We start from the raw sequence: 57,671 nt of genomic DNA on the forward strand, positions 1-57,671 counted from the left end.
ACATCGAAGAAGCCGAATTCGGCCACCGAATCCGCTGTACGGAACAAGAGCTTCACAACCCGGTGCGGTGTCTGCAGCGAATCGCGTCAGGACTCGATATCCTGGTTCGCCCGGAGCGCTTAGCCGCGGCCAGCGAGTTTCTTCAGAGGGTGCTTCGAAAGTAAGTGTCGTTGGCAAATTGATGGCTCACCGGCCGGAGTTGTGCCAGTCAGTGAATTGCCTTCGCTCCGTGATTTGGGAACTTCCGTTCTCATACATCGAATCCGCCGGAGTCAGAAAGTCTGCAATTTGCAATCTCTATCCGCCGCGCCGTCTCTCGATCGCCTCAAGGCTCGATTCCCGCGTCCAAACTCTGGCGGGCAGGGCTACTGGGAGTCCAGGAAGCGATCGAGGTTTCGGGCGAAGCGGCCCAGGTCGGCGGCGACGTACTGGCGAAAGTCTGCTAAGCGCTGCGCGGGGGTGTAAACGCGAAACGGAGGTCGGCCCGCGGTGTGCTTCAGCAGTCGCGCAAACGCTTCGGGGCGACGCTCGGCCAAGTAGAACATCATCGCCCAGCTGAGGCAGTAGGCGTCGTCGATGCGCCGAGAATCTTGGAACAGGCTGTCGTCGACGATTAATTGTCGCAAATCTGTCGCCAGCGACTCGCTGTCCCGGTACCGCGCTCGAAAGCGTTCGAGGTGGCTCGCGCTGAGGCGGTTGCGGCCCGCCCGACCCGCCGCCTGTGACTGCATGCCCTCGGGTTCAAACAGCGTGCCGATCCCTTCGACGATCCAGCGCGGCGTTTCGTTCACGCGGCTGTGAATGCCCGTGTTGTAAGCGGTTTGATGCGCCGTTTCGTGACGCACCGTTTCGGCCACGTAATCGGCGTGGCCCTGGTCGTGCAGGATCACCCGGTTCGAGGGCAGGTGGTAGACGCCGGCGACGCGGGAGACTTGAATGCCCAGCCGAGCGAACTCGGCCTGCATCGCCGCTTGATCGGGCAGGACGACGGCGACCAGAGGGAACCGGCCTTGCCGCACGGTCGCGCCCCGGATCTGCATGTAGTGCACGAAATGCCGGTGCAGCGATTCGAACAGGCGAGGCCAGCGATCGCCGCGGCCCCGCGGCTGGACCACCAGGTAATGCGTGGTCGAAACGACTTCGAAGTCGCGCCCGTATTCTTCGCTCAACCGGGAGCGCATCTCCGCCCGCGAGGTCACGCGGAATCGCTCCTCGGTCTCGCCCAGAACCCGTGGCTGGACGCCATCGATCGTGTCGTGCAACCAACCGTCGCGGCCCAGAATCACGGTCCGCTGAGGCACACGGATCAGTTGCAGGCCCCGCTCGGGACGTTCATGTTGCTGGGAAACGGCGAATTCCACGACCGGAGGCGAGGTGGCCGCGGCGCTCGGGGCACACAGCAGGACGGTCAGGACGGTGGGCAAACGCAACATCGAGCAGGCTTTCCGGGAGAGAAGATTCGGTCCGCACTACAAAGATAGGTTAGAATCGATTCCGTCCCCGGCGCCGCGGAGAGGAGTGTCGGGGTGAGCGTCAGAAAAGCGATGGCACCTAGCCTGTTGTGCGGATTTCTCCAGCCGGGAAGTGAGCGAAAATGCGAACCTTTGCCTTGACTTGTTTGCTTTGCTGCAGCGCAGCGCTGGGAAGCTTGTTTGCGCAGCCGATCCAGCCCCCCGCTGCGGATCCTTCCGCTGCCGAAGCGGCTCCCGCGGACGAGTCGGCTCCCGCTGACGAGGCGGCTCCCGCTGACGAGGCGGACTTCGAAGCCGACGTGCGCGACCTTGTCGACCAACTGGACGCCGCTCAGTTGGTCAAGCGACAGGGCGCCGAACGCGAGTTGATCGAAAAGGGTCCTGAGGCTTTGCGGTATCTGCCCACCGAGCGCAGTTCGTTGTCGGCCGAAGCCCGGATGCGGCTCTCGCGCGTGCGACTGGCACTGGAAAAAGAGAAGGCCAGGGTCGCGACCGAAGCCGTCACGGTGCGGTTGGCCGGCGCGTCGACGCTGGGCGAGGCGCTGGAGCGAATCAGTGCGGCCAGCGGTGTGGAATTCGAACACGACGTGGCTGACAGCACGCCGGTGCAGTTGGGCAAGGTCGGCGCGTTGTCGTTTTGGCCAGCGGTGGATACGGTCTTGGACGCCGCGTCGCTGGACATCGATTTCTATGGCGGTGAAGAGGGCGTTTTGGCACTGGTGCCGCGGGCATCGCAGCGGCCGGACCGGATCGATTCAGCAGCCTATGCCGGCGTGTACCGTTTAGAGCCGACCACGGTGGTGGCTCGCCGCGTGCTGAACCGGCCCGCGCAGAGCGGTTTAAATATTGCGGTCGAGATCGCTTGGGAGCCTCGCTTGACGCCGATCGGGCTGACGCTGCCGCTGGATCAATTGCATGCCACCTTGGATAACCAGGTGACGTTGATCCCCGAGTCGGTCGAAGGCGACATCAATGTGACCAGCAACGCCGGCCTGGCTTTCTCAGAAATTCACCTGCCGCTGCAGCTGCCCGAAGGACGTCCTCACAAGATCGAAACGCTGACCGGATTGATCCGTGCGCTGATCCCGGGACCCAGCGCGACGTTCGATTTCCCGCTGGCCAAAGGTGCCGATGAAGCTCGCAACGGCGCGGTCACCGTAAAACTGGAAGCGATCCGGCCGAACGGTCCCTTGCACGAAATCCGCGTGCTGATGGCGATGGAAAACGCCGATCGTTCGCTGGAGAGTCATCGCCAGTGGGTCTTTGAGAATCCGGCTTACGTGACCGCCGCCGATGGCACGCGAAGCGAACACTTGGGGTACCAGGTCTATCGCCAGACCAGCAGCGAAGTCGGCGTGGGCTACCTGTTCGATCTGGGCGGCAAGGTCGAGGATTACTCGTTCCACTACGAAACGCCCACCGGCGTGGTCCCCAGCGAAGTCGAGTTCGTGATCACCGACGTACTGTTGCCCTAACCCTTTTCCCGTAGCTGAACGGGCTGTCGATTTATTGAGCCGTTTAGGCGATAGCCTCGGTTTGGTCACCGCAAAACCGGGGCTAACGCCCAAACGGCTCACATTAGCAATGCGTTTTCGAGTAAATCGACAGCCCGTGAAGTCGCCAGACTTTGGGGGGGCGGCCGCTGAGCGTTCTCAATGCCGTCCAAACTCTGGCGAGTTCAGCTACGCCCAAACTCTGGCGAGGAGTAGCTACGGGAGTGCAGCTACGGCGACTAGTTCAAGTCGGCCGGTCCGCCTTCGTCGCCGCTGAGGTGGCGCTGGAGATAGTTGGCTCGCTGGACGTTGCGGTCGGAGGAGCCCAGCAAGCGGCCGTGCAGTTTTTGAAGATGAGCTGGTTGGGTGTGGATGAACAGCTCGTTGATCTTCTTGACCGCGACGCTTTCGATCAGCCCCAGGTTGACGCCCATGCGAACCTTCGACAGGTAGTGCATGGTTTCTTCGCTGCTGATCTTCTTGGCCGTGCAGAGGATGCCCAGGGCGCGGCTGACGTCGTCGTGAAGGTCCTGTTCGCTCTGGTCGACCAGGAACTGGCGGGCGCGGCGTTCGTAATCGATCAACACCGGCACGACTTCGCCCACCTGTTCGACCAGTTCGGTTTCGCTCTTGCCGAGGGTGATCTGGTTGCTGACCTGATAGAAGTCGCCGGTGAACTGGCTGCCTTCGCCGTACAGGCCGCGAACCGTTACGCTGATCTTCTGCAGGCTGCGGAAGACCTTGTCGATCTGGCGGGTGATGACCAGGGCCGGCAGGTGCATCATCACGCTGACTCGCAGGCCCGTGCCCACGTTGGTCGGACAGGCGGTCAGGTAGCCGTACTTGGGATGGTAGGCGTAGGTGATCGCCCCTTCGATCAAATCATCCAGATGATTGATCTGTTCCCAAGCTTTGGTCAGGTCCAGGCCGCTGTGCATGACCTGCAGCCGCAGATGATCCTCTTCGTTGATCATCACGCTGAACTGTTCGCTGGGATCGATCGCCACGGCTCGAGCCCCTTCGGTCTCGGACAGCTCGCGGCTGATCAATTGCCGTTCGACCAGGAATTGGCGGTCGACCTCGGACAACCCGCCGACGTTGATGTAGCGGACGTCGTTCCATTCCTCCAGCTTGTTCAGCCGTGCGGCCACGGTGCGTTCGATAGCCAGCCGATCCTCTTCGCTGCAGCGGCGGATGAACGGATAATCGCTCAGATTGCGAGCCAAGCGGATGCGGCTGCTGATCACGATGTCCGATTCCGGGCCCGTGCCGCGCAACCATTCGCCACAGCGGCCGGCCAGTTCATCCAGTTTTTCGGTCGGCTGCATGATCAAGCATCCTCCGCTTGCGAAGGAGGCTCCGGCGGGTCAGAGGGTTTGGATGATTTTGGCGGTTTGGGTCGCTTGGAGGGCTTCGACGGCGAGGAAGATTTCGACGCCTTCTTCGACTGTGCCGACGGTTGGTCGGCAGCATCGGAGCCGGCCTCGTCCTTGCTCGCTTCGTCTTTGCCCGCTTCGAGGGCTCGCAGCTGGTCGCGGATCTCCGAGGCTCGCTCGTAATCCTCTCGCTCGACCGCTTCGTCCATTTCCCGTCGCAGCTGGATGGCCTGGGCCTGCAGGTCGGCGGTCGGGGCGCTGCGTTGGGGCCGTTTGCCGTGGTGTTCGAGCGAATCGTGGATATTGCTCAACAGCGGCTCGAGGTCCTTTTGGAAGTGGGTGTAGTCGTAGGGGCACCCCAGGCGGCCGGCATTGCGGAATTCGTAGAACGTGATCCCGCACACCGGGCAGGCCTTGCGATCCAGCTCCGCGAGTTCTTCCTTGGTCTGTCCCAGTTTCAGTTGTTTGGCCAGCGCACTGGCGACCGAGGCCACCGGCGTGGGTGACTCCTGGGAGAGGAACCCGCGAGCGTGCTCTTCGCACAGATGCATCACCTTGGGGCCATCCGGGTCGGTCAGTTCCGTGATATGGAACGTCGCTGGTTTTTCGCAGTGCTGGCACTTCACGGGTTGGTCTCGATAGGGAGTTCAACAAAGCGGGCGAAGCGCGGCGTGGAGGGAACCATCGAGGGCGGTTCCCCGGCGAAACTACTTCGTCGCTTTGGCTTTTTTGATCAGGTGCTGCAGGCGGCTTTTCGTGCGAGCGGCGGCATTGCGGTGAATCACGCCCTTGGCGCCGGCTCGATCGAGGTGCTTGGCAGCCACGCGAGCTTCGGTTTCGGCCGAGTCCAATTCTCCCGATTCGACCGCTTCGCGGACTTTACGGATCTGCGTGCGCATGGCACTCTTGACCGCACGGTTGGCAGCACGACGTTTTTCGTTCTGACGCAGTCGCTTCTTGGCACTAGCTGAGTTAGGCATACTGGTTGTTTAGTAGGGTAAGGCTATCTTGGTCACACTAACGAACCTCAAAGTATGCCGCTGGGCGGCGATTCTGTCCAGAGCTACCTTTTGCCGGCCAGGAAAGCTGGAGCAATTTGCCCAGCGTCCCGCGTTTAACTGTTGTATTTTACCGCCAAGGGCCCCGACAAATTGAATTCAGCTCAGGTTTATCTTATCGGTGCCGGCCCGGGTGACCCGGGACTTCTGACCCTGCGGGGGGCGGCCTGCCTCGAGGCGGCCGATGTCGTGTTGTACGACGGGCTGAGCAATGCGGCGCTGTTGTCGCACGCGCCGGCCGCCGAGCACATCTGTGTGGGCAAGCACGGCCGCAGCCGGATCTGGACGCAGGACGAAATTATCGAGGAGATGCTGCGGCACGTCCGCGCGGGCCGCATCGTCGCGCGGCTGAAAGGCGGCGATCCGGCGGTGTTTGCGCGCACGGCCGAAGAAGCCGAGGCCCTGCGCGATGCGGGAATTCGCTTTGAAATCATCCCCGGCATCACCGCCGCCCTGGCCGCTAGCAGCTACGCCGGGATCCCGGTCACGCACCGCAAACTGGCCTCGGCCGTCGCCCTGGTGACCGGGCACGAGGAACCCGGCAAGCCGAAATCGGCCCTGGACTGGGAGGCGTTGGCACGGTTTCCCGGCACGCTGGTGATCTACATGGGCGTGACCACCGTCAAAACCTGGACCCAGGCGCTGTTGGATGCCGGCAAGCCTGCCGACACGCCGGCCGCCATCCTCCGCCGCTGCAGCCTGCCGGATCAGCAGAGTTTGCACTGCCGGCTGGACGAAGTCGTGGGGCATCTGACGCCGGCCAGCAAGTTTCGGCCGCCGGTGATCGTGATCCTGGGCCCGGTAACCCAGTTGGCCGCGACCTTCGGCTGGTTCGATCTGCGACCTCTGTTTGGCCAGCGCGTGTTGGTCTGTCGACCGCAGCAGCAGGCCGAAGAGCTGGCCGAACCACTACGATCTCGTGGGGCGGAAGTGTTGTTGCAGCCGGCAATCGAAATCGCGCCCCCGGCCGATTGGGCTCCGCTGGACGAAGCGATCGGCCAGCTGACGTCCGGCGAGACGCTGGTCTTCGCCAGCCGTAACGGTGTGGAATATTTCTTCGATCGCTTGACGACACTTGGCAAGGACGCCCGGCGATTGGCGGGGGTGCGAGTTGCCGCGGTGGGGAGCCGAACGGCCGAGGCCCTCGGCCGGCGAGGCGTGCGAGCGGACGTGGTGCCGGAGCGCTTCGATGCCGAAGGCCTGGCCGAAGTGCTGGCCGGCCGCGCGGCCGGTCGGCGGTTCTGGTTGATCCGCGCCAGCCGCGGACGCGATACGCTCGATACCCTGCTGGCCGACGCCGGAGGCGAGGTTCGGCGCGTCGTCGCCTACCAGAACCGAGACGTCGCCGAGGCCGACCCGCAGCTGGCCGCTCGCCTCACAGCCGGCGAGGTGGACTGGATCGCGGTCACCAGCAGCGCGATCGCCGATTCGCTGGTCCGCCTGTTCGGTGATTCCCTGCGCAACGCCAAACTGGCCAGTATCAGTCCGACCACCACGGCCACCCTGGCTCGCCACGGTCTCGAGGCAAGCGTCGAAGCCCAGCCGTACACGATGCAGGCCCTGGTAGACGCCATCACGGAATTCCAGCAAAGCCAAAGTCAGAATTCAGATCCAAGTTAACAACGCTAGAAAAATCAATAACGCTAGAAAACCTGTTATGGATGCTTCGGTTAGCGCTTCGACACGTGTGATTATCGTCGGGGCAGGGCCCATCGGATTGGAATTGGCCGTGGCCCTGCGGCGACGCCGTATCCCGTTCGAGATCGTCGACGCCGGAGCGATCGGGCAGACGATCTCCTGGTGGGCGCCCCAGACTCGTTGGTTCAGCAGCAATGAACGCATCGCCATCGCGGGCGTGCCCTTGGTGACGCCGGATCAGGCCAAAGCCACTCGCGAACAGTACCTGGCGTACCTGCGCGGCGTCGTCGCCCAGTTCGATATCCCGGTGCGTACCTATCAACGCGTGGTCGACATCCAGCGGCGTGAGTCGGACGGGCAGGGTGGCCCGGACGGCGAGACTCGCTTTCGCGTGATCACCGAAGGCCGCGGCACGCGCACCGCGCTGGACTGCCAGAACGTCGTCCTGGCCTGTGGCGGCACGGATCGGCCACGCCGCTTGGGGGTCCCCGGCGAAGACCTGCCGCACGTCGACGGCTACCTGCGCGAGCCGCACCGCTATGTGGGCCGGCGGGTCTTGATCGTGGGCGGGCGAAACAGTGCGGTCGAAGCGGCCCTGCGTCTGCATCACGCCGGGGCCGAGGTCAGCCTCAGCTATCGCGGCGCGACGCTGCCCGAGGACGGGATCAAGTACTGGTTGTTGCCCGAGATCCGGGGCCTGTGCGCGGCCGGCCGAATCCGCGCTTACTTCGGCACCCGGCCCGCCGCCATCCACGGCGACCACGTGGTGTTGGAACCGGTAAAGGGGCACGGATCGGTCGGCGAAAGCGGAGCCGAAGCGGCGACGCAGCGCGTGGCGGTGGACGACGTGCTGAAGTTGATCGGTTACGAGCAGGACAAGCGGCTGTTCGAGATGGCGGGGGTTGAATTGATCGAGGACAGCCTCCGGCCGCAGATCGACGAGCAAACGATGCAGAGCAACGCGGCCGGCATCTACGTCGCCGGCACCGCGGTGGCGGGTTCGCAGAGCAGCCGCTACAAGATTTTTCTGGAGAACTGCCACGAGCACGTGGATCGCATCGTGGCGGATCTAACGGGCCAAACGGTCCGTCATCAGGACGCCCGGTTCGCCGCCGAAATCGCCGCCCAGCCCGAGAGTTGAATCCGTGGCAGAGTAGCTCGGCTGTCCCAGCCGAGAGGGAGTTTTTCACGGCTGAAACAGCCGTGCTACTTTCACAGGCTGGAAGCCTATGCCACTGGTTAGGCTTTGTCCGGTGGCGGGGCGTTGACCGTGTGGCCGATCGCGTAGGCCAGGCGGCCGATCATCGAAAAGTACACGAACAACGCGGCGATCGTGGCAAAGTAGACCATCACCACGGCCATCAGCGGCGGCATCATGAAACACACGATGTAGAAGAAGAACATGCCGAAGAACAGCACGCCCGAGGTCAGGTACAGCACGCCCCACTGGTCCTGACAGCGCGTGATGCTCTTGGTCACGTCGGCCGAGAACGGCGTGAACACGCTGTCCGAATCCAAGATCGAAATCAACACATAGGGAAACATCAGGAACAGCGAGAACATCGTGATCATCACCGTGATCGGATGCAGGCCGAATACCAAGCCGCCCACGATCGCGGGCGGGCCGATGCAGATCGCCGCGGCGGTCCCCACCACGGCCAGTTCGTTGAACCATTCGGTCGGATCCATGTAGGGCCAGCTCTTCACGCTGCGGGCATTGTTCGAAACCGACTCCATGATCGAAAACCCGCAGGAGAACACGAACGACCAGAAGAGCAAGTTCAGCAGGGCGGTCGGAATGACACCGACGAAGGCCAGGATCACCGAAGCGGCACCCACGGCCGTGCCCAGGATCGACAGCAACAACCAGTGTATGGGGACCTGGGGGTCCAAGAAGATTTTGAAAACGCCGATCGCCCAGTTGCGAACGTCCGGGTTCTCGTAATCGTCCTCTTCTTCGCTGTCCGCCTCCTCGGCTTCTCGCAAGTATTCCTCGGCGCGCTTGCGATAGGGCAGCTCGTACTGCGGCGCCTCTTCGCCGGCGTCGCTGAAGTCGAAGACTTCGGCCTTCTCCAGATCCGGGCGATACACCGATTTGGGTTTCGGCGGGGCCGGGACCGTGATCTTGGTAAAGCAATCGTGGCACTTGACCTGTTTGCCAACCTGGTCGCGGCGGGCGTAGGTGATCGAGCCGCAGATCGGACAATTCACGCGGAACTCGTCGGGGCCTTCCTCGGCGGTCGCGGCCAAGGGAGCGGCCGGCGGCGGGGTCGCGTCGGCGGCCGGCAGATCGGGCAGGGTAGGGAAGTCACCGCCGAACAGATCGAAGTCGCCGCCGCCGGATTCGCCGCTGGGAAAGTCGCCGCTGGGAAAGTCGCCATCGGGAAAGTCAGCAGCCGGAAAATCGCCATCGGGAAAGTCGCTGCTGGGACCTGGGCCCATCGGTGCGGCGGCCGAGGGGCCTCGAGGCGGAGCACTGGCGGCCGAACCGGTCGATGCCGGCTTGCTCGCAGCTGATGCCGGTTTGCTCGCAGCTGGTGCCCGTTTGTTCGCACCTGGTGACGGTTTTCGCGCAGGTGGTGACGGTTTTCTTGCAGACGGGGACGGGGCCGCGGATTTGCCTGCCCCGGGCGGCTTTGCTGCAGCGGCGTCCTGCTTGTCCTGTGGGCCAGCCGCCGGCGGCAGGGGCTGGTCGAGGTTCAGCCAGTCGTCGTCATCGTTGCGGGCGGCGGCCACGCCGGGGACTTTGAAGTCCGCCGAACAGCGAGGGCAGCGCACCCGTTGGCCGACCGCAGAGGTCCGCACGCGCACGCTGCCCTGACACTTGGGGCAATTCAGCCGTAACGTTTCAGTCTCGCTCAATGCCTGGCTCGCCAACGGTTAGGCGGCCACCGAACTCGCCCTACTGTTCAAGAACTTCGGCTTCCCTCGCCTTGGCTGCTTCGGTGACCTGGGCTTCGTATTTCTTGGTCAGCTCTTGAACGTCTTCTTTCAGTTTATCTCGATCGTCTTCGGAGAGGGTTTTTTCTTTTTCCGCCGCATCGGCGGCTTTGTTGGCATCGCGGCGGATGTTACGGATCGAGATCTTGGCGTCTTCGGCCAGTTCCTTGATTCGGGCGACCATTTTTTTGCGAACTTCGGTCGACAGCGGGGGGACGTTCAGGCGGATCAGCCGCCCATCGCTTTGCGGGTTCAGGCCCAGGTCGCCGGCGACGATCGCTTTCTCGATCTCTTTGATCGTGCCGGTATCGTAGGGCCGGATCACGATCTGCTGGGGTTCGGGCGTGCCGATCGAGGCCAATTGTTTCAGCGGGGTCTGCGACCCATAGACTTCGACGCGCAGCGAATCGACCAGTCCCGCGTTGGCTCGGCCCGTGCGGATTCCGGCCAGGTTCTGCGTCAGAACGTTGACGGCTTTCTCCATCCGTTCTTCGGAATCCATCAGGATTTCATCGGTGGACATCGACATAGGTGTCTTCCTTCTATTGACCAGAGGGTGGTGAATTACTGAGCGGGTTTGGGGCCGATCCAGGTACCGACGCTCTCGCCGGCAACCGCTTTGACGATATTGCCGGTTTTGTTGAAATTGAATACCAGGATCGGCGTGCCGTGTTCGCGGCACAGGGCGATCGCGGTCGCATCCATGACGCGGAGATTCTTCTCGATGACTTCCGCATAGTCCAGCGTTTCGTACATCACCGCGTGCGGGTTTTTCTCGGGGTCTTCGCTGTACACGCCATCGACCCGGGTGGCTTTGAGGACGACATCGGCGTTCAATTCTAACGCACGCTGGGCCGCTGCGGTGTCGGTCGTGACGAAGGGGCTGCCGATGCCGGCGGCCAGGATCACCACCCGCCCCTTGCTCAGATGCCGATCGGCGCGGCGGCGGATGAACCGTTCGCAGATCGTGTCCATGCTGAGCGCCGACATCACCCGCGTCTGGCAACCGGCCGCTTCCAGGGCGTCCTGCAGGGCCAGGGCGTTGATCGTCGTGGCCAGCATGCCCATGTAGTGTGCGGTGGCTTCCTGGACGCTGTTGGTGCGTCCCGAGAACTGGGCGCCGCGAAGGATATTGCCGCCGCCGATCACCACGGCGATCTCGCAGCCGCTGTCCATCGCGGCGCGGATCTGAGAAGCGATCTGCGCGACCTCGTCGCCGCTGATCCCGCGGTCGCCCGCCGCCGAAAGGGTCTCGCCGCTGAGCTTCAGGACGACGCGGCGGTATCGCAGTGGAAGCGGGCTCGAAGGATCCGAATCAGCCGACTGGGACATGTGGGGCTCGGGCAGCAGGGGAGAACTGGCAAGGAACGAAGGGTCGGCCGGTATGTTAAGCCAAACGCCCAGCCGCTCCCAGGTCCCACCCCCGATCGTACCAGCCGCCGGGACGCGAGGGTACGGTTCCTGCAGGCCCGCCAGGAAGAACCGTGGGCTAGTGCCCAATGCCACTTCCTTTGTAGCGGAACGGCGCGAGCCGTCCGGTTTTGCGGTGCGAACCTTCACACACCGGGCGGCTTGCGCCGCTCCGCTAACGCTTCAATCGCAAGCGATGGTGAAAGTAGATGGCATTGGGCTTGCGCCCTGCGGCTGATGTGTCTATTAGCCGCTGGCGCGCTAGCGTCCGGTTCTGTGCTCTGGCGCCTGCCGCAACGCGCTGAATCGCGAAGCGATGGCAGTTGATAGCCTCGGATGCCAATCCGAGGTAGGAGCCCCCCAAGATACGTCGGGAGTCGCGGAGCGACGGCAGTCGTTTGTGCTCGTGCCTTACAGCGTCCATCGAAGAATTGCGTCGCGCAAGCCAAAGGTCGTCGCTTCGCGACTATCCATGGGGTGGGGTGTGGCCGACCTGGGATTAGCATCCCAGGCTATCGACGGTCGTTGCTTCGCAACTGGCGATTCTCTTGCGATCCCCCAATAGTAGCTCGGCTGTCCTCAGCCGAGTCACGATCGAACCGTGGGCTAGCGTCCGGTTCTGTGGTCTGTCGCCTGCCGCAACGCGCTGAATCGCGAAGCGATGGCGGTTGATAGCCTCGGATGCCAATCCGAGGTAGGAGCCCCCCAAGATACGTCGGGAGTCGCGGAGCGACGGCAGTCGTTTGTGCCCGTGCCTTACAGCGTCCATCGAAGAATTGCGTCGCGCAAGCCAAAGGTCGTCGCTTCGCGACTATCCATGGGGTGGGGTGTGGCCGACCTGGGATTAGCATCCCAGGCTATCGACGGTCGTTGCTTCGCAACTGGCGATCCTCTTGCGAGCCCCCAATAGTAGCTCGGCTGTCCTCAGCCGAGTCACGATCGAACCGTGGGCTAGCGTCCAATGCCACTTCCTTTGTAGCGGAACGGCGCGAGCCGTCCGGTTTTGCGGTGCGAACCTTCACACACCGGGCGGCTTGCGCCGCTCCGCTAACGCTTCAATCGCAAGCGATGGTGAAAGTAGATGGCATTGGGCTCGCGCCCTGCGGCTGATCGAACCGAGGGCTTGCGCCCTGCGGCTAATAACCGGGGGCTACTCCATCGGGCGCAGGCAATACCGATTGGCCATGCTGATTCCGGAAACGATCGCGCCGACGATGCCCACGAAACCCTGGTCGGTGCCGCATAGGTACAGGTTGTCGACGTGGGTGGTGCCGTCGAGTTGCTTCTCCGGTGCTCCGTAGACGGCGCCGTTGTCGTGCCAGGTGAAGCGGCGGATGGTTTTGGGCGTGAACACGTCGGCATCGATTACGTGCCGCCGGAAGTCCGGCATGAAGCGAATCGCCGACTCGATCGCCGCGTCCTGCTGGACCACCTTTTCGGCCCGGTACGCTTTGTCCGACAGCGCGCACCAACGGTCGTGGTCGGCCAGGGTGGTGATGCGAATGATGCCGTCGGGCAGGCTGCCTTCGTCCGGCGCGTAGGCATAGTTGTTGGGCGAGCAGACGACGCCGGTGCGGACATCGCACAGCCCGGTTTCGGGCCGCTGCCAGTGAAACCGCTCGCTGTCGTTGTAGAACAGGATCGTGCGATCGAAGCCCAGTTGCTGGGGTTGTTTGTCGAGGATCGAAATCGATTCGATAAAGGACAGCTGCCCCGCTTTGGCGACTTCCGCCTCGGTGATGTCGTCGCACAGCCGCAAGGTTTCGATCGCGCCGGCCGAAGACAGGATTCGGCGGCCCTCCAGTTCGGTGCCATCGTCCAGGACGACGCCGGTGGCGTGGCCATCTTCGACGTGGATCCGCGAGACACCGCTGCGGAGTTTCAGTTCGCCGCCCAGGCCGCGGAACTTGCGAACCAGGTTTTTCAAGATCAGCCGCACGCCCTTGAACGGCCGGGCGAACCCTTCCAGGTAGCAGGCGCGGAACATGATGCAGAACTGGCCAAAGTCCATGTCGTTCTGCCGCGCATTGCCGTACCACATCAGCGGGCACAGCAGCATTTCCACCAGCAACGGTTCGCTGATGCATTCGGCCAAGACCTCCCGCGAGGAACGCAGAAAGTCCGGGTTGTCGCCGTCGAGGTCGTCGTAATCCAGCAGGCGGCCGACCACGCGGTCGTAACCGTCGACCTGATCCGGGAAGTGTTCGGCGATCTCGCTGCGGAGCAGTTCGGCGTCGTTGCCGAACTGCAGCGAGACGCCGGGGAAGCGGATCTCCGAACCGAGCTGTTCGGCCAGTTGAAAATCGTCCCACCGCAGCCGCAGTTGACGCAGCAGTTTCGGCAGCGGGCCGGTCTTGGTGCCTTTGCGCGAAAAGTTCGTCATCGCATGCAAGCCGACGTCGTAGTCGCGGCCGTTCATGCGATAGAACGAGTTGAGGCCTCCGATCGTGTAGTGGCGCTCGAGGATGCAGACGCGTTGGTCGAAGTGAGCCAGCCGGATTCCGGCCGCCAACCCGCTCATCCCCGCGCCGATGATGATCGTGTCGTACATCGTCAGTTCTTGACGATGTCACGCATCTTGGGTTCCAGGTAGGCAACCGTGCTGGCCATGCTGGCCAGTTGCGGATAATCCTCCTCGGGGACCTGGACGCGGTGCCGCTTGCGCAGTTCCATCACGATGTCCAGGAAGTCCATGCTGTCCAGTTCCAGCTGGTCGCGGAACGATTTCTCGTCGTCCAGGTCGCCCAGGTCTTCATCGGGAGCGATGTCTTCGAGAATGTCGATGATCTCTTCGCGAATTTCGTCGTTGGTCATTGTGTTTGTGCCGCGTCTCAGAAAACGCGTTACTGGTTCAAGGGGAAAGGGAAACGGGTGTTGAACATTAATAACGGCGGATGATGACGACCGAATTGATCCCCAGCATGCCGAACGAATTGTTCAGGATGTATTCGACCCCGCCAAGCTCCTGCGGCTCGTTCAGGACCAGTCCGTCGAGGGCGCAGTCGGGATCCAGATTGTCGACGTTGATCGTCGGATGGCAAACCCCATCCTTGAAGGCGGGCAGGTTGCCGGCCAATTCCAGAGCTCCGGCCGCGCCCATCGCGTGCCCGATGTAGCTCTTGGTGTTGTTGAAGTGGACACGTTTGCAGCCGGCAAACACTTCCCGCAGGGCCTGGCATTCCTGGGCGTCGCCGCTGGTGGTGCCCGTGGCATGGGTGCTGACGATGTCCATCTGGCCGGCCTCGAGCCCGGCTCGCCGCAGGGCCAAGCGCACGCACTGGGCTTGCCGCTCGGGGTTGGGCAGCACGAAGTCGGTGGCGTCGGTGTTGATCGCGTATCCGACCAGTTCGCCGTAGATCTCCGCGCCGCGCGCCTTGGCATCGCTCAGCCGTTCCAGGACGTACACACAGCCGCCTTCGGCCACGACGATCCCGTTGCGCTCCGTGTCGAACGGCCGCGACGCCTCGGCCGGGTTGTCGTGCACGGCCAACGCACCCTGGCTGTTGAAGCTGGCGAAGATGCCAAAGGTGTGGATCGATTCGCTGGTTCCCCCGGCCAGGGCCACGTCGCATTCGTCCAGCCGCAGCATCTGGGCGCCCTGGATCAAGCCCGCGTTGCCGGCGGCACAGGCGGCCCCGATCGTGTAGTGCGGCCCGGTGATGCCCATGTTCAGAGCGATCTCGCCGGCGGGGTTGTTGGCCACGGTGCGGGGGTTGTGGTGGTGCGACCAGTAGTCCGTGTTGTAGTCGTAACCCTTGATCTCGTGGATCTCGTTTTCGGTTTCGACGTTGCCGTGTTCGGTGACGCCGATATAGATCCCGACCCGCGAGCGATCGACGTTGTCCCAGTCCAGGCCGCTGTGCCCGACCGCTTCGCCGGCGGCGTAAACCCCGACGCTGCCGGCTCGAGTCCCGCGGCGGATCTCTTTGCGAGTCTGGTACTTGCGCGTGTCGTAGTCGCAGATTCCGGCCAGGGTCTTGCCGAAATAACGGATCTCATACGGCTGCACGCCACTGCGGCCTTCCAGCAGCGCAGCGCGATACGACGCCCAGTCGTTGCCGTTGGGGGCCGTCAATCCGACGCCCGTAATCACGACTCGTTGTTGGTCCGGCAATTGGTGCGACGAGGGCAGGGACGAAGGATCCGGTGCGATCACAGGGACCTTTGGAGGGGAAAGAAAGGAAAGCTGCGAGCCAAAAAAACCAAAAACAATCAGCCGCAAAGCTACAAGGTTTATACCGAATTGACAACCAGCAGGCGCGCAGCCGCAGTCGGGCCGCCGGAGACACGCCCGTAAGGCGATAGAGAGCGGAGCGGGAGAGGGAACGGAGCGGGAGATTGCAAATTGCACACTGCAAATTTCAAATTTCAAATTTGCAGTGTTCAATTTGCAATTTGCAATCCCCGCCCTCGCCAGGAGGTTGGATCTGAAATCTGCCGGCTCTAACGGATTCTATGGTTGGGAACGAATGTTCCCAAATCGCGGAGCGATTGATTGTGGTAGCCCCAAAGCGCGAGCCCGGGGAAACCGGAATGAACGTAAGCGAAAGCCCTGGAAGGGCGACATGAAGGATCGCATCAGATTTCATGCCGTCCCTCTGGGACTGGCGCGCGGTTGTGGGGGCGGCACCCCAGGCTCGCGCCTGGGGCTACCACATGTCGCCACTGCCGTGGCTGCTGCGCCCCGAGCTTCGCACGCCATGCATAGATTCCGCCGGAGTCAGCAAATCTCAAATCTAGCACCGTCCGAACTCGCCACTCGCCACTAACAACCATCAACCATCAACCATCAACCAACCCCCCCCTCCCACGCTTTCCGCAGCCGCTCGAGGCCTTCGGCGTTGCTGACCGCCGGCTGGTACCCCAGCCTTTGGCGGGCGGCGGAGATGTCGAAGTAGTGGTCCTTGGCCAGCTGGGCTGCTAGGAAACGCGTCATCGGCGGCTCGCTCTTGCGCCCCGTGGCCCGGTACAGGCCTTCTAGGACCGCGCCCGCTCGCCACGCCGCGGCGAAACCGATCCGCCGGCGCGGTGGTTCGACGCCGGCCGCTTGCAGCACGTCGGCGATCCATTTCCAGCAGGGCACCGGTTCGTCCTGGGTAATGAAATAGGCGCGTCCGCCCGCCGGGCTGTTCGCATCTTCGTCCAACCGGTCCAGGGCGCAGAGGTGAGCGGCTGCGGCGTTTTCCACGTGCACCGTGTCGATCCGGTTTTGCCCATCGCCGACGATGCGCAGCCGCCCCGAACGAGCGCGGGCGATCAGCCGTGGGAAGAGATGCGGGTCCTGTTCGCCCCAAATCAAATGCGGACGCAGCGAAGCGGTTTGCAGCGAGCCCGGCCGATGAGCCGCCAGGACCGCTTGTTCGCCCAGCGCTTTGGTGTGCGGGTAATGGCACAGCCACCGAGTCGGGTAGGGGGCCGATTCATCGATGCCCGATTGATCCTGGCCATCGAACGTCACGCTGGGGCTGCTCGTATAGACCAACGCCTTAACGCCCTCGGCCTCGCAGCCGCGGAGCACGTTCTCGGTGCCCAGCGTGTTGATCTCGTAGTACGACTTCCAGCTGCCCCACACCCCGGCCTTGGCGGCCGTGTGCACGACGGCGTCGACGCCGCGGCAAGCCTCCCGCACGGTGGTCGCATCGCGAACGTCACCCTGGTGCAGCTGCATCCCGGCGTCGGTCAGCTGTGGGTACTCGCGGCGGCCCAGCCCACGAACGCTGTCGCCGCGGCGGAGCAGTTGACGGACGATTTCCGAGCCGAGGAAGCCACCGCATCCGGTTACCAATACATGCATTGTAGGATTGTCTCGTCGCTAGTTTTTAGGCAGATCGATCACGCCGTCCCAGCCCGGCGGAGCGACGCGGCCGTGACGAGCGATCGTGGCGGTTAGGAAATCCTTGGCACGATCGGCCGTGGGCACTTCGTGCAGGGCGGCGAACGCTTCGTCCCAGCGGCCCAGGATCAGGGCATCCAGCGCGGCTTCGTACTGCCCCAGATCCTCGTCGCTCAGCGGCGACTGAGGCCCGGCCGGCGGCAGCAATTGGCAGACGTCGATGGCCGACTGGAAGCCTGCCGGGCGCACGCGCAGCAAGCGGCGGACGCGAGCGACCGTGGGCGGGACGCTGTGGCGGACAAACGTGGCGGTCGGTTCGTCGATCAGGATCTCGGCGGCCAGGGGACGCGTCATGCCTTCCAGCCGGCTGGCCAGGTTCACCACCGGTCCGAACGCCGTCACCTTGACCTGGTCGATCGTGCCGATGCGGCCGGCTACGGCGCGGCCCGTGGCGATGCCGATCCCGCAGCGAAACCCGCTCATCGGGCGATTGGCCCCGGTCGCCGCGGTGAGGAATTCATCGTTGATCGCCAGCGCCGCCCGGCAAGCTCGTCCCGGGGCGTCGGCCTGGTCCAGCGGCCAACCCCAAAAGCCCATCGCCGCGTCGCCGTGGAAGTCGCCGACCACGCCGTCGCGGTCCAGGATGTGCCGCGTCATCACGCCCAGAGCTTCGCTGACGCGCGTCAGCAGGTCCAGCAGCTGGTCCGACGCCTGTTCGCTGCGGCGCGAGAAACCGCGGAGGTCGCAGAACAGCACCGACACGTCGGCCTCACGCGGCTCGAGCACTTCGTCGGCGTCGCGGGTCGCCAGGGCGTCCATCACGACCGGAGCGAAGAACCGCCGCAGCCCGGCTTGCCGCCGCTGCAGCGAACGGACTTGGCGCAAGTTGCCCAGCGTCGTGGCGACCAGTTCGGTGAATTTGACGTCGTCCTGCAGATCGGTCGGGGCGGCTTGCAGCGATTGTTCCAGCCGCACCCCACCGTGCACGCCCAGCTGTCCCGTCACGTACAGGGCCCAGCCGCGACAGGCGTCCGAGGGGATCGGCACACAGAACGCCCAGTCGACATCTTCGCTGGCCGTGTAAGCGGTCCCGGCCGGGGCGTCGTCCTTTCGCGAGCGGCCGCTCCACAGGTGCAGCACGCTCTCGCCCGCACGCACCGCTCGGCGAGCCAACCGCGCACTGGGGCTCGGGCCCGGCCGGTCGGCCAGTCGCGTGTCGTAGTGCAGCACCCGCACCTCGTCTCCGGCGGTCGAAGACACATCGTCTTGGTCGCTCTTTGATTCGTCCCCGTCATCCGGGGCGTTTGGGGGTGTCGTCGGCGGGGCCGTCTTATTCTGGACGACCTGCAGAATGGCCACGGCCGAGGCATCCGGCGTGGCCTGCAGCAGCACGCCGGCGACCCGCACCAACAATTCGTTGTCGTTGCTGCTGCCGGCGATCAAGTCGGGAAGCCGGCCCAGCACATCGATTCGGCGGGGCGCATCGCGGAAGCCTTGTCGCCGCAGCATCGCGCGGTCGTACGCGTGTTCGGTGACGCCCACGGCATCGTCGGAATCGGAGCTGACGGCCGGCCGGTTGGCCAGGGTGAACGTGGTGCGTCCGATGACAAAATGTTCGCCGGCAGCCAGCACAAAACGGTCGCTGCGTTGGCCGAAGTGAAAGATCGGATTGCGGCCCGAAGGCAGCCGCTGGACCAGCACGCGGCCATCGCTTTGCAGCGTCACTCGCGCGTGCTCGCGCGAGATCCGGTCATCCCATTCGACCTGCCAGGTACCTTCGACGCGGCCGATGCAAACGCTGGGCGCAGGCCCATCGCCATCGCCACCAGCGGGCAGCGTCCGCCGCCACCGGTCGCTCATCCGAGGCCCCTGGGCGATCAAGTCAGGCATCGAGTCAGCCGGCAAAGAAGAGAAGAATGACGAGACAGCCGCGGTATTGTAACGGCAGACGGCCAAGGGCAAACGGAGGGAGAGGGAAGCGTGGGTTGGTTGTTGGTTGTTGGTTGTTGGTTGTTGGTTGTTGGTTGTTGGTTGTTGGTTGTTGGTTGTTGGTTGTTGGTTGATGGTTGATGGTTGATGGTTGATGGTTGATGAGCCCCGTAGCTGAACTCGCCAGAGTTTGGTTGTTCGTGGCGAGTGGCGAGTGGCGAGTGGCGAGTGGCGAGTGGCGAGTGGCGAGTTGCGAGTTGCGAGTTGCGAGTTGCGAGTTGCGAGTTGCGAGTTCGGATGGTGCTCGATTTGAGATTTTCAGATTTCCTAACTCTACCGGATTCTATGTACGCGAATTTTCATTCGTAACTCGTGTTTTAGTCCCGCAGGGACGGCAGGATGTAGCCACGGGCGCGAGGTGCGTGGTACGAGAACGACACGATTACGCTAGTCCCGAAGGGACGACAGGAGATGCATTCCTGTCGTCCCTTCGGGACTAAATGCCGTTGGGGGCACCCATACCATGGGCTGACGCCCATGGCTACATTCTGTCGCCACTGGCGTGGCTGCTGCGACCGAGCTTCGCACGCCATACATAGATTCCGTTAGAATCAGCAGATTTCAGATTTCCATCTCCCCCGCGGCGCTGCCGGCGACGTGGCCGGTGCTGAAGGCGCTTTGGAAGTTGTAGCCGCCGATCCAGCCGTCCAGGTCCAGGATCTCGCCGGCGATGTATAAACCCGGCACCAGGCGGCTCTGCATCGTCCGCGGATCCACCTCGCTCAGCCGCACGCCGCCGGCGGTGACTTCGGCTTTCTCAAATCCGCGCGAACCGTGCACGTGCAGCTCGCAGCGCTTGACGCTCTCGACCAATCGCCGCAGCGCCGCGTCGCTGTGGCCGGCCAGCGGCTGAGCGGCCGCGTCGCCAGCGGCTTGCTGGACCAGCTCGGCGGCCAGTCGCCGCGGCAGCCGCTGGGCGAGCAGTCCGGCGACGTTCTGCCCGCCGGCTCGCTGCCGCTGGGCGGTGAGCCAGTCGAGCAACTGTCCGTCGCTGGTGTCCGGCAAGAAGTCGGCACGCAGCCGCCGCTGCTCGGGACCTTTCGGGATGGTCAGTTCGCGGCTGACGTCCATCACGGCCGGGCCGGAGAAGCCTTGGTGGGTGAACAGGAATCCGCCCCGGCGCAGGCACTCGGGTTTGGCTTTGCGGCGAGCTTTCTTGGCCGTCGCTCCGGCCGCTTCCGGCCGCTGCCAGACGCCCAGCTGGACGTCGTCCAGGGTGACGCCGCTGAGCTGCCGGGACCAGGCCGCGCCGCCGGTCAGCGGTACCAGGGCCGGGCGCGTCGGTTCGATCGTGTGTCCGAGCCGCTCCAGCCAGCCGTAGCCGTCGCCGGTGGTGCCGCAGCCGGGCCAGCTGCGGCCGCCGGAGGTGACGATCACGCGGCGGGCCGACAGCGGTCCGGCGGCCGTATCGAGCCGGAAGCCGTCCGCGCACCGATGCAGCTCGCGCACGCCGGCTTCGGTTCGCAGGCGAACGCCGCGGCGCAGCACGTCGGCGAGCAGGGCATCGCGAACCTCGACCGCGCGGTCATTCTGCGGAAACACCTTGCCGGTCGCTTCGACTTTCGTTGCCACGCCCAGCCGGTTGAACATCGCCACGGTGTCGCGAGGCGTTAACTCCTGGAGGGCCTGACGCAGGAATCGCCCGGGGCGTCCGAAGGCTGCGAGGATGCCTTCGGCGTCGCAGTCGTGGGTCAGATTGCAGCGCGTGCCGCCGCTCATCAGGATTTTGGCACCCGTTTTGCGGTTCTTCTCCAGCAGCACGATTCGCCGGCCGTCGGCTCGCTCGGCGGCTCGGGCTGCCGCCACCAAACCGGCCGCTCCGGCCCCCACGATCGCGATGTCGAAATCCGGCAAAAAAGTGTCCCGTTAACAAGGGGAATGCGATGATCTTACTGATGGCGAAACACCGGCCAACACGTAACATTTTTCTCGCCGGTCCGCTTAGGAGGATAGCCCACCACACAGGAGAAAAATTATGCCTGACGGACAACGCAAACGCCGACACAGTGACAACCTAGCCAAACGCCGCTGGTACGCCCACTACCGTTCGCTGCGGTTTACCCGCCGGTTTGGTTTGGCCGGTTAGTGGTGTATCAGCATTTGATTCTAGAATCTGGCCGTAGCTGAAGTCGCCAGACTTTGGACCGCCTCGCCGCTTCCTAGCCGAAGCTTGAACATTAGTCCTGCCGCCTCAGATCCACGCACACGCAGGCTTCGTCATTGCGGACGAAGACGCACCCACCCGCCCAAGCCGGAGCCGACCAGACGACTCGCCGCCCATACGCCGTCGCCGTGGGAGCGATGATTTTTGTCCGGTCGATTTCTTGATAACCCTCCGGCGATAGTCGCGTGATCACCAGCTCGCCGCCTTCGGTGAACATCCACACGTGGTCCTTGTGCCGGACCATAAACGCGGTCCCGACTTTCTGTGGTCGCTCGCTCTGGAGCGGAGCGGTCGATTCCCACAGCCGCTGGCCGCTGGCGAAATCCACCGCGTACAGCACCCCGTCCTGGCTCATGCCGTACATCGTGCCGGCCTCGACAAACGGTTGGACGTTCACCGGCGAGAGAGCCGCCCGGCGCACATCCCGCCACAGCACGGTGGCCGCCGGCCGGTCTTGATCCAGTTCCACCAACAGGTTGCGGCGGCTGAATCCGCCGGCGAACAGCAGTCCCTCGTGGTAAACGGGCGTCATGATCACCGAGCCGTTGTCCGCCTCGTAGGGCACCGACCAGTAGGCTTGGCCCGTTTCCGGATCGACCGATTCCAAGGCTCCGGCGTGCAGCAGAATTAATTGCCGGACGCCCGCCGCCCGAATGATCGTCGGCGGGCAGTATCCCTGTTCGGGACTGGTGCCCTGCCGCCAGATCTCTTCGCCGCTGTGTTTGTCGAGCGCCACGGCATGGCTGCCCGGCCCGCCGGCGACCACGATCAAGCGAGGTCCGTCGACCAGCGGATGCCCGGCGTATCCCCACAGCGGCGTTTTCGCACCGTAGGCCTTCGGCAGATTCTTCGACCAGAGGACTCGCCCGTCGGCGGTGGCCAAGCAGTGCAGGTGGCCCTCGGCGCCCAGCGTGTACACGCGGTCTTCGTCGACCGTGGGCGTGCAGCGAGGGCCGTTGGGGTAGGAGATGTCGTAGTGCACCGGGTAGGCGTGCTGCCACAGCACGCGGCCATCGTTCTGATCCAGGCACAGCACGCGTTCCAGGCCCGTCGCGTTCTCCGGCAGCGACTCGTCCAATTTGTCGGCGGTCCGGTAATCGGTCAGGAAGACGCGGCCATCGGCCACGGCCGGACCGCTGTAGCCGTTGGCGACCGGCGTTTTCCAGCGGACCGGCGGACCGGCCTCGGGAAAGGTGTCGACGATTCCCTGCTCGCGCCACACGTTGTCACGCTCCGGGCCCATCCACTGGGGCCAGTCGTCACCGCGAACCGAAGTCGCCGCGAGGCAGGAAAGAGACAGAGCAAGCCAGGCGGCACAGACGCCGCGTTGAAGGGTGCGTCGCATGATGATGGGAAGCAAAGGAGGGAAGGGGGCAGGGGCCACAGAGTAGCTCGGCTGTCCCAGCCGAGACCAGGCAGGTTCACAGGCTGGAAGCCTATGCCACTGCTTTCACAGGCTGGAAGCCTATGCCACTGTTCACAGGCTGGAAGCCTATGCCACTGTTCACAGGCTGGAAGCCTATGCCACTGTTCACAGGCTGGAAGCCTATGCCACTATTGATCGCCCAGGCCTACCATTTCCAGCAGGCGCAGGGCGTTGGTCGTGGGCGTCACGCCTTGTCGCATCACGTAGTCGAAAGTCATCGTGTCGCGACCCTCGGCGTCTTGTTCGATCGTTTCGCGGAAGTGTACCGGATGGGCGACGCTTTTCAGCAGCGGATCGTCGGCCAGGTCCAGGTCGTGGGTGCTGATCGCGCCGATCGCTCCGGAGTCGATCAGATGTCCCAGCACGCGAGCGACCGCGATCTGGCGTTCGCGGTTATTGGTGCCCTGCAGGATTTCGTCCAGCAGGTACAGCACGCGGCGGTCCTGGCTCGCGCGACGTTGGCGAGCGTGCTGGACGACGGCGCGGAGCCGTTTCAGTTCGGCCATGTAAAACGAGACGCCTTCGCGAACACTGTCGCGAACGCGAATGCTGGTCGAAAGCTCCAGCGACGGCAGCGCCAGTTCGGCCGCGCACACCGGACCGCCGGCCGCGGCCAGCATGGCGTTCAGGCCCACCGAGCGGAGCATGGTGCTTTTGCCCGACATGTTCGACCCGGTCACCAACAGCACGCTCCCCGGCGGACCGATCACCACGTCGTTGGACACGCGCTCGGAATCGGCAAGCAGCGGATGGCCCAGCTGTTTGGCCGCCAGCGTGCAGTCGTCGGCGGGCGTCGTCCAAGTGGCTTCGGCCCAGGCCGGGTATTCATCGCGCAGGGCGGCCAGCGACATAAAGGCTTCGAGCGAACCGAGGGCGTCGAACCAGTCGGCGACGTTGCCGCCGTGTTTACGCTGCCACTTCTCCAGCGCCACCAACACATGCACGTCCCACAACGCGACCGCCTGCAGGACCACGTACACCAGAAACAACAGTCCCGAATGACGCAGCGACGCCATCGCGGCGGCCGTCTGCAACTGGGAAAGCGCCGCGACGGCGGACCCGTCGGGATCGTCGACCAACCGGCGCTTGATGTCGGCCAGCGTATCGGGTTGGTCGGGCAGGTGTTCGGCGGTGGCAAACAGGCGAGTGTAACCGTCGACGTCGCCGCGGCCGCTGAGCGCGACCGAAAAGATGTCGTGGATCGGTCCCAGGTGCAGCACGGTCAGCAGGACGTTGAAGGTCACCACGCCGCCGACAGCGGCCAGCAGGATCGGGACGCTGGTCATGACGATCCCGAGGATCACGCCCAGGACCAGCACGATGGGCGAGAGCCGCGCCCAGATGCGCAGCCAGTCGCGACCGTCCAGGTAGGTTTTGCTGCCGGCCCACTCGACAAAGCGGTCCGGTTCGGCGGTCCCATCGGCGACGCGTTTGGCCAGCAGGTAGAACGCTTCGCGGCTATCGCGATGCGGGGCCAACGCGGCGACGGCGGCCGCGCGGGCGGCCGCCGGTTCGGCCAGCGCCGGCCCGCCCAGCCAACGGGCCAGGGTTCTCAGTCCCGGGCCGGTCGAAGCCATCGACGCCAATTGAAACAGCGATCCGCGGCCGAACAGATCCAGGTCGTCGGCGACGTCGGCCGAGACTTCGTTCTCGTCCATCCAGGCCTCGGTGGGGTGCCACAGCGGCAAGCGATCCCAGCGGCGTTCGAGCCGTGCCACCAGCCGCCGCTGCACCGCGCGGGCGCGGCGAATCTCTTCCAGTTGATCGCGGACGCGTTGGTGCAGCGTGATGGCGACCAGGAAGGCCACCGCGGCGATCCAGCCCAGGTAAACCAATCCGCCCAGGCCCGGGCTGAGGTAGCCGAACAGCAGGCTGGCCCCGCCCACCAGAAAGGCTGTCATGCGGAGGACGTGCCAGCGGCGATCGACCTGCTTGAGCTGTTCACGCTGCTCGGCCAGTGCCGTGAGGTTCCTCCTGTATCGATGCAGGGCCGTCTGGCAGCCGTCGGCTGCGGCCGGAACCGCCGGTCCGGCGTCCGCGCCGGCAGAGGTTGTCGGATCGCCGTCTGTCGCGGTCGAATCCGGTTGCGCAGGGGAGGGAGCGTTTTCGGGGAGCCGCATCTAGGCCGCCTCGGTCTGGGAGTTGGAGGCCCGGCGCGAGCTGGGCAGCGAGCCGCCGCCGATGACTTTCAGGGCCACGCGGTCCTCGAGGTTGGGCCGAAAGATGGTCAATAACAACAGGGGCAGGAACCAGGCAATGTACAGGCCGCCGCCGTAGCCGTGCCAGAACTGGGCCGCCACCATCAAGGACGCCGAACAACTGATCAACGTCCCCAGGTTCTTCTGAGCGGGCCAGATCGAATAGAAACCGGCCAACAGCAGAAAGGCGACCAGCACCGGAAGCCGCCAAATGGCGAACCAGCCCAGGCCCCAGACGCCTTCCAAATTCTGGCTCCGCGGCAACCACAGGCCGAACATCTGCCGCAGCCGGTCGCCGAATTCCTCCCAACCGCCCAGCGTCAGCAGCAGCATCAACGTGCCGATCGTGATCAGGACACCAAAATTAAATCGCTTCAAACCACGCTGCCAGTAGAAACTGATCCACAGCGGCAGCAGGAACAGCGGGTAATAGACCAAGCCAGCGGCCAGCCCCAAAAAGATGCCGGCGACCAGCGGCCGGCGATACATCAGGACGGCCCAGACCAGCATCGCCGCAGGCAGCACATGGTCGACCCGGCCTGTCATCTGAGCCGTGTAGGGCAGCAGCAGGTACAGCAGCGCACAACCCGCTCCGGCTCGCAGATTGCCGAAGTGGCGGTAGCCAATCAAGACGATCCCCACCAACACCGACACGTGTGCGGCGATGACCAGGATCCTCGCGATCACCGCCCCGGCGCGTCCCGGAGCGGCCTCGGCGGGAAGGGTGTCGGCGGGAAGGGTGTCGGCGGGAAGAGCGCGAACCGTCGTCGGGCGGAGGCTCTCGTAGGATTCGGTTCGCGTGGGCAGGGTGGGCAGAGCTTGCATCAGCGGATAGCCCGCTCGGCTCAGTTCCGGACCCTGTTCCAGTTGTTGGCGAGCGGTGCTGCCGATGACGTTGGCCATCAGAAAGATGGCCAGCGAGGCACCGATGAAAAACAGCCCGCCGGTGGTCAGGTTGGGAGCCAGCAGCGGACGGCGAACCATGGCGGCGTCGAGCAACAATCGCAGGAGGATCAGGATCTGGATCGCCAGCAACCAGACAAACCCGCGCAGCTGCAGGCGGCGAGCGCCCTCGATGGCGCCGATCGCTTCGAGCCGCTGGCTGAGCGCGCCGGTCAGCTCGGGGCCGATCGCGGTGAGTCCTTCGGAGCGAGCGTCATCGGAACCGGTCGAGTCCGCTTCGGCCGCTTGCAGGGCGGTCAAGACGGCGGCTTCGGCCTCCGCGGCGGCGCTGTTCGGGGTCGCGCTGTTCGGGGTCGAGCTGTTCGGGGTCGCGCTGTTCGGGGGCGAGTTGTCCGCGGCAGCGAGCAGGGCGGCGGTCTGTTCGGACAAGCGGGACAGGTCCAGGTCCGACGGCAATTCCGCTTCGGCGACCGCTTTCCGTTCGCGAGCCTGGAATTCGTCGCGACGGCCGTTGTGGACCATCAACAGGCCCGGCGCCAGCAGCAGCAGCAGCACGATGTCCAGGTTCCGGATGCTCCAAAAGCGATGGAACACGAAGAACAGCCCGATCGTCAGGAACGACGACAGGTAGACCCAGGTCGCCGGGTCGGGCCGCTTGTAGTGAAACAGGATTTCGCTCATCGCACCGCTGTTGGACCGAGAGACGCCCACCTGGCGAAGGACGTCAACCCCATGCCGGCATCCCAATTCGCGCAAAAAACTTGACAGGCCCATAACTTGACAGGCCCAGGACCTGGCAAACCCGCTCGCTAAGATAAACCGCGGCGGCTCGCAGGGGAAGCGAGCGGCTCGCCGGGGGGCGAGCAGGTCGCAGGGGAGGCAATCAGGCGGTTTCGGCCATGTCGCGAGCGTGGTAGCTGCTGCGGACGAACGGCCCGCTGGCCACTTTCTTGAAACCCATCTGCCGTGCGATCTCGCCCAGCTCGTCAAATTCTTCGGGGGGAACATAGCGTACCACGGGCAGGTACTTCTCGCCCGGCTGCAGGTACTGGCCCAGGGTCAAGAAGTCCACATTGTGGCTGCGAAGATCGGCCAGGGCCTCGAGCAATTCGTCGCGGGTCTCGCCCAGGCCCAGCATCAGGCCGCTTTTGGTCTTCACCTTGGGGTTCATCTCCTGGACGCGGCGAAGCATTTCCAGGGTCCAGCTGTAATCGCTCTTGGGACCCCGCACGCGGCGATACAGGCGGCCGACCGTTTCCATGTTGTGGTTGAAAACTTCGGGTTCCGCTTCGATCACTCGCGCAAGCGCGTCTTTGCACTGCACAAAGTCGGGGGTCAGCACTTCCACGCTGGCCCCGGTCCGCTCGCGAACGGCCAGGATGCACCGGTAGAAATGGTCGGCGCCTCCGTCGGGCAGGTCGTCCCGCGTGACGCTGGTGATGACCACGTGTTTCAGCCCCAGTCGGGCGGCCGCTTCGGCCACCCGCTGCGGTTCGTCGGCTGCGGGCAACTCGGGCGGCCGGCCACGATGCACCGCGCAAAAGCCACAGGGCCGTGTGCAGACGGCGCCCAAAATCATAAAGGTGGCCGTTTGTTGGCTGTAGCACTCCATGCGGTTGGGGCATTTGGCGTTGTCACACACCGTCTCCAAGCCCAGTTCTTCCAGCAGACCGGCCGTCTTGTGGTTGACATTGCCCTTGGGAACCGGGCGTTTGAGCCAGCGCGGCAAGCGACCACTGGCCGTCGTGGCGGTTCCGGTGGGCATTTCGGGTTCGGCAACGACGGGCAAACGAAAAGCCATTGCGGTCTCGACAAACAGGGGGGAGAAACAGGAATCGAGCCGTGAAACTCGATCCTACGCATTGTAGTAAACAAAGCCGTTTTACGTTAGGACGTCCGCCGGGCGGCGAAAGAAAACGAACCAAAGCCGAAGCGGACACGAAGAACGGGTTCGGCGTCGGGGCGACGGGGGCTACAATCGCCAAACCAAGTAAGTCACAAGGTCAAGCACCTCGCGCCTTTGCCACCGTTCGCCTTTCCGCTCGCCGATGCCCAAGAAAAACAAAAAATCCAGCAAGTCCGACAAAGGCAAAAAGGGCAAGAAGGGCGGCAAAGCCCAACCGCCCGTCATGACCATGGTGTCGGAGAACCGCAAGGCCCGGCACCGGTACGAAGTCCTGGACACGCTCGAATGCGGCATGATGCTGATGGGCAGCGAGGTCAAGGCGATGCGCGAGGGCAAACTGTCTCTGGACGAAGCCTATATCCGCTTTCAGAACAACGAACTGTGGTTGATCGGAGCCGACATCAGTCACTACGCCAACGCCGGGATGTGGAACCACGACCCGCGGCGACCGCGGAAACTGTTGGTCCATCAACGGGAACTGGACGCCTTTGGGATGAAAGCCAAACAGCGTGGACTGACCCTCATTCCTTTGCGGGTGTATTTCAACAACCGCGGCATTGCGAAATGCGTGATGGGATTGGTGAAAGGAAAACAATTGCACGATAAACGCCAAACACTGAAAGATCGCGACACCCAACGCGGTCTGCAGCGAGCGATGAGAGGCCGACGATGAATTCTGGAGCTTTGTTACGCATCCGCGATCTGAAAAAGACGTTCGCCCAGCCCGGCGGCGGACGGCTGACCGTCCTGGAGGTGCCGCAGTTCGAACTGGCGGCCGGCGAACAAGCCGTGCTGATCGGACGCAGCGGCGGCGGCAAGACGACGCTGCTGCATTTGATCGCCGGACTGACTAGCCCCGACGAGGGGTCGATCCGCGTCGGCGACATCGAACTGACCGGCCTGAGCGAATCGGGGCGGGATCGCTACCGCGCGGCCACGCTCGGGTACGTGTTTCAGACGTTTAATCTTCTGCCGGGTTTTTCGGCCCTGGAAAACGTGCGGCTGGGGATGAGCTTTGCCAGCGGACGACACGACATCCAGCGAGCTCGCGAATTGCTCGACCGCGTGGGCTTGGCCGAACGCGCCGATTACCGCCCCTCACAGCTCTCGGTCGGACAGCAGCAGCGGGTGGCGATCGCCCGCGCCCTGGCTTCGCGGCCGCGGTTGTTGTTGGCCGACGAACCGACGGCCAATGTCGACCCGGCCAGCCAACAGCAAGTGATCGACTTGATCCGTGAAACCTGCCGCGACGAACAGGTCGCGCTGCTGTTGGTGACCCACACGATGGACGTGGCCGACCAGTTCGACCGCGTGGAAAACCTAGCTGATATCAATCTGGCGTTCAAAGCCGCCGCGGGAATGACGCACTGATGAATACCCTTCAAATCGCTTGGCGCAACTTCCAACAACGGTCGCTCGCCAGCATCCTGACCACCCTGTCCCTGGCCCTGGGTGTGGCCCTGACCGTGGCCGTGCTGTCGGTCTACGGGATCGTCAAAGACGCTTTCGAACGCAATGCCTCGGTCGGCTACAACCTGGTCGTCGGGCCCAAGGGCAGCCCCCTGCAGCTGACCCTTAACAGCGTCTACTACCTCAGCCAACCGATCGAGAACCTGCCCTACACGCAGTACATGGAGTTCATGACCAAGGAGCAGCGGGCCGAGCAGGTGCGTCGCTTTGGCGGTCCGGCGGAACTGGCCGAGCGGGAGGGTGCCTACAGCGCTTACATCCGCGGCGGCTTTGCGATCCCCTTGGCGCTGGGCGATTTCTTCGGTCCCTTTCGCGTCGTCGGCACCACGCCCGACTTCTTCGAACTGCTCCGCTACGGCCCCGATGTCGACCAGCCCTTCGAAATCGCCGAGGGCCGTTTCTTTGAAGAACATTCCGACCAGTACGGTTACTTCGAAGCCGTCGTGGGATCACGCGTGGCCCAGGAAATGAACGTCGGCGTGGGCGACGAATTCTTCCCCACCCACGGCGACCCCACCGGCCACGGCCACGATCTGGGCTTTACGATCGTCGGCGTGATGAAGCCCACCGGAACGCCCAACGACCGCGTGGCAATCGTCAACCTGGAAGGGTTTTATTTGATGGGCGGCCACGCCAAACCCATCGATGAAGAAGACCTCAGCGAAGAAGAAAAGGCGGCCTTGGCCGAAGCCGAAACGGCCGAAGCCGAGGACGGTGAAGCCGGTGGGGCGGCGAAGTTCAAACCGCTGATGATCCGGCAACGCGAAGTCACCAGCATCCTGGTCCGCACCGGCAATCCCTTGTTCGGCCCGCAGATTCAGAACGTCGTCAACGAAGACATCTACGCACAGGCCGCCGCGCCGGTGCTGGAGATCAACAAACTGATGAACCTGATCGTCGTGCCGCTGTTGACCGCCTTGATGGTCATCACGGTCATCACCTGTGTGGTCGCCGCCGTGGGGATCCTGGTCAGCATCTACAACTCGATGAGCGACCGCCGGCGCGACATCGCCGTGATGCGCGCCCTGGGGGCCCGCCGCGATACCGTGACCACCGTGATCCTGCTGGAGAGCCTATTGATCGCGGTGATCGGCGGTGTGAGCGGGTGGTTACTGGCTCACGGAGCGATCTGGTTGGCCGGCGGGTACATCGAAGCGCAGACCGGGATTCGGCCGGGATTGTTTTCCACCTCGCAGTACGAACTGGTCATCCTGCCCCTGGTGTTGGCCCTGGCCGCCCTGGCTGGACTGCTGCCGGCCATGGTGGCCTACCGGACCGACGTGACCAAGAATCTCAGCGCGTAGACTCGTGCTGCGTCATCGCGTTGCCTTGGGATAGGACCGTAGCTGAAGTCGCCAGACTTTGGGCGCTTGACACCGCCACGGTCCAATCGGAGGGGGGAGTAAACGCTCGCCGGAATAGATTCCGTTAGCGTCGGAAAATCCTAAAAAGACTTTGCCGGAGCTGCTGGCGAACCGGCTTTTGGAAGAGTCTCCTCTGGGAGCGTCGGGCTCTCAGGCCTAATCGTTTTAATAGTTTCCGTTCTGCGGCCACGCCGGGCCGGCTTGCTGCGGCGCCTGGTTGCTGGGCGCCTGGTTGCTGGGTGCGGGCCAGGGGTTTGCCGCCGGCGAATAGGCGGCCGGAGCGTTGTAGCTGCCGCCTTGCGGATACGGGCCTTGAGAATACTGACCCTGCGGGTACTGTGCCGGCGGATAGGGGCCTTGAGCGGGCGGAGCTTGGGACGGAGCGGTGCCGGAGGTCTGAGCCCAGGGCGGGGTGGCTGGGGGAGCCGATGGCGAGTTCCAGGGGCCGGCCGTGGTGTTCCAAGGGTTGTCCGGTTGGCCGCCGTGCTGTTGGCCGAATTGTTGCTGTTGCTGTTGCTGCTGAGCTTGCTGCAGGCGTCGTTGTTCGAGGTATTCCTTGCCGCGATCGACCGCGTTGGCCGCGTCTTTGCGAATTTCGTCGCGGTTGATCTCCAGGGTCGTGCGGCCTTCTTCGCGGTTGATCGTGAACCAACCGGCCATGAAGGCGACCGCCCCGAACATTGCAAAGATCATCAAACTACGCACCATGACACCCACCGTCCTCTTGAGTTGAATCCAGGTTCCTGAAGCCAGGGAGTTTTTCAGAAAAGGGGGCGCGGGGGGAAGAGCGATCTGCCGTTTTTGCGATTGTGAGCCGTTTGGGCGATAGCCCCGATTCCTGCACGCGGCCACTATCAATACCGGAGCTATCGCTCAAACGGCTCAACGGTCGAAACACGCCTACCCAGCAGCACCGGCAGCAGCGTCAGGTTGGCCAACATCCCCAGGGCCATCGCGGCGGAAAGCAGCCAGCCGAAGGTGGCCGTCGGCACGAACTCGCTGGCCGCCAGCACGCTGAAGCCCGCGACCAACGCCAGCGTGGAGAGCAGGATGGCCAGTCCCACGCGGCCTTGGGCCTTCAGGGCCGCTTGCCGGGCGGTCCGCCCGTAGCGCTTGCGCGAGCGGCGGTAGGAGGCCAGAAAATGAATCGTGCCGTCGATCGTCAGTCCGACGGAAACGGCGGCGATCATCGCTCCGCCCATGTTCATCGGAATGCCCAGCCAGCCCAGCATCGCCAAGGTCACCAGGACGGGCAACAGGTTCGGCACCATCGCCAGGGCCGCCCAGCGAAGGTTCCGAGCGGCTACGGCCAGCACCACAAACACAGCGGTGGCGGCCAGCAGCAGACAGGTCCACTGGTCGGCCAGCAGACGATCGACCAGGCGGGCCAACAGGACGTAGTAGCCGGTGACTCGGGACCGGCTGGCGGCCGCGGCCGGTTCTCCGTCCATCAGCTGCTGCCAGGGGTCGCTCTGCGTGTGCTCGGCGACGACCCGCTCGACCGCAGCAATTAATTCTGTCTTGGCCTCGGTCGACAAGTCTTCGGGACTGCGCAGCATGATCCGCAGGTAACGCTCCTCCCGCGCACTGGGCGGCATCAACAGGGCGCGGGTGAAGTTCGGCAGCACGCCTCGCATGCGGGTGATCCGGATGTCGGGCGTGGCCAACCGAACCAGCGGGTTGGAGGACAGCTGCGCGGCGGCGTCGACCTTGGCGATGCTGAGAGTGTGCAGAACCCGAGCCTCCGGGTGGGCTTCCAGACGGATGTCTCTTAAATGCTGTTCCAGCTGCCGGACGGAGCGCATGTAGGTGCGGTCGATCGAACGGCTCGGCGCCGGCACCAGCACGTCCCATACGCCGGCGCCGCCGAAGCGTTCTTCGACCAACCGGTACGCCGTGGTGATTTCGCTGGTCGAACGAAAGTTGCGCAGGAAGTTGGTTTCCGCCTGCAGACGAACCAGCCCGCCGGCGGTCGCCACCGAGAGCAGCACGACGATGCCGATCACCCAGCGGCGCCGTCGCAGCAGCGCCGCGGTCATCCGTACGATGCCGCGATGCAGCCGGCGTTCGAGCGCGTTGGCGGCGCGGAGCAGTCGCCAGCGGCCGCCGGACCGCTTGTTTGACCCGTTGGGACCTGTTTGCCGGGCAGGTAGGGGGCGTGTGGGCACCGACAAGGGCAACGATAACGCGGCGGGCAGGATCAGGATCAGCGCCAGCAGGACCGCGGCGGCGCCGATGGCCATCAGCAGACCGAAGTCGCGAACCGGGCCCACGTTCGATGCCAGCAGCGCCGCGAACCCGGCCGCGTCGGTGATGACGGCCCACAGGATCGGCGGGGACAGACGCGACAGCGTTCGCACGCTCGCTTCATGCAAGCTGTCCCCGCGGCGGCGTCGTTGTTGCCAGCCAATGGCGACGTGGATGATCGCCGCGACGGCAACCACCGTCAGGATCGCGGCGAGCATCGACGAGACCAGCGACAGTTGCAGCCCAGCGGTGACCGCGGTGGCCCGCGTCACGGTGGTCGACCAGTGGATCACCGCCCAGGCGACCAGCACCCAGCGGACGGTGCGAAACAGGATCAGCAAAACGGCTGACAGCAACCACAGGGTGGTCGTGCCAAGCCGCCGGCCATCGCGGACGATCAACGAGTAGCCTTCGGTGACCAGCACCGGCTGGCCAACCAGGACGGCGTCTTCGAGCGGCTGGGGCAGGTCGGCGGCGATTTCGCGAAGCCGAGCGATCGCTTCGCTGTAGCTTTCGCTGGCATCGGTGGGCTCGAGCATCACGACGACGGCCCCGTAATCGCCGTCGCGGTTGTGCGTGTAGCCGGCGAACAGCTGACGAAAGGCGTGCGTGACGCGGTTCGAATCCAGCACCGCCGGCGGTCGCTCGCCGCCGAACAGACGCAGCGGCCGCAGTTCCTCTAGCGCGGCCGAAACATGCGATACGGTCACGGCCGCTCGCACGCCCGGAACCTCGGCGACGCGGCTGCCCAGCTGTTCCGCGCGTTCGATCCCGGCGGGGGTAAATAAATCGGCGTCCGCGTACACCATCAACACGATGGCATTGCCGCCAAAGTTTTCCCGCAGATAGTGGTAGGCATCGACCGAGGGGTCGGCCGCCGGGAACAGCTGGTCGATGCGGCGGTCGATCTGCATCTCGGCCGCGCGGGGGCGAGCCCACAGCAGCACTCCGGCGGCCACGGCCACCAGGAACCAGCGGCTGACGTACAGCAGACTAGCAACCCGAGAAGGCCGAGGGCCGGGCGAGGACAGGCGATACACCGGCGGCGTCCTTCACAATCGGTTGCTGAAAAAAGCGACTAGCTACCGTCACTTTCGCGCATCCGTAGCCCCTTCGCAAGCCCGCAGGGCGTCCGCGGCGAAACAGGGATAAGATGTGTGGCATAGGCTTCCAGCCTGTGAAGAAAAAGGGATCCACAGGCCGGAAGCCTATGCCGCATTTTCCCCGCAACGATTCTCCCCAAGCCGATATGTCTTCCGCCGCCAATCCGCCCCGATCCTCCTTCACGCTGCCTGCTGGCTTTTGGCGGTACGGGATCCTGCTGTTGTTGATCGCGGCGGTCGTTCGCGGCTTGGTCCTTTGGCAGCTGGCCGACCGCATTGCGATCGACGTGGACGCCTACCGGCGATTGGCAGAAGGGTTTGCGGCCACGGGAGTCTTCGGCGGGCTGGGCGAACAGGGCGATGTGCATCCGACCGCCTTTCGGCCGCCGCTGTACCCAATCCTATTGTCGGCGTTTGTCTCCGAGGGCCGGTGGAACGATTCCGCGGTGTTATGGATGCACCTGGCGTTGGGATTGTTCTCGGTGCTGGGAACGTATCGGCTGGGCGCGAGCTTGTTGCCCTTGCGAGCAGCATGGGCGGCGGGCTTGGTCGTGGCCGTCGACCCGATCCTGTTGGTGCATTCCGCCAGTGTCATGACGGAAACGCTGGCCGTGGCGCTGGTGGTGTTGTCGTGGAACCTCTGGCATCGAGCGGTCTCGGCAGAAGAAGGGCAGGGCGGGGGACCGGTTCGTCGCTGGGCCTGGTCGCTGGCGCTGTCGCTGTCTTTGGTGGCCGCCTTTTTTTGTCGGCCCACTTTCCTGGTCTGGGCCGGATTGTTGGTCGCGTATCTGTTGTGGCGAGCTCGTCGAGCACCCCGCCGTGGCGCTTTGATCACTGCGGGCACTGTTTTCGTGGCCTTGGCCGTGGCGGTCGGTTTTTGGACGCTTCGCAACCAGCGTCACTTCGGGGCACCGATATGGGCAACCTCGCACGGCGGCTACACCTTATTACTAGGCAATAACCCGTTGTTCTATCAGTACCTGCGTGAGGGCCGGTTCGGCACAGCGTGGGACGCCGAGCCGTTTCACCGGGCGTGGACGCAGCGATACGAGGACGACCCGACCGAGCCCGGATTCTGGCAGCGGAACGCGGAGGCGGATTTGACGCCGGTGGGTGTGGTAGATGAAGTGGCCGACGACGCGTTGGCCTATGAAGCGGCCAAAGCCACGATCCGCCGCCAGCCCGCGATGTTCCTGTGGTCCTCGGTGGTGCGCCTGGGCCGGCTCTGGTCTCCGTTACCGCTGGCCACGGCCGAGCGTCAGGGAGCGGCCAGGTGGATCGTCGCGCTCTGGTACATCGCCGTTCTGCTAGCAGCGTTATGGGGTTTATGGAGGTTATGGGGTCGGGGCCGCGGGGTATGGCACCCGACATGGTTGGCCGGCGTATTGTTATGCGTCGCACTCAGCGGCGTGCACGCGGTGTACTGGAGCAATCTAAGGATGCGAGCCCCAGCGATGCCCGTAATTGCGTTGCTAGCAGCCAGCGTTCTTGCTCGCTCCAAAACCCCCTAACCCGCCGCGCCCCGTCACGATTTTCGACCTCACCCACCGCGGCGAATCCATCTTGTGCGGCCCGGGCCCGCGGCTTGCGCCGTCGGCTCAGCGGGAGGATGCCCGCGATTGGGTGCGGTGCCGGCGCCTGGGTTAGGCGGTGCTCGCAGCCAGTACCACACCTGCGCTGTCCCGGTTCGTTCTCTCAACCCCGCGCGGCATCTCAGGTCTTATCTTGGGGTCCGGCTATAATTGTCTTGTGAGCCCTTGGACAGCGTCAACGACTTTGGGTTTACTTCAATGCAACATGGCACATTCCCGAACATAAACGTCGGTGGCGTCGCATGAACATGAATTCTCCGCTCCGAAAGACTTTCGTGCCTGAGACCTTCATCAACCGGTGTGTTGGTTTGCTTGCAATGGCCTTTACGCTGTGCACTCCTAATGCGGCTAGGTGCGAATCCGCAGATGCGATCCGAGATGTCGTTCTGGCGGGATGGCTTCAAAATCGCGACCGATTGGGAAGCGAATTTGCTTGCCGATTTACCGTTGAAACGTTTGACAATACGGACTCAGAGAACCCTCGGTTGCTGTTTGCTAGAGAGGGTGTCTGGGCCGTGTCCGGCACTGATGAGCGTTTCTCCCTTGAGTGTGACGATGAGCAGTTGGTCCAAGTTCCGCAAGGCGAGGTTTCAGGGCGAGGTTTGCTGCCTTGCGCTTCCGAACATGTGCTGCAAACAGAAACGTCGTTATTGCGTTATGCACCCGTGATGAACGTGGTAAATGTTCATTCAGCAAAAAGTGCTGGCTTGGGTATTTCAATAACGCCGCTGTGCTACGGCGTTATGGGGAGAAATGAGTCGCGAAGTCTAGCCAGGATCCTGGAGGACCATCCGTTAGAAACGGATTCTGACTCTGACGTCGAGGTTTTATCCCCGGGGGGTGACGGCAACTTGATTCGGTTGCGGACCATTCGAGATGAGCGGAGCGGGACCGGACAGTGGCGGAACATCATGCAGTGGAGTGTGGATCCGGATGCCGGTTTTTTACCGGTGGAAGTTGTCGTCTTCGACGACCCACAAACATGGTCATCGAAGACCGTCGTTACAGAAACCAAAACCCTTGCTGATGGCGGTACTTGGCCTTGGGTGTCTGAGACCGTTTCTAACCCGGAAACTAGCCCGATGCCACGGCTTTATCGAATTGAGACGCAATCTCTCGAGTTCGATCGGGCGAAGGTTCGAGATGCTCTGAGTTTGCCGATCTCCCACCCTGCCACCATTGTTAACCCTGCGAACATGCGGTCCGTATTTCCTGCGGAACAGAAGAGTATCGCGCCACACGACATTCGAGCGTTGCTCGCAAAAAGCGAAGCAGTCCTTGCCGTACGTGGCCCCGAACCCAGAGAAAGCATTTCGGATCGGCCTTCGGCCAGATTTGCCAAGCCGTTTCTCGTGATCGCGCTCGGTTCCGTGGTGGCTGGCTTACTCTTGTTTATCGCCGATTCAAGGCGGAAACGACGCCGGAAGCCAAGCGGAACGGGGAGCGACCGGGGACAGTGCACGCACAGCCGTGCGGGGAGCGACCGGGGACAGTGCTCGCACGGCCGTGCGGGTGCTAGCAGCTAGCAGGAGGAGCGGGGGACGGCGAGCGGGGGACGGCGAGCGGGGGACAGAGCACGCAGGATTGAGCTGCGATCGCGGAGTGCGCCAGCACATGGGCAAAGCGGTGCTATCAGCTAGCAACTGGATGAGAGGGGATTGGACGGTCCATCAGCTCGGCGCGTCCCGGCCTCTTTTTGTGGCTCAATTTCGATGCGAGCTATTTCGGAGGGAGCCAACCGGGGACAGTGCTTGCATCGCAACATCGACCGGGGACAGTGCAGCCGCGTTGCTAGCAGCTAGCACCGTCCGGGGACAGTGTATGCACGTGCTAGCAGCTAGCACATGACTCGGCCGGGGACAGTGCATGCCCATGGGACTGCCGTCGGGGACAGTGCATGCGCATGGACGTGGCGGTGCTAGCAGCTAGCAACTGGAGGGGAAAAGGTTGGACGGATTCGTCGCCTCGTCCACTGCCCGGATCGAGCGGCGATGGCGGTTCTGATCGGTCAATCGGCTCGGCGCGTTCCGGCTTCTTTTTGCGGCTCAATTTGGTTGCCGCCGATTTCACGCCGATTTTACGCTTGTGGGCAATCTTTCTTGATCCCTATACTCCGCCGCGAATCGATCCCGGCTCGGCTGCGCCTCTGCTTTCTCTCAGTGATCAGACGGCGTGCCGGGCAGCGAAGCAAGGAAGCGCGTAGGGTTGTCGTCCAAACCGGTCTATTGTCTGACTCGTGCGGAGTCCCGCTCGGGCGGAGCTGTGGTGGCTCTGCTCCGAGGTGCTGCGCGCCGGTTCGGTATGGGCGAAGGCCCGCGCGGTGTCGGCGGAGGCTCGTTCGCCGCAGCGGTGTTTGCTGCGGTGGCCGGGGGCCTGTTCTTATGGGTCGCCCTGGTTGTGACCGCGGCCCAGGCCGTTGCTCAAGACAACAGCTCGGAAGCGGCCGAAATGCGGGTGCAGGCCCAGTCGGTGTGGCGCTGGCGCGAGGGTGCCGATGACCTGTATCTGCTGCAAGGCGACTGCCAGAGTCGGTTCAACCAACGAGAAATCTTTTCAAGCCAGTTGCTTTTAAAAGTCCGCCGAGATGGCGATGCGATCCTGGTGGATGTGCTGGCCGACGGCGATGTGCAAGTCGACGGACAGCCTGGGACGCAGTGGAACGAGCGTCTGCGGCTGGATGCTCGTCCGCGAATCGATGCCCGTCGCTATCGCGGCCGACCGCCGCAGCGTCCCGAATTACTGACACAACTGCAGCGGCGCAGCGGCACCGTGGCCACCGTGGCGATGGCTGCGGCCGCCGAGCCAGCAGGCTCCGGCGGTGGTGCCGCAGTCGTGCCCGCTCAGTTCCAGTCGCCGGTCGCCCCCGCCCAGCTGCCGCCGGGAGGCGCCGTCGCTCCACCGCTGGGAGCCCCCGAAGCGTTGCCGCCGGGGGTGCCGCAGCTTGCCCCCGGAACCGTACCGCCGGGGACCGTGGTGCCCGATGGATTGCCGGCCGTACAGCCGGTACCGCCCGAGACGCCCGGGCCCCGCGAGGGTCCGCTGGGCGAGAATAATTTTCGCTTTCTGGTCGGCGGCGGTGCCCAAGCGGTCGAAGTCCTGCCGCGAAACGCGTCGATCCCGCCGCAGATCAGCTTCCGCGAGCACGTCAATCCGAACAATTTGCAGAGCGAGTCGGTCATCGTCGCTCGCGGTGGCGTGACGGTGGTCGTCCGCGATGCGCAGGCCCAGCTGGACGATCAACTGTTCGACGTCGGTGCGGTGGCGTTATCTGCCGATCGCATCGTCGGCTGGATGCCCAGCGTCAGCGGCATGCTGAGCGGTTCGGCGGCGCCGGGCGTCGGAGACGGCGAGCTGTACCTGGAAGGCGACATCGTGTTTCGCCAGGGCGACCGGGTGATTTATGCCGATCGGATGTACTACAACGTGGCCCAGCAGTACGGCATGGTCCTCGAGGCCGAAGTGCTGACGTCGATCCCACAGTATGAAGGCCTGGTGAGGCTGAAGGCCGACGTGTTGCAGCAGGTCGCCGCCGGCCAGTTCGTGGCCTTCGATGCCGCCGTGACGACCAGCCGCATGGGCGTGCCGCGGTACTGGTTGCAGAGCGATCAACTACAGATGACGACGCGCGAAGAAATGGTGGTCGATCCGCACACCGGTTTGGCCACGCCTACCCGCCGCAACCTGCTGAGCAGCACCAGCAACTACGTCTACGTGGCCGGCGTGCCCGTCCTGTATTGGCCCGTATTTACGACCGATCTGAAACATTCGAATTTCTATCTGACCGACATCGACGTGAAGACCGACAGCATCTTCGGCGAACAGTTGTTGTTGGATTTTGATCTGTTCCAGGTGCTGGGAATCGCCGAACCGCCCGACGGCGTCGAATGGACGCTGTCGACGGACTATCTGGGCGACCGCGGTCCGGCCCTGGGCACCCAGCTGGAATACGAGGTCCTGAGCGCGTTCGGCTTGCCCGGCCCGGTCAAAGGTTTCGCCGATGTGTGGGCGATCGACGACGACGGCACGGACTTCCTGGGCGTCGGCCGACGAAACCTTCCACCGGAGGAAGACATTCGCGGACGGGCTCTGCTGCGCCATCGCCACTACCTGCCCAACGATTATGAGTTCATCGCCGAGGTGGGGTTGTTGAGCGACCGCAATTTTCTGGAGCAGTATCTGGAGAACGAGTGGGATCGCGATAAGGATCACGACACCTCGCTGCGGCTGCGAAAATATTATCTGAACAACCTGTTCGACTTGAACGTCGGCGTGCGGCTGAACGAGTTCTACACCGATACGAATCAATTGCCCCGCTTTGATCACTACGGACTGGGCGGGTCGGTGCTGGGCGATCACTTGACGTGGTCGATGCACAACCAGATCGGCTACGCGGACCTGGAAGTCGCCAACGCACCGGTCAATCCGGTCGAAGCCGCCAAGTTCACGACGCTTCCCGGCGAGACGGATGCCGAAGGCGTGATCGCGGCGACGCGACAAGAGCTGGCCGCGCCGATCGACGCGCGGATCATGAAGATCGTGCCCTACGTGTCGGGCGAAGCGGCGTTCTTTGGCGAGGACGCCAGCGGCCAAGAACGCACTCGCCTGCTGGGCCAAGCCGGCGTGCGGTCGACGATTCCGATGTGGAAGCACTACCCGACGGTGCAGAGCAATCTGCTGAATATCCGCTCGCTGGCGCACAAGATGGAATGGCACGGCGACTTCTTCTACGCCGACAGCGACGCCGACCTGGACGACATCCCGCTGTATGATCCGCTGGACGATGACGCTCAGGAACAGTTTCGTCGGCGGTTGATCTTCGACACCTTCGGCGGGCCACCGCTGCCGCCGCAGTACGACCCGCGTGTGTATGCTTTTCGCCAAGGCATGCAGGAGAACGTTACCGCGCCCAGCCTGCCGATCGCCGACGACCTGATGCAGGCCCGCTTGGGATTGAACCAGCGGTGGCAGACCAAACGCGGGCTGGCCGGCGCCGAGCGGATCGTCGATCTGGTGCGGTTGGACATGGACATTCTGTTGTTTCCCAAAGACGAACGCGACAACTTTGGTGAGTACCTCGGACCGGCGCGATACGATTTCCGTTACCACGCCGGCGACCGCGTGACTTTTCTGTCCGATGGCTACTTCGATTTCTTCGACGAAGGTTTGCGAAGTATCAGTGCGGGAGTGATGAGCAGCCGGCCGGGGCTGGGCGATGTGTACCTGGGCGTCCTGTCGCTGGAAGGACCGATCAGTGCGAACGTGTTGCGAGGCGCGATCGATTACCGTTTGAACGAGAAATGGATCGTCGGCGCCGGAGCCACGGTCGACTTGGGGGCGGTGGGCAACGTGGGCCAGAACCTGTCGCTGATTCGGATCGGCGAGTCGGGGCTGTTCCGCATCGGCGTGAACGTCGACTCCGGACGCGACAACGTCGGTTTGGCGTTTTCGTTCGAGCCGCGTTTTTGGCCTAAACGCAAACTCGGCAACTTGGGCGGCCAGCTGATTCCGCCGCCGGGCGTCGAGGGACTGGAGTAGGACGGCTTCTTCCACGGGACCAGTCAATCGGAACCACGTCATGGGCCACTGGATCGCGAAATTTCGCTACGCCGCCGGCGGCCTTCGCCACGGTCTGGCGACGCACAGTAGTTTCGCGGTGCATATTCCCGTCGCGGTCTTGGTGTTGGCCGTGGCCGCTTGGTTGAAGCTGACGTCCTGGCGCTGGGCGGTGCTGGTGTTGTGCATCGCGTTGGTCGTGTGTCTGGAGCTGGTCAATACGGCGATCGAACGGCTGGTGCAGGCAGTGCATCCCGAGCGAGATGAGCGTATCGGTCACGCTCTGGACTTGGCCGCGGCGGCCGTGTTGGTCGCCGCCTTGGCTGCCGTCTTGGTAGGCCTGATCGTACTGCTTCCGCCGTTGTGGGACCGGCTGGCAGACTAAGCCGTAGCTGAAGTCGCCAGGCTTTAGCCGCCCGGAAGCGCAGCCCGGATCGCCTAAAGGCTAGACTCCAGCGGTCCAAACTCTGGCGAGTTCGTCTACGGTGAGTTCGGCGGCGGCCGTGCCCGTATCCGGCAATCCCGGGCTACAATACATCTTTGTGTTTGCTTTTTATCCGGCGCCGACTCTGTTTCTCGACTGCATCTCTTGCCATGGTCACCATCATGTCTACCGTTCGATTGAGCTCCCACTGGATGTTTCTCGCTTGTCTGGTTCTGGCGATCGCCGGCCAGGGTGGGGCAGCCGTGGCGGCGGAGTCGTCGGAGTCCCAGCGGCCGAACATCCTGTTCATCATCGTCGACGACCAGTCACCGTTTGATCTGCCGATCTACAACACCGACTCCAAGCTGGACGTACCCAACATCGAGCGGCTGGCCCGTGAGGGCATGACCATCGACGGCGCCTACCACATGGGCTCGTTTTCCGGGGCCGTCTGCACGCCTTCGCGGCACATGGTGATGACCGGTCGTACGCTGTGGCATCTGCCGATCGGTCCCGGAGACCAACGACATTGTCCGCCGGACGTCGTCGAAAAGACTCTGGCCGCCGTGTTCAATCAGGCGGGTTACGACACGATGCGAACTTGCAAACGCGGCAACAGCTACGAAGGTGCCAACGCCCAGTTCACGGTCCGTCGCGACGCTACCAAACGCGGCGGCACGGCCGAAACCGGCAGCGCCTGGCATGGCGAGCAGGTGCTGGAGTACCTGGACCAGCGGCAAGCCGCCTCGGACCGCGACCCTTTTCTGATCTATTTTGGCTTCTCGCATCCGCACGACACTCGCGACGGCACGCCGGAGTTGCTCGAGAAATACGGCGCGATCAATCACACCGATGCCGCAGAGCCACCGGCGACCGATCCTCGCCAGCCGCAGCTGCCGCCGAACTACCTGCCCGAACATCCGTTCCCCCACGGACACCCGGGACTTCGCGACGAGGTCGCCGTCAGCGGCGTGTGGAAGCGTCGTGATCCCGGCACGATCCGCAACGAACTGGGCCGCGAGTTCGCCTGCAGCGAGAACATCGACATTCAAATCGGCCGCGTGCTGAGTCGGCTCGACGCGATGGGCGAGCTGGACAATACCTACATCGTTTACACCTCCGACCACGGGATGGCGATCGGACGTCACGGTCTACAGGGCAAGCAGAACCTGTACGAGCACACGTGGCGGGTGCCGTTGATCGTCAAAGGGCCGGGCATCGCTGCCGGATCGCGAGCCACCGGCAACACCTACTTGCTGGACATGCTGCCCACGCTGTGCGATCTGGCGGGCATCGATGCGCCCGATTCGGTCGAGGGCAAGAGCCTCAAGCCAGTGCTGGAAGGCCGGCGGGATCAGCTCCGCGAAACCCTGTACGGCGCCTACAGCGGCGGCACCAAGCCCGGCATGCGCTGCGTGCGAAAGGGCGACTGGAAATTGATCAAGTACGACGTGCTGGACGGTCAAGTGCAGCAGACCCAGCTATTTAATCTGGCCGACAATCCCCACGAGTTCCTGCCGCAGCATCACGCCGCCGACGTCATCGCCCTGACCGGTATCGAGCCGCGGCCGCAGCAAACCAATCTGGCTGGCGACCCCCAGTACGCGGAAAAGCTGGCCGAGATGGAACGGTTGCTGCTTGCCGAGATGCGGCGTTTGGACGACCCGTATCGCTTGTGGGACCAGCCCGACGACGGATTGCAGCCTCCGCCAGAGAACAAACGCCGGCGCGGCCGCCGCGCCGGTAACGCGCCGGTAACGCAATGACCGGTCGCGGCAAAGGCCTTGCGATGCTGCTGCTGTGGAGCGCAGCGATCGCCGTGGTGTGGTTGGTCGTGTTGCCCTACCGGGCCCGCCAGCCGGCGATGCGCGAGCACCTGCAGTGGCTGGATGACAAGGGGATCGACCCCAGCGCGATGTACTACACCGAGCTGGAGGTGATGGAAGAAATCCTGCAGCGACAGCGACAAGCTCGCCGAGCCGCCTCAGGGACGCGGACCGCCGAGTAGGCTGGTGCGGTCCGCGGCCTTACCGGCTCGGATTGTCGACCATGCGGTGTCGCCAACGTTCGGGATCCGAAGACGAATGAAAACACCCACCGAAGAAAAGAGTAGAGTCCGTCGCCCGAAACACAATCACATACGGAAACTTAGCTAACATCGCTCCACGCGAAGGTCGGCGGGTATAGCCGAAGGACTCTGGACGCTTTCGTACGGATACTAAAGCTTCTCTAAGCGCTGCACGGAAACGATTGCCAAGGTCGATCGAGATCTTGTCATAGTGGGCAGTTGCCTCGATAACATCGATCGCAAAATCGGGGTCAAAGCGTTCGACGCGCGTCATCGGCCTCTTGCCACATCTGCTCTTCGGTCAGGCCAATACTCGAATTACGTTCTAAACGATCAAAGCGTCGCTCCGCTTCATCATGAACCCATTCCGGAAGCTGCGGAGGTTCAGGCTGTGCCGCAATTTGATCCCAAAGTTCCGTGATAAGTTGAATCTTCAAATCCGTTGGAAGATCGGCGAGTTCAGACGCGTTGATCATTGCTTACCTGTCGGATGAAAGTGGGACCATCTACTGTAGCACACGTAGCAGTTCGGGTCGATTCATAGTTTGGTACGAACCCCTCACTCCACGGTCAACTCCAGACTCTCGGAGTGGCTGTTGAACTCGGGAGCGTACATGCACTGGATGCTGGCGAAGCCGGTTTGGTACTCGCCTCGTAGCTGTACCCGGGTGGAGTACTCGAACACGTACGTACCCTTGGGCAGGTAATCGATGAAGAAGTGGCTGGCCGTATCGCGGGTCGATTCGTAATAAGCCAGGCCATCTTGGTATCGATAACGCGAGAGCACGTTGACCGGTTCGGTCCCGCTGCCGCGATAATCCTTCAAGTGCAGGTACTCCATGTCCCGGTCGCTGCGCAAGACCACACGGACGACCAATTCGTCGCCCACTTCCACCGGTCCGTCGACGGCCGAGAGTGTCGGTCCGTCGGCGGTGTTCCGTTTGACGTACAACCGCTTGGTCAATTGCAGGGGCGTGCCCTCGTAGGCGGTGACCTTGGTCATGTCTTCGAGGTACTGCCAGTGGACGCTGCCCCAGGCCACGCCCTCGTCGACTTTGCGGACCGTGATCTGACCCTGCTCGGGGCGGATCTCGCCACCGTAGAAACGCTCTTGATAGAAACCGGTGCCGGGTTCGACATTGTCGGGCCGCACGACTTCGCCGCCCAGCGAAACTTCGACCAGGGCGTCGGAAGCCAACTGGCTGGTGCCGCGCAGCAGCAGGGCGTAGACCGCATCGGCCGTGGCCTTGGTGGTCTTCCAGTTCTGCGTCTGTTTCTGTTTCAGCAGCCAGACCTTACAGTCCTCGACAGCTTGTTGGTCGTTCATGACTTCGTCAAACGCTTCGATCATCACCGCCTGCGATTCGATCGGAGCGTGGTACCACCACCAGGAGTGTTCTTCATCGCGCCAGAACATGCCCAGTTCTTCGTCGCTGACCGAACGCTCCTTGATCGAAGCCATGATGCTCGCGGCCGTCTGAGAATCCCCCAATCGTTTCAGGGCCAACGCCAGGTGGCCTTGGGATTGACGATTGGCCAGCTTCAACCAGTGGGTGCGAGCCTGCTGTTGCCAGTACTCGAACGCTTGCCGGTGTTCCGGGGCAACCGGAGCGTCGTCCAGGAAGAAGCTGCGGCCGTACAGGTACAGGGCCACGGTCGGCGAGAGATGATTCTCCTCGCGGTTGGTGATCCGCTCGTAACGCTTGGTCATCCAGGCATCGAGGCCTTGCAGCGAGCGGACGGCCGGGGTGACGTCGGTCTCGACCCCCAGGTGCCGCAGGCGGCCGTAACCGGTGGCGATGTACAGTGTGATGTACTCGTTCTGCGGACCACCCGGGAACCAGGGCCACATCCCGTCGTCCCGTTGCATCTGCACCAGTTCCTGTTGGGCTCGGCCCAGTTCGTCGCGCAGACGGTTCTGGTCGAACAGGATGCCGATGTTGCGACGGGCCTGCGATTCGTTGTTGGCGTCGCGCAGCCACGGCGTTTCCTCCAGCAGGACGCTCTTGAGGTCTTCGTTCTGCGCCAGCGGACTGTCCAGTGCCGGCGTGCCACGCCACTGGGCCAGCACACGGTCGATCTTGGGATCCGACGTGGCGATCTTCTGTGCCAGGGCGTTGGCGTACAAGCGGTTGAACACCTGTTCGGCGCACTGGTGCGGGTATTCCATCAGGTAGGGCAGGGCCATCACCGCGTACCAGGACGGGTTCGACGCCATCTGCACGGTCAGCGTTTTGTTTTCCAGCGAGTCGGACTGACCGGCTTGCTGCAAGCGTTCGAACTGGAACTGCTTGGTTTCCGGTCCGCGGATCGGCAGGGTGATCGATTCGGTGACCAGGACTTTGCGCGACAGCACGGGCAGGTAACCCTCTTCGCCATCGGACAAGCGGCCCGTGGAACCGACGGCTTTGTAGATCTGGAAACCTAGGCCATCGGGTACGCGGATCCGCCAGGCCACCGTCTGTGACTGGCCGGCCGGGATGTCGAAGGATTTGTCGCCGTCGGTGTTATCGAGTTTCGCGTCGCTGGATTGACCGCTGGCCGCGTCCTGGAAGGACAGCCGAACGCGACCGGTCTGCCGCGTCGGCGACTGGTTGCTGACCTTCACGGTAAATTCCAGCTCGTCGCCTTCGCGAACGAAGCGTGGCGGGTTGGGCTGGACCATCAGGTCTTTGGCCGTGACGGTGGTGCTGGTCAGCAGGCCGCTGCGCAGTTTTTGATCGTGGGCAAACCCGAAGAACTTCCATTCGGTCAACGCTTCGGGCATGGTGAACTGCAGTTCGACCTTGCCGTCATCGCGGGCGACCAAGTGGGGAAAGAAGAAGGCGGTTTCGTTCAGGTTCTTGCGAGCCGAAACATTGGAAAGATCCACTTCCGGTTCGGTTTGCCCGCCGCCGCCCGCTTTGTCGTCCGACTCCGCCGCATCCGCCAAGCCTCCTCCCATGCCACCCAGTCCGCGGGCTTCGGCTTGGGGTACTGCGGCGGCGAACGAGTCGGCCTGGGCACCGTCCATGGCCATCGCAGCCTCCGGTGCTGGAGCCCCATACGCCATGTTCTTGCTGAGCATGCGTCGTTGGTGGGGGAATCCATAGCCGGTGATCTGGGCCACGATACTGGGCGGTAAATGCCAGTAGGTCAGCGTGGCGTCACGACGGTCTCGCGACCAATTGTGGTAGATGGTCTGGAGGTGTTTGACGTTGTTTTCGAACTGGATGCTCAGGTGCGAATAATCCTGGCGGAAAACGCCAAAGGTGTCGGCCCACTGGTGCGGGTAGTAGGCATCCAGCGAGGCGTCGTACAGCGTCGCGACCATTTCGGCGGCCGTGGGCTCCGCGTCGGGGCCGCTGATAATCGCCGTCCAGCGATCTTCTTGGCCGGGTTTCAGCTTGGAAACGAAGTGTTCCCATTTCACGTCCAGTCGCTTGTTCGACCAGGGCACCGTGATGCGGTGCGTTTCCAGGTAAGCTCGGTTTTCGCGGACCATGGTACTGCGGACCGTGAACCCGCCGCGCATCGATTCGTCGACGCGTTGACGGATGGCGAGCTGGGTTTGGCCGGGTTCGGTCCAGAAGCTTTGCAGCAGCCGGCCGCGGTGTTCGACTTCGATGAACGCTCGAGCCGACTCGTAACCGCTGCCCCAGACGGCCAACAGTTCCTCACCCGGCTCCAGCGTGTCGGCTCGGACCACGAACAGGTTGGGGATGCGAATCGGCAGCTCGCCGGCGTCGGGATCCAGCACGGTGATCTGCAGCATGGCCGTCACGGTTTTTCCGTACGCGTCCTGGACGTTCAGGATCGCGCGGTAGATGCCGGCCGCGAGATCGACTTTGGCGGTGGCGTTGCCGCCGGCGTCGGTTTCGATGTCCTTTTCGGCTACGACTTCGGCCAGTTCCCAGGAGGCGGGATTAGCCGGATCGGGTTCGGCCGGTTCGCCCCCTGCTTGCCCGCCGGTTGATCGGTCGACCGGGCGCGGAAATCGTGGACGACCTTCCAGGTCGCCGCGATGGACTCGGTCGGGCTGCTTGAGCGCGTACACCTTCAACGTACCGGTGGCCGCTTGGCCTTCGCCGTCCAGGGTCGTGGTGCGGACGTTGATCACAACGGGCTCATCAGCGGTCTGCCAGTCATCGGCCGTGATCGCGCTTTTGAGGGCCGCGTAGCCCAGGTTGATAGTCCGCTGGTCGGAGCGTGTTTCGCCGGTCTGATCGGTCACGTCGGCGTAGACGGTGAACTGGAACGTCGGTTCGCTGTCTTTGCTGACCGACTCATCGGGTCGCGCGGTGAAAGCGATTTCAAAGCGGCCATCAGGGCCGGTCGTCGCCTGGCCGTGAGCGATCTCCTGGCTGGTGTCCTGACCCGGCGGCATCCACCAACAGCGCCAGTACCACCACGGCGGAAAGCGGACTTCGCGGACCACGCGGTACTGCACCTGGGCGCCGCCGATGGGCGAACCGGTGTAAGCCTTGGCTTGGCCCTTGACGACGACCTCTTCGCCCAACCTGGCCGGTTCGGCCGGCGGCTCGACTGTCACTTGGAATTTCGGCCGTTTGTATTCTTCGACACGAATCGCGGTCGAACCCTGCGGCGCTCCGTCGACCATCAGGTTCATCATGCCGGTCAAGCGACCGCGCGGGGCGGTGACGCTGCCGTTAAAGCTGCCGTAGTCGTTGGTGCGGTGCTGGACCCGCGAGACCTCTTCGCCGTTGACATCCCGCAGGACGACCGTCAGGGTCCGGCCGGCCAGGGTTTCGTAATCGTCGCGGCTGTGGTCGTAGGCCAGGCAGATGCCTTTGTAGCGGATCGTCTGGCCGGGCCGGTACAGCGCGCGGTCGGTGAAGAACCGCGTCTGTTCCACACGGTGCGGGTCGCGGCGATTGTTGTGTGTGTTGATGAAGGTGCTGGAGGAAAGCTGTTGGCCAGCGTGCGAGGCCAGCAGCAACAGACCCTGGGGCGCGGGGCGGGTGAACCGGAACCGTCCCTGCCGGTCGGTCGTGACCGAGGGAACGGCTTGCAGTCGGTTGCCGCGTCCGCGTCCCTGCCCGCGCTGCCAAGCCTGAACCCGAGCCCCGGCGATCGGTTGGCCGCTGTTGGCCTGCAGAACAAACCCTTCGGTGATACCCTCGCCATGACGATTACGAATCACCAGCGCCAATTCGCTGACCCAGACCTGGGTAATCGAAATCTGGTTGTCGGTGGCGCTAAAGTCGGCGTTGTGGCTGGACAGTAAATAATAAGCGCCAGGGGCGACGTCCAGCGGCGCCGGCACGGCATGTTGCCGCTGGGCGTAATCCGGCGTCGGCGGCAGGCCCGCTGACCAGGCTTTCGTTGCCGAGCGGCGCAGCAGGGATTCACGCTGCTGCCCGTTCAGTTGCTCGGGTTGCCAGCGAATGGGACCGGAAACGAATTCGTCAAAGTCGAATGTGACCAGGCGAAAGTAGACTTTGTCGACATTGCGGTAGGTGACTTCGATATCCGGCGCGGGCTGGTTCCAGACGCGTTCGGTGTTGATCTGAACTTCGCGAGCTTCGATTTCCTGGATCAGGTTGTAACAGCGTCGTCCGCCCACGCTGTCCGGGAAACGTCGGAGGCCCAGCGAGGCTTTGGCGTGGGCATCGACCAGTTCGCCCTGTTGCTGAAGCGTCGTGGCCCACTGGTGCAGGGCACGGGCGGAGATCGGGTGCTGGGTGTGAGCGCCGACAAAGCGTTCCAAGGCCGACAAGTAACGCTGGGTTTTATTTTCGCCAAGCGCTTCGTTGTGTCCGAACCGCAGCCGCGACAGGTTCGCGTCCAGAAAGGCCGCCGGGTCGTCGTCGTCTTGGTGGAAGCGCAGCAGGTCCTGGTAGATCGCGATCGCTTTCAGCAGCCGCGCGTCTTCTTCCGGCGTGTCGGGTTGCCAGGCGAGGAAAGCGGGGACATCGTCAAAGATGGGGCTGTCGGCCTCGATGTCGAAGGAATCCTGACGGCGGGAACCGGCTTGTTCGCCCGCCGTGTAGAACTCCAGGGCGTTGAACGCCAGGACGTCGTACAACGTCGGCCGCAGTGTGTCTCCGGAGTTACCCGCTTCGAGCAGGGCGGAGTACTGCTGGACGGGGATCTGTTGCAGCCGATCGGCGGCGGCCAGCACCTGCTGGAATTGATCGTCGATATGCGCGAGGATGCGGGGCAGGGACCAGGTGGTAAAGTCGTCGCTAGGGGCCGCTTCGGTCTGGGTGCGTTGGAGGAACCGCCAGCGGTTCTGTTGGAAGTAGTGCCAGTACCAGTTGGCCAGAATCGCCCGCAGGACGGGTTTGATCGGTTCCGGAGCCGCCTCGATCTCGGCCTCCATGCGGGTCACTTTCTCGGCTGGCTGGTTGCCTTGGATGGTGCCCTCGAGGGTGACTCGCAGCCCGATCGCTTTGACCGCTTCGGCATAGGCTTCCTCGGCCAGCGACTGCGTGATAATCGGCTCCAGACGCTCGATGGCCGTCTTGGGCAGGCCCTCGGCCATCGCCTGGTCGACTTGTTTCCACATGGCATCCCGACTTTGAGCAAACGCGGCCGCCGGCAACAGGGCCAGGCAGAGAACGAATCCAAAACGCCACAGGTACCACATATCGAGACCATCGGGGAAGCAAAGGGAGAAGATGCAAGGAACGTGTGGGGGTAGACGCAGGGGGAGGGGCCGCGGTTTCCGAAAAAGCAGAAGTTTTGCGGGAAGGGCGGGGGAATGGCAAATGGAACAAGGCAGAGTTGAGATTTGCTGGCTCCGGCGGATTCTATTTATGAGAAGGATCGTTTTCTCCCCTCTCCCCCGCGGCGCCGCGAGCGTCAGCGAGTGAAGCAGTGGTGGGAGAGGGGCCGGGGGTGAGGGGGCTCAGGTGCAACGGAATGACTCATGACGTACGATCCCCAGGGCCGTGCACCGCATCGAGATACGGCCATGGTGCTGCTGCTCTGCATTCCCCCTCACCCCCGACCCCTCTCCCCCGAAGCCTGGCTCGCTTAGGCTCGCCAGGCTTCGGGGGAGAGGGGAGAAATCTTTTCTTATCGTACATAGATTCCGCCGGAGTCAGCAGAGTTGAGATTTCACCCCCCCAACCCCCAACAAAAAAAACGGGTGCGAACCCGGTTGGTTCGCACCCGTCAGTTGTGACGTGGAGTTGTGGCAGTGGGTCGACCGTTAGTAGTCGATCGACACGCCCAGATCGATGCCCTGGACGAAGAAGCCACGATCTTCAAACTTGCGGGCCGGGCTGGCCACGGTGGCCGCATCGGTCAGCAGTCCGGTGGGGTCGACGTTGCGATCGATCTGGTCGCCGGCCAGGGCCACGCGGTTCCAGTAGATGAACGAGTAGCCCAGGCTGAAGGTGACGTAGTTCCGCATCCGGTAGTTCAGCTTGACGTTGGCTTCGGGAGCAAAGGCGAACACGTTGCGACGCTGCACGCCCTGGTTGTCCTGGGCGAAGATGCCGCCGTTGAAGCGTTCGACGTTGGGATTGCCGGCGAAGAACCGTTGGCTGGCTCCGTTGATGGCCACACGCTGACGCATGTTACCGAGGTGGACTTTGGTCAGCGTTCGCATGCTGAAGCGGCCGCGTCGAACCACGTTCTCGAAACCGATCTGGCCACCATGGAAGTTGTTGGTGGTGCTGAAGCGGTCTTGGAAGTTACGCGTCAGGCCGTCGGCGGGATTCGCCACGCGGACGGTCGAAACGTTCAGGGCCAAATCGTCTTCGATGTTGAAGTACGAGTAACCGCCGAGGAAGTCGACGCGGTAGTCCTGGCAGTCCAGGACCGCCAGCCGCCCGTAGAACTCGCTGGCCGCGATGCTCAGTTCGGTGGCGATGTCGAGGGTACCGTTCAGCACGGTGCCGCCGCCGACATTGGGATCGAATCCGACCAACAGGCCGCCTTCGGCACCAAAGGCGGTATCAAAGAACGGCACACCGAGGCTGACCGTGCCGTCGCTCGACGCCGAGTAGCCTTCGGTGGCGTCGCTCAGGAACCACAGTCGAGCGCCCAGGCCCAGTTGGCCGTCGGCGAAGTACTTGCCGACGTCGGCGCGAAAGCCCGTTTCCATTCCCGAGCTCGTGCGGCCGCCAAACTGAGGCGTGAAGCCGGGTTGTCCGACCACCGGCAGGCCGCCCGGTTGGGCGTTGGTGCCGGCCAACAGGGGCGAGGTGCGCGACTGCGGGAACCACAGCAGCAGCTCGGCTCGCAACCAAGTGTCCGGGTCGCAGCTTCCGCCGCTGAGGCCACCGCGCGAGCCGCCGCGCTGGGGGCGGCAACCGCCACCACAGCTGGAGCTGTAGCAGTCGTTGCAGGCGTCGTAGCCGGTTCGCGATCGCAGCCGCTTCAGCGGGCTGCGGTGACCGGCCGGTTGGACCGCCGCGACCGCCGCCTGCGGGGCGTACATCTGATCGCCGATCGACCGGGTCATCGACTCGCCGGGCATGGCGGGGCTGGCCGACTGCGGCAGGTCGCCCACGCGCTTGGTCTGTTGGGCGTCGGCCGCGGTCGTGGTGAAGCCCACGAGGCTCGCCGCCATGGTCAGGACTCGGAATATTCGTTTCATGGTTAGGCTCTAAATCTACAGTCCGGGAACACTGTCACAACTTGTAGATCAGGATCGACGAGTTCGACCAGCAAATTCAGCACAGCCCGAAGCCGGCGTAAACTTGTCGTAGCTTGCCCAGTTTCATGCGGAAAACCGCGTTTTCGCCGTCTCTCTCGGCTGCCGCTCGCGGTAGAATAAGGCCATTGTTCGTAAACGCTGGAAAAATATGTCCGCTAGCAACCCTGCAAATCCTCCAAGCCCTGCAAAGTCGTCGGCCCCCGCAACCGGTCCGGCGGCTGACGATCCCGCGGCCGTGGGCCACCAGCCGCCGACGCCCCGGCAGGACTCCGGTTCGCAACCAGCTGTCCGAGAGACGCCTGCCGAAGAGCCGGCGGAGCCCGCCGCTCCGGCCCTGTCCGATGGTCGCGATGGAGCCTCGCGAGGCGTCGGCTCGTTGTTTGCCACCGGCGCTTCGCCGCGGATGCTGCGTTGGCGGCGACAGCTGCAGCGGATCAACGACCTGGAACCGGAAATCCGCGCCGAGGACGGTCCGGCGCTGCGCAAGCGATCCCTGGCCCTGCGCTACCGGGCCAAGGCCGGCGAACGGCTGGGCAGTTTGTTGCCCGAAGCCTATGCGTTGGTTCGAGAAGCCGGGCGGCGGGCGCTGAACATGCGTCACTACGACGTGCAGATGATCGGCGGTATCTGCCTGTTCGAAGGTTGCATCGCCGAGATGCAAACCGGTGAAGGAAAAACGTTGACCGCGACGCTACCGCTGTACCTGCATTCGTTGGTCGGCAAAGGGGCTCACCTGGCCACCGTCAACGATTACTTGGCCAAACGCGATGCGGAGTGGATGACGCCGCTGTTCAATCTGTTGGGGCTGGGCGTCGGGATCATTCAAACGGCCGACGACCAACCTGCCCGTCGCAAGTCCTACGCCGCTTCGGTGACTTACGGCACGGCCAAGGAATTCGGCTTTGATTTCCTGCGCGATCGTCTGCTGCTGCGCGCTCAGAACCGCTTGCAGACCGAGATGTTGGGCGAGGGCGAGGACGGCTTCAGCGGCAGCGGCGACCAACCGGTGATGCGGGGCATGCATTTCTGTTTGGTCGACGAAGCGGACAGCATCCTGATCGACGAAGCCCGTACGCCACTGATCATCGGCAGCATCGAAGACACGGTCCGCGACCAGATCGTCGAAACCTACCGCTGGGCCGCCGAGCACGCCGCCGCCTACGAACAGGAAGACCACTTCACGATCGACGACGACACCAAGCGATACGAGTTGACCGCGCGGGGCCGTCAGAAAGTCCGCTCGCTGCCCAAGAGCGACCTGGTGCGCACGGTCGGTCTGGTGGACCTGTACGAATTTACCGAGCGGGCGATCAAGGTGCACCGCGAGTTCCTGCTGGACCGGCAATACGTGGTCCGCCCCGGCGACCAGGGCAAAGACGAGATTGTGATCGTCGACGAATTCACCGGTCGCTTGGCCGAGGGCCGCAAATGGCGCGACGGCATCCACCAAGCGATCGAGGCCAAGGAGGATTTGGAGATCAGCGTGCCGACCGGGCAAGCCGCCCGGATCACGATCCAGGACCTGTTCCTTCGCTACCCGCATCTGGCGGGCATGACCGGTACGGCGGCCACCAGCGCGCGGGAGCTGCGCAAGATCTACCGCACGCCCGTGATCCGCGTCCCCACCAACCGGCCGCCCCGACGCGTGCAGTTGCCCGATACGGTGCACGGGACGATGGAGAAAAAATTCGAAGCCATCGTCGAGGAAACCGTGGAAATGAACCGCGTGGGGCGGCCTGTCCTGATCGGTACGCGCTCGATCGATAAATCGGTGATCCTCTCGCAGATGCTGGCCGAGCGAAACATCGAACACCAAGTGCTGAACGCCAACAATGTGGAGGCCGAAGCGGAAATCGTCGAAGGGGCCGGCGGCAGAGGCAAAGTGACCGTGGCAACCAACATGGCGGGCCGCGGAACGGACGTGAAACTGGCTCCCGGCGTCGAAGGCATGGGCGGGATGCACGTGATCTGTACCGAACTGCACGACGCCGCCCGGGTCGACCGCCAATTGATCGGCCGCTGCGGCCGGCAGGGCGACCGCGGTTCCTACCGGCAATACCTGTCCCTCGACGACGACATCCTCAAGGGCGGTTTCGGTCCCGACCGCGCCGAACGGCTGAAGACCATCGGCCAGCGCGCCGAAGGGCCGCTGCCGCGCTACGCCCCGATGTTCCGCAAAGCCCAGCGCAAAGTCGAACGCAAGCATTTTCGCGACCGCATGGTTCTGCTGCATCACGAACGCGAACGAAAAAAAATCCAGCGCGAAATCGGCCAGGATCCCTATCTGGACACTCCCGACTGATCACAAGCCGCTCGGCTGTCCCAGCCGAGACAGGACAAGCAAGCCGCTCGGCGGTCCCGGCCCGAGAGCGCAAAGCGAAGCCGCCCGAGCTACTTTGCCGGCCGCATTGGCCTACAATGAACGCACGCCACCGAGCGGATGGCGTCGCAGTTCTTATTTCGTTTGACGAAGTTGATATGAAGTATCCAGCTCTGGCGGCTGCGGCCGCTTTGCCCGCCTCGGAACCATCGGGGCTCCGGGGGCGGTCGGTGACTTGGTTTTTGGCGGTTTGGATCCTGGGGTGCGCCGCGGCCACCGAGGCCGGAGCCCAGGTGTTTCGCAATTTTGTGCCCGATCTGGCCGGCAACTTCATCGAACCGCCGCGGGCCATTCGCCAGCAACTGGAATTGGCCGAACAGGCGATCGCCCAAGAGCGTTACAGCGAGGCCGTGCTGGGGCTGGGCAAACTATTGCAGCGGGCCTCCGACGTCCAACGCGGCGACGGGACCGACGCCCAGGACTTCTTTCTCGACGCCGGGCAGGAGAATCTGGATGCGATCGCCGCGGAGAGCCTGCTGCGGCGCGCCGAGAACTTGCTCGGGGCCCTGCCCGAGAAGGGCTTGGAGGTGTATGAGTTGAATTACGGGCCGGCGGCCCAGAAAGCGCTTCAGGCGGCGACCGACCGGCGCGACCCGGCCGCCCTGAAAGAAGTGATGCGGCGGTATTTCCATACCCAAGCCGGTTACCAAGCGGCTTATCTGTGGGCGTATCACCAGTTGCAGAGCGGGCGTCCGCTGGCCGCTTCGATCCTGCTCGAGCGCCTGGCTGCTCAGCCGCGGGCGGCCCGCCAAATGGGCGCCCAGTTAGACGTCGCGCTGGCCCTCGCATTAAAACTTTCGCAGCGCAGCGAAGCTCAGGTGCAGGCGGCCCTGCAACCGGACGAGAACGCTGCGGCCGGCGGCGCCGCGGCGGTTCGCTTGGCGGATTCCCAGGTGCCGGTCCCCGAAATCGGCGAAGAGGCCGCATGGTTCGAGCAGCACTTCGGTTCTTTGCAGCGAGCCGCCCCGCCGGTGCCCCAGTCCTATCCGGTGGCCGGCGGCGATCCCAGCCGGTCGCTCAGCGAAGGCGGCCAGCAACCGCTCAGCGATCTGCGCTGGAAACTGGAAACCACCTCCGCGGCCAGCGAAACCGTGCGGCTGGAGGACACCATGCAATCGTTGGCTTCGCAGGGCGAACTGCCGCCGCCCACCTGGTTGCCGCTGTTGGTCGGCGACCAGTTGCTGATGCGCACCACCGAACGATTGATGGGCGTCGATTTTGAAACCGGCAAACGTGTCTGGGAGTTTCCCTGGGGCAGTTCGAACGAGACGCAGCCGGCCGTGCCCTACAGCATGGAGGTCAGCTCCGAGGAAAATCTCCTGCACCAACGCGTCTGGTACGACCTGCCCTACGGACGGATCAGCAGTGACGGCCAGAGCGTTTACCTGCTGGACGATTTGGCCGAGGTCGAAAACAATCCTCGCTACACCCCGTTTGGTGTCCGCGCGATCCAACGCGGCATCAACGACCGTCAAAACGATGGTGCCAACACGCTGGTCGCCCTGGATCTGGCCTCCGAAGGCAAGCTGCTGTGGCGCATCGGCGTGGGCGAGGAAACTCCAACGGTGTTTACCGACGCCTTCTTTCTCGGGCCACCGCTGCCGATTGACGGACGGTTGTACGTGGTGGCCGAATTGGCCGGCGACGTATACCTGCTGTGCCTGGACCCGGCCACCGGCGGCGAGCTGTGGCGACAACAATTATTGGCCATCGAGATCGGCAACATCGAAACCGATATCGTGCGCCGCGTTTCCGGGGCCATGCCGGCCTATCAGGACGGCGTCCTGGTGTGTCCGACCGGTGCCGGCGCGCTGGTCGCCATCGACCTGGCCACGCGCAGTTTGCTGTGGGGCATGAAGTACCCGCGCAGCAGCGAACTGGATGGGCTGGGGACCGGCCGCGGTGGGCTGGAGCCCACGCGGCTGATGCAGCGTTGGCACGATTCGACCCCCCTCATCCATCAGGGCGCGGTGTACGTGACCCCGATCGAATCGGATCGTCTGTACGGATTTGATCTGGTCACCGGCAAGCCGCTGTTTCCGGAAATCGTGCGTTCCAACCTGCGATACCTGGCTGGCGTACGCGACGACCAGTTGATCGTCGTCGGCAGCCACGAGGTCCATGCCTATGATCGTCTGAGCGGACGTCAGAAGTGGACCACAGCGGTCAACGAAGAGGTTCAGAACGCTCAGGTTTGCGGCACCGGTGTGTTTGGCGGCGACCTGTTCTTCGTCCCCTTGAGCAATCGACAAATCGTCGCCATCAACGTGACCGACGGCAAAATCGTCAGCCGCCAGGACATGGATTTCGCGCTGGGCAACCTGGTGCAAGCCGGCGGCCAGCTGATCAGCCAAAGCCCCACCGAGGTGGCCGTCGCCTATGGCCAACAATGGCTGCGGCCCACGGTCGAGGCTCGGCTGGAAGCGGACCCGCAGGATCCCTGGGCCATCAAACGCAAAGCCCAGCTGTTGATCGAGGACGGCCGGCGCGACGAAGCCCTCCAGTGGTTGCCACGAGCTCTGGAGCTGGATCCCGAAGACGAGGAAGCGCGGACGCTGTATGTGTCGGCCATGTTGGGAGCCCTGCGGGATGATTTCGATGCCCACGTCGACCTGCTGCCGCGGCTGGAACAACTGGTCCAGTTCCCCCAGCGGCGGGCCGAGCTGCTGGCGTTGATGGCCCGCGGTAGGCTGCAAAACGACCAGCCCATCGAAGCGCAAAATTACTTGTCCGAACTGTCCGCCCTGGTCGCTTCGGCCAACGGTTGGGGCACCGAGATCCAGCCCCTGCGTTCCCGTGGCGTTGCCGCCCGGCCGTCGCTGGATCAGTGGATCGCCGGCCAGAGCCAGCAGGTGTACGCCGCGGCCAATCCGCAGCAGCGCCAGCAGCTGGACCGCGCCATCGCCGAACACCTCCAACGCTGGCACGCCCTGCCGACGCGGACGCTGAAACGATTGAGCGAACATTTTTCCGGCCCCGGTGCCGATGCCATCACGGCCCTGGCGATCGAACGGTTCATGGACGAGGAATCCTGGCTGGCGGCCGAACGC

At 63.7% G+C, this 57,671-nt stretch carries 37 protein-coding genes (1 of these 37 running past the window's edge); 14 read left to right on the forward strand and 23 right to left on the reverse strand.

The features are described from left to right. Positions 1-365 precede the first annotated feature (365 nt). Positions 366-1,433, reverse strand: a complete 1,068-nt coding sequence (locus tag GE027_RS04365; protein WP_153555968.1) for a DUF1570 domain-containing protein — start codon at positions 1,431-1,433, stop codon at positions 366-368. A 161-nt stretch (positions 1,434-1,594) separates the two neighbouring features. Here GE027_RS04365 and GE027_RS04375 point away from each other — a divergent pair, with 161 nt between their 5' ends. Continuing rightward, the gene (locus GE027_RS04375; RefSeq protein WP_202617328.1) at positions 1,595-2,947 is read left to right on the forward strand and encodes a hypothetical protein; all 1,353 of its coding nucleotides are present in this window, start codon (positions 1,595-1,597) and stop codon (positions 2,945-2,947) included. A gap of 257 nt (positions 2,948-3,204) precedes the next feature. Here GE027_RS04375 and GE027_RS04380 read toward each other — a convergent pair whose 3' ends face one another. From GE027_RS04380 to rpsT, 3 genes are all read right to left on the reverse strand, one after another. Further along, complete coding sequence (locus tag GE027_RS04380; RefSeq protein WP_153555969.1) at positions 3,205-4,293, reverse strand: protein arginine kinase; 1,089 nt, start codon at positions 4,291-4,293, stop codon at positions 3,205-3,207. 2 nt (positions 4,294-4,295) lie between these two features. After that, positions 4,296-4,967, reverse strand: coding sequence for a UvrB/UvrC motif-containing protein (locus GE027_RS04385; protein ID WP_153555970.1), 672 nt, complete (start codon positions 4,965-4,967; stop codon positions 4,296-4,298). Between the two features lie 81 nt (positions 4,968-5,048). Further along, entirely contained in the window at positions 5,049-5,321 is a 273-nt protein-coding gene (rpsT, locus tag GE027_RS04390; protein ID WP_153555971.1) for a 30S ribosomal protein S20, read from the reverse strand. Between the two features lie 171 nt (positions 5,322-5,492). On the opposite strand from rpsT, the gene cobA reads away from it, so the two are divergent. Continuing rightward, a complete protein-coding gene (gene cobA, locus GE027_RS04395; RefSeq protein ID WP_153555972.1) occupies positions 5,493-7,019 on the forward strand; it encodes a uroporphyrinogen-III C-methyltransferase in 1,527 nt (508 codons plus the stop codon). Positions 7,020-7,056: 37 nt separating this feature from the next. After that, the gene (locus tag GE027_RS04400) at positions 7,057-8,178 is read left to right on the forward strand and encodes an NAD(P)-binding domain-containing protein (RefSeq protein ID WP_153555973.1); all 1,122 of its coding nucleotides are present in this window, start codon (positions 7,057-7,059) and stop codon (positions 8,176-8,178) included. 98 nt (positions 8,179-8,276) lie between these two features. Here GE027_RS04400 and GE027_RS04405 read toward each other — a convergent pair whose 3' ends face one another. The 13 genes from GE027_RS04405 to lipA all read right to left on the reverse strand — a co-directional run bounded on the left by GE027_RS04405 (position 8,277) and on the right by lipA (position 27,701). Continuing rightward, positions 8,277-9,899, reverse strand: a complete 1,623-nt coding sequence (locus GE027_RS04405; RefSeq protein WP_153555974.1) for a zinc ribbon domain-containing protein — start codon at positions 9,897-9,899, stop codon at positions 8,277-8,279. A gap of 40 nt (positions 9,900-9,939) precedes the next feature. Continuing rightward, entirely contained in the window at positions 9,940-10,500 is a 561-nt protein-coding gene (frr, locus tag GE027_RS04410) for a ribosome recycling factor (RefSeq protein ID WP_153556087.1), read from the reverse strand. A 41-nt stretch (positions 10,501-10,541) separates the two neighbouring features. Continuing rightward, positions 10,542-11,309, reverse strand: a complete 768-nt coding sequence (gene pyrH / locus GE027_RS04415; RefSeq protein ID WP_153555975.1) for a UMP kinase — start codon at positions 11,307-11,309, stop codon at positions 10,542-10,544. 1,228 nt (positions 11,310-12,537) lie between these two features. Next, positions 12,538-13,938, reverse strand: coding sequence for a phytoene desaturase family protein (locus GE027_RS04420; protein WP_153555976.1), 1,401 nt, complete (start codon positions 13,936-13,938; stop codon positions 12,538-12,540). A 2-nt stretch (positions 13,939-13,940) separates the two neighbouring features. Beyond that, positions 13,941-14,201 carry an acyl carrier protein gene (locus tag GE027_RS04425; protein ID WP_153555977.1) on the reverse strand — a complete coding sequence of 87 codons (261 nt, stop codon included), beginning with the start codon at positions 14,199-14,201 and terminating at the stop codon, positions 13,941-13,943. 67 nt (positions 14,202-14,268) lie between these two features. After that, positions 14,269-15,519: a beta-ketoacyl-[acyl-carrier-protein] synthase family protein gene (locus tag GE027_RS04430; RefSeq protein WP_390621571.1), complete on the reverse strand. Its 1,251-nt coding sequence runs from the start codon at positions 15,517-15,519 to the stop codon at positions 14,269-14,271. Between the two features lie 657 nt (positions 15,520-16,176). After that, positions 16,177-17,181 (reverse strand): NAD-dependent epimerase/dehydratase family protein, encoded by a 1,005-nt coding sequence (locus GE027_RS04435; RefSeq protein WP_153555979.1) that lies wholly within the window; start codon positions 17,179-17,181, stop codon positions 16,177-16,179. Between the two features lie 18 nt (positions 17,182-17,199). After that, positions 17,200-19,110, reverse strand: coding sequence for an adenylate/guanylate cyclase domain-containing protein (locus tag GE027_RS04440; RefSeq protein WP_237607265.1), 1,911 nt, complete (start codon positions 19,108-19,110; stop codon positions 17,200-17,202). Between the two features lie 660 nt (positions 19,111-19,770). Then, on the reverse strand, positions 19,771-21,063 hold the full coding sequence (locus GE027_RS04445; protein ID WP_153555980.1) for a BaiN/RdsA family NAD(P)/FAD-dependent oxidoreductase: 1,293 nt from the start codon (positions 21,061-21,063) through the stop codon (positions 19,771-19,773). Between the two features lie 323 nt (positions 21,064-21,386). Further along, complete coding sequence (locus tag GE027_RS04450; RefSeq protein WP_153555981.1) at positions 21,387-22,718, reverse strand: PQQ-binding-like beta-propeller repeat protein; 1,332 nt, start codon at positions 22,716-22,718, stop codon at positions 21,387-21,389. A 209-nt stretch (positions 22,719-22,927) separates the two neighbouring features. Beyond that, positions 22,928-24,919 carry a MutS-related protein gene (locus tag GE027_RS04455; protein ID WP_153555982.1) on the reverse strand — a complete coding sequence of 664 codons (1,992 nt, stop codon included), beginning with the start codon at positions 24,917-24,919 and terminating at the stop codon, positions 22,928-22,930. After that, the gene (locus tag GE027_RS04460; protein WP_153555983.1) at positions 24,920-26,581 is read right to left on the reverse strand and encodes a hypothetical protein; all 1,662 of its coding nucleotides are present in this window, start codon (positions 26,579-26,581) and stop codon (positions 24,920-24,922) included. A 202-nt stretch (positions 26,582-26,783) separates the two neighbouring features. Further along, entirely contained in the window at positions 26,784-27,701 is a 918-nt protein-coding gene (lipA, locus tag GE027_RS04465; RefSeq protein WP_153555984.1) for a lipoyl synthase, read from the reverse strand. A 247-nt stretch (positions 27,702-27,948) separates the two neighbouring features. Between lipA and smpB the strand changes: the two genes are divergently transcribed. From smpB to GE027_RS04480, 3 genes are read left to right on the forward strand one after another with little or no spacing between them, the layout of a single operon-like run. Further along, a complete protein-coding gene (gene smpB / locus GE027_RS04470) occupies positions 27,949-28,479 on the forward strand; it encodes an SsrA-binding protein SmpB (RefSeq protein ID WP_153555985.1) in 531 nt (176 codons plus the stop codon). Beyond that, positions 28,476-29,177, forward strand: coding sequence for an ABC transporter ATP-binding protein (locus GE027_RS04475; RefSeq protein WP_153555986.1), 702 nt, complete (start codon positions 28,476-28,478; stop codon positions 29,175-29,177). The genes smpB and GE027_RS04475 overlap by 4 nt, the downstream gene beginning before the upstream one ends. Further along, complete coding sequence (locus GE027_RS04480) at positions 29,177-30,580, forward strand: ABC transporter permease (protein WP_153555987.1); 1,404 nt, start codon at positions 29,177-29,179, stop codon at positions 30,578-30,580. The genes GE027_RS04475 and GE027_RS04480 overlap by 1 nt, the downstream gene beginning before the upstream one ends. A 225-nt stretch (positions 30,581-30,805) precedes the next feature. Here GE027_RS04480 and GE027_RS04485 read toward each other — a convergent pair whose 3' ends face one another. Further along, positions 30,806-31,348: a hypothetical protein gene (locus GE027_RS04485; RefSeq protein WP_153555988.1), complete on the reverse strand. Its 543-nt coding sequence runs from the start codon at positions 31,346-31,348 to the stop codon at positions 30,806-30,808. A gap of 158 nt (positions 31,349-31,506) precedes the next feature. Beyond that, a complete protein-coding gene (locus GE027_RS04490) occupies positions 31,507-33,927 on the reverse strand; it encodes an efflux RND transporter permease subunit (protein WP_153555989.1) in 2,421 nt (806 codons plus the stop codon). A 170-nt stretch (positions 33,928-34,097) separates the two neighbouring features. On the opposite strand from GE027_RS04490, the gene GE027_RS04495 reads away from it, so the two are divergent. The 6 genes from GE027_RS04495 to GE027_RS04520 all read left to right on the forward strand — a co-directional run bounded on the left by GE027_RS04495 (position 34,098) and on the right by GE027_RS04520 (position 43,567). Continuing rightward, complete coding sequence (locus GE027_RS04495; RefSeq protein ID WP_162006568.1) at positions 34,098-35,501, forward strand: ArnT family glycosyltransferase; 1,404 nt, start codon at positions 34,098-34,100, stop codon at positions 35,499-35,501. Positions 35,502-35,824: 323 nt separating this feature from the next. Then, positions 35,825-37,108 carry a hypothetical protein gene (locus GE027_RS04500; RefSeq protein WP_153555991.1) on the forward strand — a complete coding sequence of 428 codons (1,284 nt, stop codon included), beginning with the start codon at positions 35,825-35,827 and terminating at the stop codon, positions 37,106-37,108. A 739-nt stretch (positions 37,109-37,847) separates the two neighbouring features. Then, the gene (locus GE027_RS04505) at positions 37,848-41,117 is read left to right on the forward strand and encodes an LPS-assembly protein LptD (RefSeq protein ID WP_153555992.1); all 3,270 of its coding nucleotides are present in this window, start codon (positions 37,848-37,850) and stop codon (positions 41,115-41,117) included. A 40-nt stretch (positions 41,118-41,157) separates the two neighbouring features. After that, the gene (locus tag GE027_RS04510; protein ID WP_153555993.1) at positions 41,158-41,520 is read left to right on the forward strand and encodes a diacylglycerol kinase; all 363 of its coding nucleotides are present in this window, start codon (positions 41,158-41,160) and stop codon (positions 41,518-41,520) included. A 221-nt stretch (positions 41,521-41,741) separates the two neighbouring features. After that, the gene (locus GE027_RS04515) at positions 41,742-43,325 is read left to right on the forward strand and encodes a sulfatase-like hydrolase/transferase (RefSeq protein ID WP_390621570.1); all 1,584 of its coding nucleotides are present in this window, start codon (positions 41,742-41,744) and stop codon (positions 43,323-43,325) included. Further along, the gene (locus GE027_RS04520) at positions 43,322-43,567 is read left to right on the forward strand and encodes a hypothetical protein (RefSeq protein WP_237607266.1); all 246 of its coding nucleotides are present in this window, start codon (positions 43,322-43,324) and stop codon (positions 43,565-43,567) included. Before GE027_RS04515 ends, GE027_RS04520 begins: the two co-directional genes overlap by 4 nt. 19 nt (positions 43,568-43,586) lie before the next feature. On the opposite strand, the gene GE027_RS04525 is transcribed toward GE027_RS04520, so the two are convergent. From GE027_RS04525 to GE027_RS04540, 4 genes are all read right to left on the reverse strand, one after another. Beyond that, positions 43,587-43,901, reverse strand: coding sequence for a hypothetical protein (locus GE027_RS04525; RefSeq protein ID WP_153555994.1), 315 nt, complete (start codon positions 43,899-43,901; stop codon positions 43,587-43,589). After that, the gene (locus GE027_RS04530) at positions 43,879-44,103 is read right to left on the reverse strand and encodes an addiction module protein (protein ID WP_153555995.1); all 225 of its coding nucleotides are present in this window, start codon (positions 44,101-44,103) and stop codon (positions 43,879-43,881) included. Before GE027_RS04530 ends, GE027_RS04525 begins: the two co-directional genes overlap by 23 nt. A gap of 83 nt (positions 44,104-44,186) precedes the next feature. Continuing rightward, positions 44,187-50,219, reverse strand: coding sequence for an alpha-2-macroglobulin family protein (locus GE027_RS04535; RefSeq protein ID WP_237607267.1), 6,033 nt, complete (start codon positions 50,217-50,219; stop codon positions 44,187-44,189). 567 nt (positions 50,220-50,786) lie between these two features. Next, positions 50,787-52,181, reverse strand: coding sequence for a BBP7 family outer membrane beta-barrel protein (locus tag GE027_RS04540; RefSeq protein ID WP_153555996.1), 1,395 nt, complete (start codon positions 52,179-52,181; stop codon positions 50,787-50,789). 208 nt (positions 52,182-52,389) lie between these two features. Between GE027_RS04540 and GE027_RS04545 the strand changes: the two genes are divergently transcribed. Continuing rightward, positions 52,390-54,543 carry a preprotein translocase subunit SecA gene (locus GE027_RS04545; protein ID WP_237607268.1) on the forward strand — a complete coding sequence of 718 codons (2,154 nt, stop codon included), beginning with the start codon at positions 52,390-52,392 and terminating at the stop codon, positions 54,541-54,543. A gap of 176 nt (positions 54,544-54,719) precedes the next feature. Continuing rightward, positions 54,720-57,671: the 5' portion of an outer membrane protein assembly factor BamB family protein gene (locus GE027_RS04550; RefSeq protein WP_162006569.1), read on the forward strand. The gene runs 2,133 nt beyond the window's last position; the window shows 2,952 of its 5,085 coding nt (coding positions 1-2,952); the start codon lies at positions 54,720-54,722; its stop codon lies off the right edge, out of view.

Source organism: Roseimaritima sediminicola, assembly GCF_009618275.1.
GTDB lineage: Bacteria > Planctomycetota > Planctomycetia > Pirellulales > Pirellulaceae > Roseimaritima > Roseimaritima sediminicola.

Bases quoted from the DNA above. Each gene is read 5' to 3' on its own strand.
- GE027_RS04365 (WP_153555968.1), bottom strand. From the start codon at position 1,433: ATGTTGCGTTTGCCCACCGTCCTGACCGTCCTGCTGTGTGCCCCGAGC.
- GE027_RS04375 (WP_202617328.1), top strand. From the start codon at position 1,595: ATGCGAACCTTTGCCTTGACTTGTTTGCTTTGCTGCAGCGCAGCGCTG.
- GE027_RS04380 (WP_153555969.1), bottom strand. From the start codon at position 4,293: ATGCAGCCGACCGAAAAACTGGATGAACTGGCCGGCCGCTGTGGCGAA.
- rpsT (WP_153555971.1), bottom strand. From the start codon at position 5,321: ATGCCTAACTCAGCTAGTGCCAAGAAGCGACTGCGTCAGAACGAAAAA.
- GE027_RS04400 (WP_153555973.1), top strand. From the start codon at position 7,057: ATGGATGCTTCGGTTAGCGCTTCGACACGTGTGATTATCGTCGGGGCA.
- frr (WP_153556087.1), bottom strand. From the start codon at position 10,500: ATGTCCACCGATGAAATCCTGATGGATTCCGAAGAACGGATGGAGAAA.
- pyrH (WP_153555975.1), bottom strand. From the start codon at position 11,309: ATGTCCCAGTCGGCTGATTCGGATCCTTCGAGCCCGCTTCCACTGCGA.
- GE027_RS04420 (WP_153555976.1), bottom strand. From the start codon at position 13,938: ATGTACGACACGATCATCATCGGCGCGGGGATGAGCGGGTTGGCGGCC.
- GE027_RS04425 (WP_153555977.1), bottom strand. From the start codon at position 14,201: ATGACCAACGACGAAATTCGCGAAGAGATCATCGACATTCTCGAAGAC.
- GE027_RS04435 (WP_153555979.1), bottom strand. From the start codon at position 17,181: ATGCATGTATTGGTAACCGGATGCGGTGGCTTCCTCGGCTCGGAAATC.
- GE027_RS04440 (WP_237607265.1), bottom strand. From the start codon at position 19,110: ATGCCTGACTTGATCGCCCAGGGGCCTCGGATGAGCGACCGGTGGCGG.
- GE027_RS04450 (WP_153555981.1), bottom strand. From the start codon at position 22,718: ATGCGACGCACCCTTCAACGCGGCGTCTGTGCCGCCTGGCTTGCTCTG.
- GE027_RS04455 (WP_153555982.1), bottom strand. From the start codon at position 24,919: ATGCGGCTCCCCGAAAACGCTCCCTCCCCTGCGCAACCGGATTCGACC.
- GE027_RS04460 (WP_153555983.1), bottom strand. From the start codon at position 26,581: ATGAGCGAAATCCTGTTTCACTACAAGCGGCCCGACCCGGCGACCTGG.
- lipA (WP_153555984.1), bottom strand. From the start codon at position 27,701: ATGGCTTTTCGTTTGCCCGTCGTTGCCGAACCCGAAATGCCCACCGGA.
- smpB (WP_153555985.1), top strand. From the start codon at position 27,949: ATGCCCAAGAAAAACAAAAAATCCAGCAAGTCCGACAAAGGCAAAAAG.
- GE027_RS04475 (WP_153555986.1), top strand. From the start codon at position 28,476: ATGAATTCTGGAGCTTTGTTACGCATCCGCGATCTGAAAAAGACGTTC.
- GE027_RS04480 (WP_153555987.1), top strand. From the start codon at position 29,177: ATGAATACCCTTCAAATCGCTTGGCGCAACTTCCAACAACGGTCGCTC.
- GE027_RS04485 (WP_153555988.1), bottom strand. From the start codon at position 31,348: ATGGTGCGTAGTTTGATGATCTTTGCAATGTTCGGGGCGGTCGCCTTC.
- GE027_RS04495 (WP_162006568.1), top strand. From the start codon at position 34,098: ATGCCGCATTTTCCCCGCAACGATTCTCCCCAAGCCGATATGTCTTCC.
- GE027_RS04500 (WP_153555991.1), top strand. From the start codon at position 35,825: ATGAACATGAATTCTCCGCTCCGAAAGACTTTCGTGCCTGAGACCTTC.
- GE027_RS04510 (WP_153555993.1), top strand. From the start codon at position 41,158: ATGGGCCACTGGATCGCGAAATTTCGCTACGCCGCCGGCGGCCTTCGC.
- GE027_RS04515 (WP_390621570.1), top strand. From the start codon at position 41,742: ATGTCTACCGTTCGATTGAGCTCCCACTGGATGTTTCTCGCTTGTCTG.
- GE027_RS04520 (WP_237607266.1), top strand. From the start codon at position 43,322: ATGACCGGTCGCGGCAAAGGCCTTGCGATGCTGCTGCTGTGGAGCGCA.
- GE027_RS04525 (WP_153555994.1), bottom strand. From the start codon at position 43,901: ATGACGCGCGTCGAACGCTTTGACCCCGATTTTGCGATCGATGTTATC.
- GE027_RS04530 (WP_153555995.1), bottom strand. From the start codon at position 44,103: ATGATCAACGCGTCTGAACTCGCCGATCTTCCAACGGATTTGAAGATT.
- GE027_RS04535 (WP_237607267.1), bottom strand. From the start codon at position 50,219: ATGTGGTACCTGTGGCGTTTTGGATTCGTTCTCTGCCTGGCCCTGTTG.
- GE027_RS04540 (WP_153555996.1), bottom strand. From the start codon at position 52,181: ATGAAACGAATATTCCGAGTCCTGACCATGGCGGCGAGCCTCGTGGGC.
- GE027_RS04545 (WP_237607268.1), top strand. From the start codon at position 52,390: ATGTCCGCTAGCAACCCTGCAAATCCTCCAAGCCCTGCAAAGTCGTCG.